Origin of the sequence: Streptococcus cuniculipharyngis (assembly GCF_007859195.1) — a bacterium.
Classification (GTDB): Bacteria; Bacillota; Bacilli; order Lactobacillales; family Streptococcaceae; genus Streptococcus; species Streptococcus cuniculipharyngis.
Genome location: NZ_VOHL01000001.1, coordinates 115,343 through 172,138, shown reverse-complemented (window position 1 = coordinate 172,138; position 56,796 = coordinate 115,343). Strand labels below are relative to the sequence as shown.

Sequence of the window (56,796 nt, the reverse complement as noted above, 5' to 3'; positions counted from 1 at the left end):
TAAAAACAATGATTACAAAAAATACTAATTCCATTCTTGACATCATCCTTTAGCAGTATAAGCTAGGTATCCACAAACTGTAGCTCCACCCAGTCCTCCTACTACCGCTCCCCAACCTCCAAATTTGCTTCCATACTTTATCCCTGTCGCTGCACATCCATAGCTGCAACAACAGCTGCTCCCGCAGCATTCCCACCAGTAATGCTTTCAAGCTCAATAACTGTTAAATCTTTATATTTTGACATATGACAATCCTCCGATACTAAAATCCACCAGTAACCTTCGTTACACCTGCCCACAAGCCAACACCAAATTTAGCACCGATATAGCCACAGGCTGGCACCAAAGGAGCTCCTACTCCACTTGCAGTACAAATAGCAGCTCCTACACCTTCTAATACATTATATTGCCAATTATTTTTTCCTCCTTCAACAGTCTCAAGGTGTTCAATATCCAAAACTTCAAATTTTTCCATCGCTTTTGTATTCATAAAGAATACCTCCTTAAATTATTTTTGTCATGTTGCAACTTTGACAAGTTTAATATAGCACTTTCTTAAAAAATACTTGCTCTATATCTTAAACAGTAACTATTTAATACAAAAAATAATCATTCAGGAAAATATTTTTAATTTAAATAGATTTTCTAAATTACCATTTAAGACTAAGAAATAAGAAAATTTTTAACAATAAAGAAGACAAACCTCAAAAAGAAGTTTGCCTTCAGATAAATTATATCATTCTAAGAATAATTCTTCTTATGCTAACATATGTCAATAGAAAAAATATTACAAATCCCACAGTATTGAAAAACAAAAGAATGAAATTTAAACCTCTAAAAAAGTTAAATACCGATACCATTAAAAAAAACATAGATATTACAAGAGATACTATTCTTTGTTTAGTCATAAAATCATTCCCTACTTTTATTTAATAAAGACAAGGCTCTTTTTTAACAGAATGTAGCCACTCCTGTAGCTGCTCCGCCCCAGAAACCAGCCGTAGCTCCTGATACTGTACCAACAATCGGTAATGTAACAGTTCCCACAGCTCCACCAGCAACTCCACCAGTTAGTGCTCCACCAACTACTCCAAGGCCACACTTAACCCAACCACCACCTTCAACAGCGGCAAGTTGTTCAGTCTCCAAAACTTCAAATTTTCCCATCGCTTTTGTATTCATAACGAATACCTCCTTAAATTATTTTTGTCATGTTGCAACTTTGACAAGTTTAGTATAGCACCTTTTTAAAAAATAATTCTTTCATTTCCTGAATAGTCATTTAACTTTCCTAAATGGTAAAATTTAACCATTTACGACTATAAAATGGCCATTCAGGAAACATTTTTGATTTTAACTGATTACTAACTTTACCATTTAGGACGTTTCGATGACCATTTAGGATTCAAAAAGTCACTTTCTTTAATTTCATGTCATAATGAATCTATCAATAGTAATAGAAAGGACTCCTACCAATGGTATCCTATAAACGCACCTTTGTTCCACAAATTGATACGAGAGACTGTGGGGTTGCAGCTCTTGCTTCTATCGCTAAATATTATGGTTCTGACTACTCTCTTGCTCATTTAAGGGAATTGGCAAAGACAAACAAAGAGGGAACAACCGCTCTAGGCATTGTCAAAGCAGCTAAAAAAATGGGATTTGAAACGAGAGCCATCCAAGCTGATATGACCCTATTTGAGATGGACGATGTTCCCTACCCATTTATTGCTCATGTCAATAAGGAGGGAAAACTGCAGCACTATTATGTCGTCTATCAAACAAAAAAGGATTACTTGATTATCGGAGACCCTGATCCAACTGTTAAGATAAGTAAAATGAGCACAGAACGATTCAGCTCTGAATGGACTGGTGTCGCAATATTTCTCGCTCCAGAACCAAGCTATAAACCACACAAAGACAAAAAGAACGGATTGTTTAGCTTTCTTCCTCTGATATTTAAGCAAAGTTCTCTAATTTTCTCTATTGTTTTAGCCAGCCTTTTAGTAACACTCATTAATATTGGTGGTTCTTACTATCTTCAAGGTATTCTAGACGAATATATCCCCAATCAGATGAAATCAACATTAGGTGTTGTTTCAATTGGTCTTATCATCACCTACATTCTCCAACAGATGATGAGTTTCTCACGAGACTATCTCCTAACTGTTCTAAGTCAGCGATTAAGTATTGATGTTATTTTATCCTATATTCGCCATGTTTTTGAATTACCCATGTCTTTTTTTGCCACCAGACGGACTGGAGAAATTATTTCCCGATTTACTGATGCCAATTCTATTATTGATGCTTTAGCATCCACCATTTTATCGTTATTTTTGGATTTGTCTATTCTTATCATTGTTGGTGGTATGTTATTAGTTCAAAATCCCCAGCTCTTTCTTATCTCGCTAGTTGCTGTTCCTATCTATCTGATTATTATTTTTATCTTTATGAAACCTTTTGAAAAAATGAATAATGATGTGATGCAAAGCAATGCCATGGTCAGCTCTGCCATTATCGAAGATATTAATGGTATTGAAACGATAAAATCTTTGACAAGTGAAGAAAATCGTTATCAAAAAATTGATAGTGAATTTGTAGACTATTTGGATAAATCCTTTAGACTCAGCAAATATTCTATCCTTCAAGGAACACTCAAACAGGGAGCTCAACTCATTCTCAACATAATTATTCTTTGGTTTGGTTCACAATTGGTTATGAACGGTAACATTTCTATTGGTCAGCTAATTACCTTTAACACATTACTATCCTACTTTACAACTCCTCTAGAAAGTATCATCAATCTCCAAACCAAACTTCAGTCAGCCAAGGTTGCCAATAATCGTCTCAACGAAGTTTATCTAGTGGAATCCGAATTTAATGATAAACAAACACTAACCGACACACAATTTTTGTATGGTGATATCCAATTTGAAGATATCTCCTACAAATACGGTTTTGGACGTGACACTTTGTCAGATATTAATCTAACCATCAAGCAGGGAGACAAAGTCAGCCTAGTAGGTATTAGTGGTTCTGGAAAAACTACCTTAGCTAAGATGATTGTTAATTTTTTTGAACCTTACAAAGGTCGAATCACAATTAATAAAAATGACCTAAGAATGATTAATAAAACCATCTTACGTCAATATGTCAACTATCTCCCTCAACAAGCCTATGTTTTTAACGGCTCTATTTTAGAAAATCTGACGTTGGGAGCGAATCAAATAATTAGTCAAGAAGATATTTTCAAAGCCTGTGAGATAGCAGAAATCCGTCAAGACATTGAACAAATGCCTATGGGGTATCAAACTGAACTATCTGATGGTGCAGGTTTATCGGGTGGTCAAAAACAACGAATTGCTCTTGCTCGGGCCTTACTCACGAAAGCCCCTGTTCTTATCCTTGATGAGGCTACCAGTGGACTGGATATTCTAACCGAGAAAAAAGTTATTGATAACCTTCTGGCCATGACTGATAAAACAATTATCTTTGTCGCCCATCGGCTAAGTATCTCGGAGCGAACCAATCAAGTTATTGTCCTTGACCAAGGTAAAATTATTGAAATGGGTTCCCATAAGGAATTGATGGATAAACAAGGCTTCTACCACCAGCTTTTTAGTAAATAAGGAGATTATTATGAATCCCAATCTGTTCAAAAGCGCTGAATTTTATCAACGACGTTACCATAACTTTGCTACACTCCTCATTCTTCCCTTAAGTTTACTACTAATCTTTCTAGTTTTATTTTCTTTTTTTGTAAAAAAAGAAGTCACTGTTATTTCAAGAGGAGAAATTACACCGACCAAAATCATTGCTTCAATACAGTCCACCAGTAATAACCCCATTACAACCAATAAATTGTCTCATAACCAATTAGTGAAAAAAGATGAACTACTCCTTCAATATTCAGAAATAATAGAGAGTTCGAAAAAACAAGCCTTAGACAATCAGCTAGACATGCTTAACAGACAAAAAACGGAACTTGAAACTCTCATAGCTAGTTTAGAACAGGGAACAAATCTATTTCTAGAAGAAGATGAATTTGGCTATTCCAATACCTTTAACAACTTTATTATGCAATCACAAGACCTAGAACTTGGTATTTCAAAAATCAATACCGAGGTCACTAATCAAGCCACCATTGCAAATAATACTGTTGCAGCTATTGATACTCAAATCAATAAACTCTCTCAACAATTGATGGAATACGATGAACTAAAACAGGCCATTACTAATCGAACACCTAATCTATCATCTGGAAATCCTCACCAAGCTACCCTAAATAACTATCTTGCTCAATCTCAGCATCAAGTAGACTCAACTCTTGTTGATCAATACCTTTCTCAAATCAATCAAAATATTTCAAACATTGAATCTTCTATTGCCAATCTTAATATTCAGAAGGCCGGTACAGGAAGTGTAGCTAGTTACGATAATAGTCTATCAACCAAGATTGAAGCTTTACGTTCTCAGTTTCTCCAAAACGCTAGCCAACAGGTAACAACCATTAACAATCAAATAATAGAAATTCAAGCACAACTAGAACAAGCTACCATTAGCCTACAAAATAATACTATTACCGCACCAGAAACAGGTATCATCCACCTAAATAGTGAGTTTTTAGGAAAAAATTTCATCCCGACTAGCAGTGAAATAGCACAAATCTATCCTAATATTAATGAAATTAAGGAAGTTCTTATAACTTATTATGTTAGCTCTGAATATATTTCATTACTTAAAGAACATCAAATATCACGCCTGAGTCTTGAAAAAATTGGTAATCAGAAAATTATGATTATTGGAACTATCCAATCTATTGATAAAACTGCCACTAAAACAGAACAAGCTAATCTGTTCAAAGTAACAGCACTAGTCAAACTTTCTAATAAAGAAAGTCATATCATCCAGTACGGACTACAAGGACGTGTGACAACTGTCATTGCTAAAAAAACTTACTTTAATTACTATAAAGATAAGATTTTATCCAACTATAATTGACCATTTAGGAAAGTTAAATGACTGTTCAGGATTTGCAAAGAAAAAATATTATATTTTGGCTATAATGATTAAAAAATATATAAGGAGGTCCTAATATGGATACCAAACAAACACCTACTAAATTTTCTAAATCAACTTTTTCTGAACTCTCTGCATCAGAACTTAATCATATCTCTGGTGGCAATTGGTGGACAATTTTTCTGAACTCTCTGCATCAGAACTTAATCATATCTCTGGTGGCAATTGGTGGACAATTTTTCTTAATAAACTAGCATTTGATGCTCGAAGAAACTAGATTAAAAATATTAGGCAGAAAAAGTATACTCTGCCTAATATTTTTAGTTATTTCATTATTTCTACAATCTGACAGAATAGATGATTACGACTGCTTGTACTAAGTGATACATTTGGGTAATGTTCTATAATTTTCATGACATTATATAGGCCTACTCCTCTATTTTTGCCTTTGGAGCTGTGGCCAAACGAATAAATTTCTGAAATATCAACACTTGCTTCGTTAGTTGTATTTTCAATAATAAACCGTTGCCTATCGTTGATATCTAGAAAAGCTATTGCTATTTTGGGAGTGTCTGCAGTTATTCCAGCCTCTATGGCGTTGTCAAATAGTATGGAGACAATCGTAATAAAATCAACTAAATCCATACCCTGTGGGCGAATAATCTCTGGAATCTCTAAACTAACCAAAACATCACTTTCACTAGCTTGTATAAACTTTGTGGCTAAAAGACTCTTCAAGGCAGCGTTATCAATATTGATTAAGCGCCCCATATCATATTTCCGATTTTTAAGTTTTTTATGAGAGTCTTTCAACACCGATTGATAAATTTCTTTGATTTGAGCAATATCATTATTCTCTATCCCCAGACGTAATGTTGTCAGTAAATTCGCATAATCATGTCGAAACCCTCGAACTTCTCGATAAAGTTCTTCAACATGACTACTATATTTCTCCATATTTTTCAACTGCAATTGTCGCTGAAAATCTAGTTGTTCTTGTAATTTATTTTTTAAGTGGGCATCAAGTTGTTTGATAATTCCCATAAAAATAATAAGATAAATGACTAGGAGAAACTGGCGATAAATCTGGGTTATTATCCCTTTTTCATACTCTAAATAGGTCAGTATCTGCATTAAAATATAATAAAAACTCATGGCCCAATTAGATAGATAAAGAACTTGCTTATCTGCTAAATCTAAACTATCGGTCCTTAACTTAATAAAATCATAGCTAAGCCATTTCAAAAAAAGAAAAACCAAAAAGGTAGACCCTAATACACTCAATACATAAATTAAGGTATCTTCCATTTTACCGGATGATTGATCAAAAAGTGGCAAAATAAAATAGGTAATCACGCGAAGAAAGAGATTTTTCAATGTAAAAGCAAAGAAACCATAAAAAACTAACAAAGTTTTGGGTAATGGTCTTAAAAAGACAATAGCCAAGAGTAAACCATACAAAGGTTCATCCATATAAGACAATAATTGGTCAGATGTTAGGGTAATCACGGTTGCAATCAGAATTGCAATTGGTATTCTAAGAACAAAAGCTAATAAAATGTTGGATAAAGAAAACCTTAAACGATTGAGACTAAAAAATAAAATAATTACAGAAGCAAGAGAGATTATTGTTTCAAAAACATAGGAAAGGGTTATCATATTATCTCCCTATCTAATTTAAATGTAGTTCCTCAATAACTTTCAAAACTTGACCAAGTTTTTTACGAGAAATAAAACAAGTCTTACCATTTGGAAAATAAACTAACTTAGCGTGTCGATCAACTTTAATAATATTTTTAGGATTTATGATAAACGATCGATGACATTGTAAGAGTCTTTTTTCCTGTTTCAAAATATCTGCTAGATTGGCGGTAAACTCCAACCGATCTGTTTTTGTATAGAGAACTACTCTATGGGAGCGTGAAGAGGTTTCAATATAATAAATCTCCTCAAAAGGACACTGCACTTGTGCATACTTTGATTTGAAATAAAATGAATCTTCAGCCACAGTTATACAAGCTTTCTCCATCACATAAAGTAAGGCTTTCTCTAATCGAACTTCAAATTCATTTGGCTCAAGCTCTTTATCAATATAGTCTAAAGCTGCAACTTGGTAACGGAAAGATAGAGGCATAAATTCAGAATGTGTCGTCACAAAAACAATTGTAGCATAAGGATCAATCAGTCTAATTTGTTTGGCAACTTGAAATCCTTTAAGTTCCTCTTTTTTTATTTCGATATCTAAAAAAAATAGCTGATGTTGTCCTCGCTCCTCAATCAAATCAAATAACTGGTCAGGTTTACCCAAAATTTCAAACTTATCAGGAGATAGATTATGTTTTTCTAGGAGTTTAAAAAGAACATTTTCTATCCTTGATTGTTGTCTAAAATCATCTTCCAAGACAAATAAATTCATTGGATACCTCTCATTTTCTAAGCCATTTTTGAAGAATCTCTTGATGACGGCGTCTTGAAAAGGTTACACAATAGTCGCCATTTTCTCCGAGTAAAATTATTTTTTCTTGTCTATTAACAGAACAGATTTTTGATATATTAACCAAGCAACGACGATGACATCTTATCAAATCTTCGGAATATAATTCTTCAAGATTCTTAAGAGTCTGTGGACAGCTATAAACATCTTCCTTGGTCACAATTTGAACATGGTGAGCTTTATTAGGATGAGATATAATATATAAAATATCTTTGAATAGTATTTTTTTAGTTTCCTGTCTTGTTTTGATAATCATAAATTTCATTTGACTACGTCCTCCTAATATCTAAAACTATATCATGAAGGAAATAGGTTATTCCAATCAAATCCTAAACGGTCACTCAAACATCTTAAACGGTATTTTTTGACTGTTTAGGCAAGTTAAATGACCATTCAAGATTCAATACTATCTAATCAATCATAAGTGATAGAATAAATTTCAAAGATTATCAGAACAGAAAGGACAACTATGATTATAATCTTTCCCTATTCTTTTTTAAGTGTTTTGGTCACCACTATCATTAAAAAATACACATTAACCCACCATATCCATCAAAAAGTAAGATTCATTAACTCTTATCGTTCGTATAAAACATACACTTTTACTACTTATTTTATCATACAATCAAGATTTTTAACACCAGAAAAAATGTTCCACTACTTAGAAAATATACGAACCTATTCTCAATCTGCAAATATTATCATTATCGGTAGTCATATTGATTATGATAAACTTTACAAAAATCACTATCGGATATTCGGTATCATTGACACAACTAAAAATAAATCGCTAACTTTTATTCGAGAACAAATTCATCTTTACATGAAAGCTATCTATCATACAAATAAATCTGATTAGAAATTTTAAAATATTTTCTTTCTACTAATCAGATAAGCCGTCTAATATAAATAACAGTCTCACATTACTTGATAGAGTTCTTTCTGGTCGTGCATCTGCCTCTTGTTCTTCACGCGCCTGATCAGCGGTTGCCTCATACTCCTCAGGATAAGCAACTGCTGGGATAATTTCGTACTGGTCTGCATTAGTTGCATTGGTTATGTAATCCGCAATAACCTTGGTGTGACCAATTTCCAGCGGTCCATCCCAAACACCTTCCGTTCTTGAAAAATAAACAACCAGCACATCATTATCACCTGATAAATCGCTATCGGTTTGTAGGCTGGTTGATGCTGTCGTCGTTTGAGAACTTGTCGTTGATTGTCTCTGACTTGTCGATGTTGATTGCCGACCTCTTGAGAAGTTCCATGTAAATAGGGCGGCTAAAATAGCTACCACTCCAATTCCAAAAATCATCTGTCGTCTTTTCATAACAGTTTCCTCTTGCTATTTGTTTAAGTTATCATACCACGTCATCAAGTCTGAATCAGCTTGATCGACCTTATTTCCTTCGACTGCAAAAGCAGGCTCGATACGAGCGGTAACCTGGTTTTCAGCCAAGACAGTTTCGATATAATCAATGCTTGAACCTAATCCATAGCCGCCATTTGTTGAAAATGGAATAATCGTTTTTCCATCAAGTTCTTTAGCATAGATCTCGATAAAGGTTGCAACAGGCTCTGCCATGGTCATGCCCCAAATGGGATATCCGATATAGATGGATTGATATTGAGATAAATCTGGCATCTCTACGTCCAATTCAGGAGTGTTTTCGAGATTTCGTTCCTGATTGGCCCGTTGTACCGTTTCACCATAATCAGAACTATACGTTTCTTTGGCAACCAATTCAATCACATCTGCACCAGAAAGTGCCTGAATCTTGAACTCAGTAGAGCCTGACCGTGAAAAATAGACAATCAGACTATCGGCGTCTTCAGACAAGATTCGAGTCGGCTCTTGCTCAGAATTGGTATCTTCTCCATCCGAGACTGTCCCACGACTATTATTCCACTCTTCATCTGAGAGACCAACTTGCGGTGCTGCAATCCGACTTTGGTCCATTTTCCCGCTTGGAAGAACAGATGAAGATGAGGTTGATAAACTACTACTTGTAGTCTTGTTATTTTGAACGGCGCAAGCAGCTAAGACTAGGACACTTACCAATAAAATAAAGCTTTTTCTCATAGACACCTCCTAGGGATTTTTTCCAAATTGATAAATAAAGATAAGGACAAAAAGCAAAGCGACTAGGCTAAAACCTGCCATCCAACCAAGACTGACATAGAAATTCGATGTCATAGCCATAATAACAGATAAGCCAATTGGTCCACCAAAAGGCAATCTCGCCGACAAATAAAATTCGATTGTTCCCAAAACGCTTGGTCAGTTTGGGTAGTTGAAGAGCAGTCAGGAAGGTTGTAATGGTTAAGGGAAGAAAAGCAAAGCCAGATTCCAAGGCTGAAGAACCATAATTAGCTTGTAATACTTGTGGCAATAAGAACCAGTAGGGCAACATGGCCATCATGAACAAGGTTCTGACAAGATAGGCACCAAAACGGACCTTGTTTTTAAACAGAGCTAACGGCATAAGAGGATGCGTTTGCCCTTTTTCATAGAAATAAAAGCCAAGCAAAATAAGAAAATCAGCGATAACAAAGGCAAGGGGGTAAATCTCACCATCTAAACCATAAATCAAGCTAAGCCAGCAACGGACCAGAAACTTCCCAAATAATCAATTTTTTCTTTGTGGCCAGCCTTAGCAACTACATGACGATGGGTTAGATACATCAAGAGTAGGATCAATGGAACATTAATCAGAAAGCCTGCTCGCCACGATACAAAACTAGTCAAACCACTACCGATCAAAAGACCGACACTTGATCCAATTCCAGCTGTCGCACCATAGTAGGAAATAGCTTTTGTTCGCATATCTCCAGTATAGGTATCCATCATCAAAGCAAGGGTTGTTGGCGCAATAATAGAACTTCCAATCCCTTGAATAGCACGTGCCAAAATCATCATAGAAGCATTTTGGGCAAGTCCAATCGCCAAGGAACTCAAGCCAAAAATCGCTAAACCGATTTGAAAAATTCGCTTACGACCCAACAAATCAGACAAGCGACCAGAAAGGAGCAAAAAACCACCAAAGGTAAGCGTATAGGCATTTGACACCCAAGCTAGACTGGTATCTGTTAAGTTTAAACTCTCCCCAATCTGAACAGAACTGGTAAAAATAATGGAATTATCCATTAAAATCAAAAAATAAGCTAAGAGGGTAAGGGGTAAGATGATCCCAAATGATTCTTTTTTCATATACTCACACTTTCTTAGTAGAAAACTGGTTTCGCTAAAGTTTCACTTCCTGGCTCTACAATTCCAACACTCACACCTAGGTCACGACTTGGATCTTGCAATAGGTCCATAACATATTGGGCAACTGCTTGGCGCGTGACTTGCGCTCCTTTATAAGGTTCCCCCTGCGGAATCAATTTATAGGCTCGATTGCCTTCCTGATTATAGAGCCAAGTCATACGAAGGTAGGTATAATCCAAACCTGACTCATCCACTAACTTAGCACCGATGACCCGATTATTTGTTGGAGAATAAGCACCAATCATGGCTTCATTCCATCGACCAAAGTCTCCGACGACCTCATCATACACACCGAGAACCCCTGCTACAATGAGGCGTCTGATTCCCTTTTCCTTCATGACGGCAATGGTTGGCTCTAACAAGGTTGGCGATGCTTCATTGACAAAGACAACATCTGCATCCTCTAAAGCCTGTCGGACATTATCAAGACGGGACATATCCCCATCCACATAGCGAATGCGGTCATCTTGATAAGACAAACGTTGACTGACCTTTCGTCCCGCTAGTGTCAATTTAAAATCGGTTTCTTCTAATACCCGTGGGATAAGAAATCCCGGAATTTGTCCTGCTGCACCAATAATTACTAATCTCATTGTTTTTCTCCAATTTCTATTTGTTGATTTGTTTTTCCCAGAAGGAAATGGCGTCATCTATCCATCCTTCAGCTACTGTGTCTTTTCCAATACCAAAAACATGCCTCAACCCTTTATAGACGTGAAACTGGCTGTCAATCCCAAGCTTTTTCAAGTTCTTCAGTCGATTTTCCATCACCTGCCAGTTTGCAATCCAGTCGTTAGTCCCACAATTGGCATAGGTCGGTGCATCATCTCTAGAAACAGATGAATAACCCGTATATTGACTAACAATCATGCTGGCTGGACCAATGGTAGTCTTTGATAGACATCGTAATTCTTTTTTATTCCCTAAGTGAATAGCCATCCTAGCTCCAGCAGAACCACCCCAAAGTGAATACTGGTCAGGAGAAATCTTCAACTCACTAGCATGGTTGTAAAGATAATCTAAGGCTCATGCCAAATCTTCATAGGCCTTCTTGGGGCGATAGATCAGAGCAAAGGCATTGTAGCCTCTTTGGCTTAAGGCCAAGGCTTGTGGGAAACTGTCGTGCAAGGCAGCAACATAATGAAAACCGCCGCCTGCATTGATAAGGGCAAATTTCTCATATTCCTTCCCTTTGAAGTAAAATAGCCCTGTTTCTCTCTTACTTGGATCCTTCACCATCTCGTCCTCATCATAAATGGGGAAAAAGATTTGTTCATTTTTTTGAGCACGCTCAAGTAAGTTGTTCAAAACCTCTAAACTGGTCTCAGTTTTCAAGTTTGAGTACCAGATATAATGGTTTGAATCAGTCACATCTTGGACAGTCTCCTCAGGATGAAAAGTCAGCTGAAGCGGAAATAATAAGTGACCAAATCCTTTAAAACTATGATGTTGGGTAATTTCTCTAATTTTTGTATCTTTTGTAAATACCATAATTCCTCCTTTAGACAGGAGTCTTCTTACTCCCTAAACACAGGTTCAACCCTTTTACAACGGCCAGATTTTTATGGTCAATAATTTCACTGTAACCAATGTCCAGCTGTTTGATTTGGTCTAAGTCTTCTTGGTCCAATTCAAAATCCCAAAGGGCTATATTTTCTTCCAAATGTACGGGATTTGTTGATTTGGGGATGACGCTATTGCCCATCTGCACACTCCACTTTAAAGTAATTTGAGCAATGGATTTCTGATGTTTTTTTGCGATATTTTCTAATACTGGATGCTGAAAGATATTTTTCATCCCCTCACAAAGCGGGCCCCAAGCCTGAACCTGAATCCCGTAATCCTTCATCAGTTTCCTTAGGGATGTTTGATGGAAGAAAGGATGAAGCTCAATTTGGTTCACCGCAGGCACAATATTAATGTTCAAAATAAAATCAAGCAAGCGATCTTCAGAAAAATTCGATACGCCAATAGCCTTAATTTTCCCTTGAGTATAAAGCTCCTCTAAGGCACGCCAAGATCCATAAACATCCCCCATCGGTTGATGAATCAAATACAGGTCAATGTAATCTGTTCCCAAGCGATTTAGACTCGTTTCAAACTCTTTCATCGTCGCTTCATAGCCATCCGAATGAATCCAGACCTTGCTGGAAATAAAAAACTCTTCTCTATCTATTCCCGACTCTTTGACGGCTTTTCTTAGATCGGCTTCATTGCCATAGATACTAGCCGTATCAAACAGCCGATAGCCAGCCTCAATCGCCTGTTTGATATAGGTTTGAGTCTCATCACCTTTCAGCTGAAACAAGCCCATCCCAACCTGTGGCATCTCAATCCCATTATTTAATCTGATCGTATTCATACAACCACCTCCACTTGATGTCTCTATTTTACAAGGTCTTAAAAAAATAGTACAATAGCAATTGGTTAGACTAGTATTCATAAAATGAATAGTCACAAAGGAGAAACTATGATTAATTTGCAACACCTAGAACAATTGATTACGGTCGCTAAAGAAGGGACACTATCAGGCGCAGCTGAGGTTTTGCTGATTTCACAGCCATCTTTGACCCGTAATATGCGTCAGTTAGAAGACGACTTAGGCATCCAGCTTTTCCAACGAAGCAAAAACAAGCTTTCCTTAACAGCAACTGGAGAATATACTGTTCAACAAGCAGAAGCCTTGCTCAACTATGAGCAGCAATTTCTGAGAAATATCCAACGTTTTTCTCTCCAAGCCACAACTTTATTTGGCGGCATCTCAGCTCCTGGTGTTGAATGGGAAGTGAGGAATCGGTTGGCAGAGCATGACTCAGAACAAGAAGTCCTTGTCGAGTTGCACGATAATGATTCTCTCCTGGAAGCATTACTTGATCAGAAATTCCAATTCATCGTGACAGACTTTCCAATTGAGCATGAAGATGTGCTGACAACAGGTTTCTTCAAAGAACAACTCTATATTTCAGTTCCACCTGCCCATCCCTATGCTATGCGTGAGGAAATTACTTTGGATGATTTGTCAAACCTAACCATGCTCTTGCGGTCAGATTTGGGAATCTGGCAACCACTTGTAGATCAACTGAGCCAAACAAAGTTCATTGTCCAGACAGATTGGGACGCCTTTAACGAATTGATTTCTGCCTCGGCCTTGCCAAGCTTTTCAACCAATATCACCCAAGCTGCTTCTGAAAATCCAAATCAACGTGTGCATGTCCCTATCATCGATGAGCAAGCGACAAAAACTTTCTACATTTCAACATTAAAAAAGAACAAAAGTGTACTGATGCAACTTACTTAGTCATAAAGAAAAGTATGGTTCGAATTTGAACCATACTTTTCTTTATTTGATAAGGATTACTGCCGAATCGCTCTTGGCAAGACAATTACGACTGCTGTAAAAAGTACCGCCCACATCATGGCAGAAGGAAAGACCGTCAAGGTCAAGACTAGGCCTATTAATTTTATGGCAATATCCACTATTCCAGCACTGTTTAGAATATTAAAATGACTTGCTCCAACGGCTTTAGAATTTATCTGACGTAATTCATGATACATCCAAACATTAGAAGCTGTTACCAGAAGGACAATAACACCATAGAAGGTTTGAGCAACTGGGTTATTAAAATCAGCTGAAACCAAGGCTGTGGTGTAGGGGAAAAAGGATGAAAAGAAGAGTAGGACAATCGAACTCCATACCAAATTGGTGTTGATTTTATCAACCACATCCCAACTACGATGCAGATTAACCCACATGGTTCCCAACCAAAAAAAGGAAATAGTGTAGGCAAAAAAATTAGTCCGCAAGTCCCACAGGGCTTGCCAACTAATCTGATCTGGCCGTTCCAATTCCAAGACTAAAATCGTCATGATAATCGCCAAGACGGCATCTGTAAAAGCAATTAATCGCTCTTTTGACATTAACATTTGTATAACAATCCTTTCTGTTTACTCCTCATTTCATGAAGTTCATTATTTTTGTGTCATAAAATACCCCGTCTATTATACCATAAATTGCTAATGTTGAACCAAAGAGGACTATCTTCTTATTGATTCACCATTCCTAGATAATCTAATCCATAAAGCCCAGCATAACGACGCATGGTATATTCCCCCATTTCTAGCACTTCTTGTGTTGGCGCAGAGCCTTGAAAAATAAAATACAGTTTCTTGCCAACCAGCTCATCTTCCACCACACCATATTGACGATCCAAAAAGTTGCGGATCAAGCCATTGATACTGTGTCAATAAACTGGGGAGCCAATGACCAGAGTATCCGCAGTAAAGACTTTCTGGATAACTTCATTAAACTGGTCATCAGAAAAATCCTGACCGTAGGCGTATAATTTATAATCTACCAAATGAAGGATTTCATACTCTTGGTTTTTAAGCAATTTTTGTGCTAGAGTGACGGTCTTCCCATTTTTATTTGGACTGCCATTGATAAATAAAATTTTCATAATCTTATTCTCCTCTTATAAAAAATACTCTGCACTATTCTACAAAGTAAATAATCGCAGAGTATCATGTCTTTTTTCTTGGAACGATTTGCCGATTAATCTAGCAAGTAGTTCTACCGTTGCCACTTTATAGATTTTTTTCAAAGAATGGCAAAATAGCATCAAAAGCTAGGTCTACAAATGGATGAAGGTCATACATATCAAAGTGACTGGCTTCAGGGACCACAACCCATTCTTTTATCTCACTTTTAGCGGCATCAAAGATTTCACGAGAAGCAGGCTGGCTCCATGCATTTTCAGCGGTGACAACCAAATATGGCTTAGTCATATCTTTCATGATATTGGTCACATTGTAATTGATCAGCTCTAATTGACTCCAAGCTACAACTTGATTGCTCCAACGAGCACGATTTCCACGAGCTGAATAATAGTACTGTGCACCTTCTTCAAAAGCACGAGGTTGGAAATTAAGTGTAACCAAACTACCTGTTCCATTTTCATATGCATCTTTGGCTGCTTTGACTTCTTCTTCCGGCATGAAGAAATTTGTCATTGGTGAGGTTGAGATATCAGAAATCGCCGGTACTACGGCGGTAATAGCTTTCAAACGGCTATCTTTCACACCGGCTACTGACATATAAGAACCTGAACCACACATACCTAAACCGCCAATGCGGTTCTTATCGACATAAGGAAGGCTCTCGAGAAAGTCTATCGCTCCTTCGATATCTGATTGTTTAACATCAGGAAGCTCTTGCTGGCGTGGGAAACCTTGACTTTCGCCAAAATAAGCGCCATCAAATACCAAGGTCACATAACCAGCTTCTGTAAGTGCATCGGCATAAATGGCTTGAGCTTGTTCTTTTACGGAAAGCATTGGACCTGTTACAACTACTGCTGGATAATTATTATTCAAATCGAAGTTTGCAGGCAAGCGAAGGATACCTGCGAGGTGGAGGTTTAATTCTTTGTTCAAAAAAACAACATTTTGTGTTTGCATTATCAGTTCTCTCTTTCTTTAATGGGGTAGTTGCTTAGTAAAAGCTAGGCTTAGTAAAAGCAGTTCCTGCTTCACCTAATCCCAAACTTTCGCGATGATAATTTTCTTTACCAGTGAGCAAGTCAACCACAAATTGCGCTACCGATTGTCTTGATACCTGAGCGGAAGTAAAGGGTTCACCTTTTCGAGTTATTTCTAAAGGAACTAACCCTTTATTATAGAGCCAAGTAATACGAAGAATAACATAATCCAAGCTACTTGCTTCTATCCTATCTGCAAAATCTCGGACAGGTGAGGTCCACATGATACCAGTGTTTTGCCGATACCATTTTTGAAAAGGACCAGTAATCTCTTGATAAATATCAGGGACACTGACAGCAATCAGACACTTAACACCGGATTTTTGAATGGCATCTAGTGCCGTCTGTAAAACATCTGGTCCTGAAACATAGTTGAAATAGACAGCGTCTACTCCATCTAAAGCCTTCAATAATTGGGCCTTGTCATTAAAATCTCAATAAATGAGACTAATGCGTTCTGATTCAAGATGGGCAAGGTGAGCAGTTGCTTGTCTGGCATAAAAAACCAATTCATAATCTGTTTGATCGAGCAAACAATTGGTAACCATACCAGCAATTTGGCCAGCAGCCCCTAAGATCAATACTTTTTTCATCACATCTACCTAAGTAACCGACTAGTCATTGGCATGAATATCGTAAGCGGTCAAAAGATACTCACCCACACCTGGCGCATCTGGATCATGTGAACCTTTTCCTTTATCAAGAGCACGAAGGGCAGCCATTTCTTCAACTGTCAACTCAAAGTCAAAAATGTCTTTGTTAGATGCCATGCGGCTCTTTTTAGTTGATTTTGGCAAGGCAACGATTCCTTCTTGATTTTCAAAACGCAGGATAATTTGACCCACATCTTTACCGTATTTACTTGCCAATTCTGTAATAATTGGCTCTTCAAAGAGTTCTTTGTTTCCTTGTCCGAGTGGTGCCCAAGCTTCAATGGTCACTTGGTCTTCTGCAAGTAATTCACGCAATTCTTTTTGTTGGAAGTATGGGTTGAACTCAACTTGGTTGACAGCTGGGATAGTTGCAAAATTTGGAACAAATTGTTTCCAGAAAGTTGGAGTGAAGTTTGAAACACCGATGGATTTAATTTTACCAGCAGCTTTGGCTTCTTCAAGAGCTTTCCAAGCCTGCTCCACTTCCCCGTAAGGTTGATGAAGTAGATAGAGGTCAAGATAGTCAAGTCCCATTTTCTCTAAAGTCGCATCAATCGTTGACTTAGCAGTCTCATAGGCAAAATCCTGAATCCAGAGTTTACTGGTTACAAAGATTTCTTCACGTGGAATACCTGAATCCTTGATAGCCTGCCCAACTTCTTTCTCATTGAAATAGGCTTGAGCCGTATCGATATGACGGTAGCCAACTTCCAAGGCTTCTTTTACTGCTGTATAGGTTGAACCATCTGCTGGAATTTGAAAAACTCCAAAACCAATAGCAGGGATTTTATTTCCGTCGTTTAGTGTAATTGTTTGTGTCATCTTATTTACCTCTTTCTTATTTATGAGTCTATTATACTCCTAGTTTATTAAATAGAACAATACTGATTTTTCATTCTAGTATTCATTTTTTGAATACTGAAAACTCATTGAGTATTCCTCCTTCAATTTGTCTTTTCAAAAAATGTTGGAAGCATATTGTATAGATATTCTTGAACTGCTATCAAGTCATGACTGGAGCCTGTACTAATGTTAAGTGTCAGATTTCCTTGATCAAATGACTGGCGTGTCCACATTTCTTCCACCTGTGTCACAATTAAATCCTGAGCGAAGTCTTCTGTACCAGTTGCTGCGTAAATCTGATAATCAGATATATCGTAGCCGCCTTCTGTCACTACTTGTTCAAATAAATCGACCGTAGCTTGACTATTATCTCGTCCACCATAAACCTCAACTTCCCAACTATCACCACTCATTGGTCCAAAGTATTTTATTAAGTCCAAATTGTGCTGGAATTGTGACCAGGTCGTCACAGATCCTCCCGAAAAACCTACAAAAGCCCGATGATTACGACTAGCTTGTAAATCAGCTACATCGCCACTCCTTGCATAGGTATGATAACGTTCTTCGATGTAAGGAGCTAAATCATTCCGAAAATCATGATAGAAGTTCCGAATTTCTGCTTCCGAACGACTGAAATCTTGGGGAGCATTTTCTGCATCAAAGGTTAGTGTCACCACAATCAAAGGCTCTATATCACCATTTTCAATCATATGGTCTAAAATATTTTTCAAATCAGAATATTGGAAAAAATCTTCAGCAGTCATCCTCCAGCCATGTATCAGATACAAAATATTGTAGGAAGCTGATTCATCGTCCACATCATACCCTGGAGGAAGATAAACATAGGCTACTTTTTCAATATCTTGATTAGCATCTGCATAATCTTTGCTATTATAAGTAACCTCTTCAATTGTTCCGCCATTTTCTACCTCCTACAAATAGGACGGAGGAACATCTTGCGTTTCTTGCATTCGATTACTTGAATTATTGGCAGGTGTCTACATTGTCTCTTATCTCGCTTGTAAATAAATCCAACTAGTTCCCGCTAATAGAAGGAATAATAGACTAAGAACCACTATAATTTTTTTATGTTTCATTCCATTTCCTCATGTAAACTACATTAGTAAGTAACTATTGGTCTTAGTTTATTCATCCAAATTACCAAAGAATCCACCCATGATATCATAATCAAGATTAAAATAACGACCTGCCTCACCTTTGTCTAAATCACGTATCTGCTCTATCTCGTCATCTGACAATTCAAAATCAAAGATATCAATGTTTTCAGCAATATGTTCTGGGTTGGTAGAGCCTGGGACAGTCGCGATGCCTTCTGGCATAAACCAACGAAGGATAGTCTGCGGAACAGTCTTATTATGATTTTCAGCAATTTCTACCAGTACTTCATTTTCTAATAATTCAGGGTCTGCGTGTTCAAGTGGATACCACGCTTCCACCTGAATATCATTTTCTTCAGCCAATGTGCGTGTTTCCAATCGTTGTGCAAAGGGATGCATTTCAATTTGGAGTGCTTGAGGTTAAATTTCCGCATTCTCCATAATATCTTCAAAAATTTCTGGTTCATTATCAAAATTACTAATACCAATAGCCTGCCCCACGCCTTTTTCATTGTAGTAGCCATGGGCAGTATCTAAATGGCGATAATCTGATTGCAAAGCTGCTACAACAGACTCTCTTGTCGTATCGTTCAATAATTTCCGACCAGTAGCACTCGAATCCTGTTCAAGAGATTGAATTTATGTCCCCAGTCCTAACTGAGGCAACTCCGTACCATTATTTAATGTCAAAAGTGGTACACCGGCCACCGATTGGACATTGCTAACAATGGATGGTTTATCTTCATCAGCAACAGAAGCTACGGTCGTCTGAGCAGGTGTTTCTGATGTTTGTGAAGATTGTTGACCACAGGCAGCTAATGTGATAATTGATACTAGTGTAACTAATTCTATAAGTAAATTCTTATTCTTCATCGTTTTTCCATTTTAACTTGCCCCTTGTCCACCATCAACGCCATAAATAGCTCCTGTCACAAATGAGGCTTGTTCGGAACCTAGAAAAACTGCCAGACTTGCAACTTCTTCGGGACGTCCAAATCGGTGCATTGGGATTAGTTGAGAAATAGCCTGCTCATGTGCCTGTGCTTCCTCAGCTGATAAATCTGTCAAATTCCAAATATCTGTACGAATCGCCCCTGGTGCAATGGCATTAACACGAACACCGTCATCCGCCAATTCCATGGCCCAGACACGTGTAAAGTTTTCAACAGCTGCCTTGGCACCGAGATACATAGACATATTTGGTCCGCGGTGCTGAGCACCAACCGTTGAGAGGTTGATAATATTTCCCTTAGAGGCAAGAATAAACGGTAATGTTTGAATCGTGACATCCAACAAAGCCCGCACATCAAGAGCAAAGGCACGATCATAATCTACCATTGTCAACTCTTTAAGTGGTGTAACAGGTGCCCAACCAGCATTATTAACTAAAATATCCAACTGACCATTAAAGTCTGATTGAATTGTTTCTGCGATTTTAGTCACGTCTGCTGAATTAGTAATATCTGCTACGACATAACTAATTGCTTCATTAGCTTCAGAAACTTCTTTCAAGACTGCTTCACGACGGCCAACAATGATAACCTTGGCCCCTTCTTTAGCATAACTTTCTGCAATGGCACGACCGATTCCTGATCCGCCACCTGTTACTAAGGCAACTTTATTTGTAAATAATTGAGTCATATTCGTTCTCACTTTCTTTTGATAATAGTAGTAGTATAGCCCTAAAATAGCGGTTTGAAAAATACCAAAAATCTATACTAGTATTCAAAAATGAATAGTCAAATTTCAAATTAAGTCATCAAAAAAGTCAGTTGACCCTTGTCTAACTGACTCTGAGAATATAAAGTTATTAACTTAGTGCTAAGTAATCCTCTTCTGACACAGGCTCCAACCACTCTGTTTTGGTATTGTCCCCCGGAACTTCTAAGGCAATATGTGAAAACCAGGAATCACCTTTGGCACCGTGCCAATGTTTGACATTGGCTGGAATAACAATCACCTTTCCAGGCTCAAGACTGACTGCTGCTTTTCCTTCTTCTTGATACCATCCTTGGCCGGCAGTACAAATCAAGATTTGCCCACCGCCTTTGTCTGCTCGGTGAATATGCCAATGATTGCGACAAGCAGGCTCAAAGGTGACATTGGCCAGAAAGAGTGGCGACTGGTCATCAACAAGCGGATTGAGAAAAGACTTTCCATCAAAATACTGTGCAAAGGTCACATTTTCCTGCCCTTGTCCAAAGATGTTTTCTTCATCAAAGCTTACTTTATCTGACATATTTTATTTCTCCTCTTCTGTCCAAATGCCTTTTGCCAGACGAAAGACTGCCCAAGCCTTTGGCCAGCCCGCATAAAATGCGACGTGGGTGATAACAGCCACAATCTCTTCTTTTGTGACACCATTATTTTTAGCATTTTGAAGGTGATGCTCTAGTGAACTGTCTGTAATTCCCTGAGCCATCAAGGCCACAACTGTAATCATACTACGTGTCTTTAAATCAATAGCTGGGTTATTCCAGTTTTCTCCAAACAGAATATCATCATTAAAATGAGCAAATTCTGGCGCAAAGTCCCCTAGAATATCACGCCCAGCAGTCTGTTTAATAGTCATTTTTCTATTCCTTTCATATTTCTTCCTTATTGTTTAATCATGGATTTTGTAGGCTGCCATAAGACGTTTACCCAAGCCAGGTGTTTCGGGGTCATGACTACCTTTTCCTGTATCAAGTGTCCGTAGCACTGTCATTGCATTTTCTGTTAATTTAAAATCAAAAATATCAATATTTCCGGCAATGCGTACAGGGTTAGTCGATTTTGGCAAAACGACAAAACCTTCTTGATTTTCAAATCGTAGAATAATCTGACCTGCATTTTTTCCATACTTTTCAGCCAAGGCAAGAATCGTTGGGTTGGTCAAAAGGGTTGGATTTCCATGACCAAGTAGGAAATAAGCTTCCAGAACAACACCATCTTTTGCCATGACTTGACGGAGTTCTTTTTGCTGGAAGAAGGGATTAGCTTCCACCTGATTCACAGCTGGTTTGGTTTTAAATTGCGAGACAAATTCTGTGTAGTATTTTGGCGTCATATTGCTGACACCGATGGAGATTTGAGCAGGCCATTTTCCTTAGCTTCTTCAAGCGCTTGCCAGGCACCAAGGACATCCCCATAAGGTTGGTGCAAGAGGTACAAATCAATGTAGTCCAAACCTAGATAATCTAAAGAGGTTTGAATCGCTTTTTTGGCTGCCTCGTAGCCGTAGTCTTACAACCAAAGCTTACTGGTCACAAAAATTTCCTCGCGCGCAATGCCCACATCTGACTCATTCATGTATGCTGCTGCCGTGTCAATATGACGGTAGCCAGCCTTTAAAGCCTCAGCAACCGCCTGGTAGGACCATCATTTGGAACTTGAAAGACACCAAATCCAACAGTGGGATACTGTGGCCATCATTTAATGCAATTGTTTTCATCTTTAGTTTCCTCCATTTTTTCTCTGTTCAATCAAACGCAAGAACATGTCAACTGTTGAAGCATCTTGGTGATTGAAAAACAGACTTTCTTTTGTATCAAGTTCTGCAATGGCTGTCATATCTTCATCCGTTAAGTTAAAATCAAAAACATCAATATTCTCAGCCATACGCTCTGGTTTTACTGATTTTGTCAAGCAGACGATACCACGCTCCACCTGCCAACGAACCATAATTTGAGCTGTGGACTTACCATATTTTTCCGCAATCGCCACTAGTGTCGGATGAGAAAAGATACCATTTCTACCTTCTGCAAAAGTAGCCCATGACTCCATCTGAACATTGTTTTTGATCATATTCTCTTGTGCGAAAATCTGTTGATTAAACGGATGGATTTCAACTTGATTGACCTGTGGTGTGATTTCATTAAAAGCCACCAGATCACTCAGACGATCGGGATAGAAATTACTGACACCAATGGCACGCAGTTTCCCTTCTTTATACAAATCCTCCAAGGCACGATAAGAACCATAGTAATCTGAAAAGGGCTGATGAAGGAGCATCAAGTCTAGATAATCTAAGCCCATGACCTCCAATGAATGTAGAACAGCTTTTCTCGTTTTCTCATAACCGTAATGCTCTAGCCAAACTTTGCTAGTAATGAAAAATTCTTCCCTTGGCAAACCTGATTCTGCGATAGCTTCACTAACTTCTTTTTCATTGGCATAAGACTGAGCCGTATCAAAATGACGATAGCCAACCTTAATAGCATCAAGTACGGCCTGCTTGGTTTCACTGGCAGGAATTTGGAAAACACCAAAGCCAAGAATTGGCATCTTCACTCCATTGTTCAAACTAACGTGTTTCATAGGATTCATCTCACTTTCTAACCTTATTATAGTCCTATTTTGTTTAGCTGTACAATAGCAAAGAAAAATAGCAGTATTCATTTTTTAAATACTGCTATCTATACTAAACCTAATCCTCCTTCAATTGCCTTGGAATCACAAGAACTACCAGAGTCAAAAGAACGGAAAGAAGCATGGCTGGCGGAAAAATAGTAGCTGACAAGACAAGACCGACGACTTTCCCAACCGTATCAAATAATATCCATTTCTTCATGTCTTCAATTCGTTGTTTTAAGAGAAGATTGTTAGAATCATCTTGATAAAACAAACGATAAAGCCCTCTGTTTGAAACGGTAATGAATAAGACAACCAAGCCATAGACAACTTGTGCTAACGAATCGGTAAAATTAGTTGAAACAATAGCCGTCACATAGGGGAATAACGAGGAGGCAAAGAGAAGAATCATCACCCACCAGACAGTTTTACTGGATATTTTTTGAACATAGAGCCATTCATTATGAATGATGATCAGCATACTGCCTAACTAGAAAAATGAAATAGTGTAGGCAAAGAAATTATTTCGCAATGCCCAAAATCCCTCTACCGTTAGTGATTTTGGTCGTTCCAACTCCAAAACTAAAATTGTCATAATGATAGCCAATACAGCATCTACAAATGCGGATATTCTTTCTTTATTCATTTCTTTATCTTCTCCCCTTTCTATAAAAAAGTGAAGCAATAGAACCTATCACTTCACCGATCATAGATTACGCTACGTTTTCTTTCAACCAATCTTCAATATGAGCTGCAATCTCATCGCTGTTCTTATCTTGGAACATGAAGTGAGTATTTCCTTCAATACCTTCTTTAGGTAAGTCAACGACGCTTGCATTGCCACCTTCTTTCTCAATAGCGTCCGCAAAGTCATAGGCTGTTTGACGCATTGCTTGCCACATACCTGTTGCTTGAATGTCTGCATCACCATTATCAATGTAGTCACCATAATAGAAGGTTACCGGGATATTTTTCTCAACAATCGCTTTGAACTCATTGCTATCTGTACTTGGTGCTCCACCTGGTTCAATGGCTACAATAGCACCAATATTATCTGTATAACGAGCGGCTGTCCATCCTGCTGCTCCACCTTGTGAGTGAGTCACTACAATTGCTTTTTTACCTGTTCTTTCATAGACCTCGTCAATAGTTTCTGCCAAAGCACGAGAAACCACTTCATTATCATAATCTGCTCCCATGTCTGACTGCATACCTGTATCTGGGGTCATTTGGCGGAAGAATTGATTCAAAGATTCCTCATCATTTGGGAATTGTGAATTATCGTACACTTCAGATTGACCATTTTCCCAACGACCAATACGGAATTGGGTATACCAACGTTGATCAAGCGTTTTTGTGGAAATAGTTCCTGCAACGGATGTTTGTCCTGCTTCACCACGACGTGGTTGGTCAACGAGATAAACACTATGCCCTTCTTTTAAGAAATAATCTGACCAACCATCACGACCGTCTGGAGTTGTTTGCCAACCCATACGAGATTGACCATAGCCGTGTAGGAAAATCATTGGTGCCTCTGTTTCATCCTTTGGAACTTGATAGAGAACGTTGGCATGGTCAACGTGAGAAGTCTGACCGGCACCGGTTTCCTCCCATTGATTAGCTGGGTCAAAAGTTCCTTCAGAAGTTGTCACAGTCCCACCAGCTGAGAAAATTCCTTGATCCGCGATGCGAAGTACAGTACTATCAGTATTCGCTGAGCTTGTAGTCGAATTGCTGGTCGAATTTGCTGAGCAAGCAGCTAACAAAATGGTTGCAATCGCTGTTGTTGTAAACAATTTTATTTTTCTTGAGTTCATTTCTATACCTCTAAATCTTTTTTCTTGTCCTTTGGACATGATTTAGTATAAACGATAAAAACTCGTGGGTAAAATAGTGATTTTTGATAATAGTATTCAGAACGTGAATACGACATTAAATTTAGTTCTTCTCCATCAACTATATTTATTCTGTTCCTGAGAATGTTAAAAATATTTTCAAGCCTCCTCATCGCATTTTCATATTCATTGATTTTACTATTTAACTGATTTTGAATACCTTCAATCTCAGATTCTACCTGCTCAATCGTTAGCTCCTGCGATAAGTTTAGCTTTGAGCGCTCATACTTAGCTAGTCGCTTAGTGTCTTGATTCTCACTTTGTAAGTTTACAACGACTTCGGCCATCTTGTTTAGGGTAGCATTTTTTTCTTGTAAGTTTGTTAAATCAATGTCTAGCTGTGCAATTTCTTCAACCAGTTCATCTTTTAGGATTTATTTTGAGTGTGCAAGGTCATCAATAAATTGATTTCTTCTATTTTTTGTTGAAGACTAGACAGACTTGTTCGTCTCATATAAGGCAGAGACTTATTGTCAAATGTCAGTTGACGAATCAAGTCCCTTCCTTTCATAAATTGATTTTTTCTGAATGTTCCTTATGATAAATGAAATAAGAAGCTGTTTCTCGAATAAACAAGTGATACTGTTTCTTATTTTCCTTCTCTAAGATATTTAACTGATGATTTGGAATAAAGATTAGTCCTTCTTGTCCAATACCCATCCAAACTTTAACAAATAGACCATCTGGCACAATTTTTTCAATTTGCTCCTCCGTAATTTCAATTTCAAATTCATGCACGGCATTTCTCTTAGTTTTGTAGGTATCAAAAGCTTCGGGTATTTTTTCTGCCGTCAGTACACCCGTATGCTGCTTTTTCATATACTCATCAAATTCTAATTTGACTTCACTGATACGAAGTGTTGCATCTACATTATGCTCCTTGAAGAAATCATCAAAATAGCCAATGTCATAAAGATTTTTCTTACTTAATGGCTTATTTGGTATGGAAATGCAGCTTTTTCCATCAGAAAGAACAAAATCTATCGTTTTAATCTTGCTCTTCAATTCCATTCCCAGTAACCGAGCTTTCTCAACTAAATCATCAAATGAGTTGGATCTTGGCAACAAAAATTCTAAAATCTGTTCAATCTTTCTCTTAGCAAAGTAATGTTGAAAAAATTCTTTTGAATAGGGTTCTCTCTTATTCAGCTTATCCCCTTGGATGACTTGCTTCATATCTCTATCTGTCATGAAAAATCGACTATGTTTCCTAGAGAAATCAATTTTGACATTTAGTTGCTCAGCTTTTCGCATAAAATCATTTAGGTCAATTGAATGTTCCATGAGAAAAAATAACCGCTGCTTCAGTTCGTATTTATGATTAGAACGGCGATAGACCTCGTAATCCTTATGAGAATAGCGTTTAGGTGGAATGATTGTGGCACCAGCTACTTTAGAAATCCTATCCGAAATCATTTGTAATTTTCTTTCAAAAGCGTAGTCCCACTTCAACTTTTTTTGAGATTGGATATTAATTGAGTTGATAATAATGTGATTATGAAAATGGTCCTGATCAACATGAGTGGCAACAATGAATTTATAGTGACCACCTGTCAACTCTTTTACTGTTTCATAACCTATGCGATTGATTTCCTCTGGACTTAATTTATCCTCAGGTGAAAAAGACTGAATAATATGATGAGCATGTATTTTCTGTTGCTTTCTCTCTTGTCTATCAAATCGTGAATCATAGAGTTGATCATTTGAAAGGAAATTATCTTGATACATCTTTACCAGTTCCATATAGTCAGGAAAATCAAGATAATTACTCATCCCAAAATCTGAAATCACCGATAAATTCCTGGTCTTCTTCGGGTCAAGAATATACTTAATCAATTGGCGTCGGTATTTTTTTCCATGAACGGCATAGTGCTTAGTGATGACCATAAAATTCTCTTAATCGTTGACACTTTAGGTCAAAATCTTGTAATAGCCGTTTTTCCAATTCTGCTGTATACAGAGCAGCAATTCCTTTACTTGTTGAAGACTTAATAGATGGCTTTGATTTACCGCACGTGCAATCTGGTTTATATTATTTCCAATCCTACGAATTTCAAAAATCAGCTCTTGAAACCCTCTTGTATCGATTGTGATAAAATTCATACCAGGATCGAGTAAGGTTTTTCTGGCATAATAAGAAAAGTTTGGACATTGACTCTGAGCAAGATTTTTGTTGAGTATAGCTAGTTCTTGATCACTTAGATACACCTTTTTCAAATTGGTTCGATAACGATTTTCCATAATAGCTTACCTCATGTACTTGTCTTTGAATGAATGGCTTAATGGCATACTTATCTCAATTTCCCTCATCAAGTCTTTGACACAAGTCAAAATGATTTCAAGATGTTCCATAATAATTGATTGAGACAACTTTGCCAGAACAAGTATTTCATATACATCTCGATAAATCTGTTCTACTTTTTGGTGCTATAAATATTTTATCCATTCTTCAAGATACTGGGATGACTGGTGGTCTATTTCCAATAATTTACCTCTAGCAAAAGGGGAGAATTGCTCATATCCATCCTGTATCATCAAATTTTGTATTTCTTGATACTCTTTTACTGAAAAATTGACTTCCTTACGAATCTCTCTAACTAAGTTTTCCATCCAGCATTCTCCTAATTCTTTAATATCGGAATATCCCCGCACTTGTATTCGACACGGCACTACATAACACCTTCCTTTTAGGTCTTTGCGAGCTCAGATATTGTGTCCACAATATCCCAAAAATCATATCGCCAGCTGATTAAAACCTTCCAGTTTTGACAACTAACGATAAGATAACTTGGTGGCTTTGCCCCCAAACCCCCAGTAGAAAATCAACACTTGATTTTCTTAGGAATGATATTAGGATAATAGAGGTAATTTGGAAAAGGTATCACAACATGAAAATTAGGGTAAGAAAAAAGAGAGCTTAACGCTCTCAAATACCATCTTAATGAAACAATATTTCTTATATTTCCATTAACATATGTATAGTCTCATCAACTGCTAACCTTCATCATCCAATAATAAGATATTTTTTATATTTTTTAGTCCTACATTTGAAATTTCAGAATCTGAAAATATTTCAAATTTATATTTTATAAACATAGCACTACCATCATTATGTGTGGACATAATAATTTGATAGTCTGATAATGAATGTCTTATTAAATCAATTAAAGCATATACATTCATAGAATCCATATCTTGAATCGGATCATCAATTGATAAAAATTTGAATTCTTTTGAAATTTTAAATGTAGTATTTAGTGCCAAAGTGAAAGCAAACGAAATAACAGCTACTTGTCCAGAACTCAATTGATACATCACATCTTGCTCACTATTACTATTTGCTATAAACCTGATATTAGAATTATTTTGAGTAGTTAGTAGAACTCCCAATCCTTGTTGGTAATTTTGTAAAATTTTAGCAGTATACATATAAAAAGGAAGCTTTAACTTTTGAATCATCTGCTCTTGGTAGGATTTTATGTTATTATTTAATTCCCTTACACGCTGCTGAAGATAAGTAATCATTCGTTCGATTATTTGAAGACGTTTCTCAATTTGGTTAAACATCGTCAAACTTTGTAGTTCAAACTGGTTAATAATATATTCCCGTTTTTGACTGATTCTTTCTATAGTACAGTCCTCAAAAGTTTTTTCATTAGACGCAAAGTATTTATCAAATAGATTTTGTGAATCTAAACTTTTAGAATAATCAAATACTATTTGTGATCTAAGTTCCTCTAAGAATACTAATAACCTGTCTTTGTTCTCTTTAAATTTATGCAAGGAAATGGGTAAGAGTTCAAAAGAAATTTCAAATTCCCTTATTGATTCTCCAGATAAAATAGAATATTTTTCTAAAAGTTTTTCAAAATCTACTCTCTTATTTACAACTCTAAGGAAAGTACCATAGACTTCATTTGGAATCAATAGTTTTTCTTGCAATGAACTTATTAATTCTTTTTTCAAAATCTCAAACTTTTGTAGCGAAGCACTCTTATCAACTAACAAAGGCGTAATCTCTGAGTTCATGACAACTAAGTTGCTAAAAGACTCAGGAAAATCATAATTACTTATGGATCGTATCACCGCCAAAAAATCATCAGGAAGAACAAAGAGTTTCTCTTGCTCAATTTTAATCTGATTTTGCAACTCTATTTTTAATTTGTTTAATTCTTCAACCAAATTTGAAACTTCTATTTCAAAATTAGTCAAATTTTTACGTAGCTGATTCGTTGTTTCTTCGTAAGCAAGCAGTAAATTCTTGCTTTCAATCCAATCATAACCACAAAATACACATTCTGAATGCTTATTATCACTATGTTCTTTTAGACGATTTCTTATCTCGAGTAACTTGTTAATCGAATCTGTTCCATCATCCAACTGCTCCTTTTTAATCTTGTAATTTGTTAACTTGGAATCAAACGTTTCAAACCATACTTTGCCAAATTCCCAACCTACAAAGTCACTTAAAGAATTCTTAATTGACTCTATATTAAGTTTATCAATTTCGACATCAAGCAGACTCTCTAGAATTTTTCCACGTTTAAATATCCTACTATCATTTTCCAACGTTTCCAGTTGTTCAATATAGTTTTTAAGTAAAAAATAAGAGTAATTTTTTTCATTTGAAATTAAACTATGATTTTGTTTAATAGACTCTATATTTTCCTGATTTTCAAACATTTTTCTAACTATTAAGTAGCAAATAAAATCTTTATCTTCCAACACCTCTCGCTCAAATTGCTCACTTTGTTTTCTAAGAAAGTAATCCTTTGGAGAAAATGAATTCCGAAATCCTTGCAGTTTTTCAATTTCTGAAAGATACATAGTTAAACTTTCGTTTGACAGTTCACCATCAAATACAATTGATTCTTTATTAAAAGCAAAGTCATTATCTGCTCTAAGAGGTAACTTAGAATATGGAGTGTCGTTCTTAATTGGGGAAGTTTTTAACTTATCTTTTTTTGCTTTTAGTTCCTTTTCACTAGAGGATAAAACACTTTTTAAACGCTCTAATCGATTTTTTCTATTAACATAGTTTCCAATATTTAATAAAAAGTTCAATTGTTCCTTTCTATCTTTCTCCTTTTGCTTCAAATAATAAGCTGTTTCATCTTGTTGAATATAATGAAACAAATCAAAAGTATCAGCTAAGCTATAATCTTCTGATTCGTATCCTAAAAATTGACTAATGACCTTTTGTATATCTCTTTCACTCAAACCATCCAAGTCTTCAAGGGGGTCAGGTTCAAACCGAACTGTTCTTTTAAATTTTGAAAATGAAAACTTTGGTACATTACTTCCCTCAGCATTCATACTACTCTTATAAAGACTAGATACTATCAAAGAACTACCTTCATCATTTGTCAACGTTAACTCAATGAATGTATCTTCCTCAGGATTATTTTGAAAATAAGAAGTACTAAAACTACTTCTACCATCGCTATAATCGGACTCTTCAATTCGACGGATTTTCCCAGTTAATGATAACTCTATTGCATCAAAAATTGTAGTTTTTCCAAATCCATTTGGTCCAACAAACAAAGTTACATTCTCTTGAAAATCAATAATTCTAGTTTCCTTTATGTTTTTAAAGTTTTTTATTAAAATTTTTTTGATTTTCATTGTAATAATTCTCCTATTTGTAGTAAATCAGAAATAATTTTATCATCAGTAGAAATATCTTTTAGTGATTTTGATAATTTCTCGTCAGTGACATTAGAATAAAACTCCAATAATCTATTATCTAATTTATCCTTATCGTTCTGATACTGATTTTCTATACTTTTATAAATATCATTTCTTTTAGGAAGTGTGAAAAATGGTAGTTTTACTCCTATTTCCATCGCTATAAAGTACGACTCACTAAAAAACATATCCTCTTCAAAAGCATCAATATTAGATTCCAAGTAATTATAGAGTACTTCATTAGTAGTTTTGTCTCGTAAATCCGATAACCCATTTTGAGTGTATAATAAAACGAACTTTCTAAAATAGTAATAGTCCTCTTCTATCAATAATATTGATCTTTGGATTTTTTCATCTTCAAATGCTTCTTTTAAATTATCAACTTCTACCAAAATAAACAGAGAGGTATTTTTCTTAATATTCTCGTGTTCTGATTTCACAGACAGTCTTTCAAACTCTTTTATTACTTGTGAAGTCTTATCATCATCAAAAAAATTATGTAGCTCATCAAGACTATATTGGCTAACAATAAAATACTCTGAGTATTGCGAGTTCGTATAGAAATCAAAATCTGTATCCAACTGATTAAAATGGTTATTTTGTAAAAATTTTATAATGATATCTCTCATATTACTCCTCCTTCGGTACCCTCAAATTCTTTTCTTTTGCTTTCTTAATGCTAATAAATTCCATATTTGGTTTAAAAATGTTATGTTGTACCCCAGTATTCCATTCTTCACGATATCTATTACCTGGCACGCCATCAAATTCATCAATTCTATTCCCAATATGCAACTCGTCTATATCTCTATTAATAAGGAAATTATGATTAAAAGTAGCTTTTAAAAATTCTGAGTTGCCAATTATTTCTTGAATAATTTTTGCAATTCTCCCAGGTCTATCCTGTGTACTAATCAAAGAAGTTCTATAACTCTTCTCATTATCATCTAAATAACTGTATGCTTTAAACGAAAATCCCTTAATCTTCTCCAGTAATACATAAAATATATCCTCCATTGGGGCATTACGAAACAATTCTAAAAAATTTTCATCTGAATTTTCGTGTGGTAACATCATTCTCACAAATTCATAAAACTCATCTTTAGTCAGAGACAGTAATTGATTATTTATTTCATCCATAAGTTTAATATCTTCCTCTTCAATGTCACTTACATAATCACGACGATATTTTTCCCACCTATAGGTCAAATTATTTTTCATTTCATATACTTCATCTTTAGGAGTTTCCTTTTCAATAATGGAAAGTATTTCTCCAAAGGATATTTCTGGAAAACCAGATTCACTGTGTGCTTGTCCAATGCTATGATCCAATAATGAACCTACATATTTCAGGTATACTTGATTAAAATGCGAAGGATTATCTTTTAAAAGGTTACTCCTCAGTCCTAAAATCCCTTCTATTTCAGCTATACAATAATCTCTAATTGTATCATTATTATCATCCTGGGAAAGTGGACAATAAAACAGATTTTCAACCCGATTATACTCATAAAGGTTGATACAAGAAACATTATCTGTGTATTTTGTTCTCCCAGAATATTTTTTCAAATAATCGCCCTTTAATAGATTAAAATCCGGCACATCTACAATCACATGTAAAAATCTGCTATCAGAAGGCACCATCACTCGCACTACATTTCCTTTGCCATCAAATTCATGAATCTGAAATCCCTTTTGATCTATTTTTTCCTTTCCATCTTCAAACTTCCTTGTTTGTATATTAAAAAGGTCCGAGTAATCCTCTCTCTCATTACCATTGACATAGGCTTTTACTTGATGCCTCGATAATACTTGATCATCATCGGCAACAATATCAAAGTCCTCATCATTCTCATATCTTATAGCATAATCCTCAAGATTTTCTATATTATTTTCAATGCACTCTCGTAATTGTCTTAGTGCTACTAAAAATCCAACTTTTCCTTGATGAATATAGCCACTCCAACTTGGTGTTGCATTCCTATTTTGGTCAACGTTTGAACTCACCAACTTAATACCCCCTATTATTTTACTCCTTACTAATCTCCCTCAACAGTTCCTGTCCGACCTTCATCATCTCTTCCTCTACCTTGCTCCATTTCCCGAAGAGGCATTCTTGTAGCACCTCTGCCGCGGAGCCTTCATCAGTTTCAGAATCATAGCTACAAGTTCTATCTCTTTGATAAATCTGAATCTGGTCAAAGAGTTTATCGCTTTTGAGCTCCTTTAGGTTATGAACCAAGTTCTCTACAATCCCATCATGGTGCTCTTTTGGAGTTGCTCTGGCCTGAGTCGGATCTATGACATAAAGCTCTTCGTAACGAATCAAGGTGCTGAGATAGGACAATCCTGGTTTGGTACCAATCACAGCTAAGGAAACTTGGTAGCCTTTTGATGCTAATAATTGAGCAGTTTTTCTTGGAACTTGAGTAGTTCGCAAAGTTCCCTCAATCAACAAATGATAACCTTGTGTGCTGAGTTCGTCAACCAGATGCTCTACCATTTTTCCTGCAAATCCCTTGGTATAGTCCACGCTATCTTTACCATACTTTTCTTGCAAGGCTAAGTAATTGGGATGCTGAGAACGATAGCTATCATCATCGATGATAATGATATTGCCTTGAAATTCTTTTTGCTTGATCCGATGAATAGTCGTCTTACCTGCCCCGCTTTGTCCTCCAAGCAAGATAGCTTTCGGTCGATCTGGAATCGTCTTTCCTCGGGTTAAAGTCCGAATGGTTCGCTGTAAAGCCTTCTGAAACTCAGCTTCACTAAATTCTTCCAATCTCATTAAGCCACTACCCGATGATGCACCATCTCTAACATCCGCTCAATACCGTCTAAATAACCATTGTAACGCTCAATCTCATCGAAAGTATCGACAAGGTAAATTTTCGTATTGATCAATTCAGCCAAATCGTCACTCATGAGAATCCAAGGATTTATTTCATCATCAAAAGCAATTTCTTGACTATCCTGATATCTAAAAAGCTGTGATAAAATGGCTGCTCCACGTTCTTTTATCACTTCTATTTTTAAAGTCAGTTGGTAATCTTCAACAGGTGTTAACATCTTTTCTTCTCCTACAATATCAACATAAGAAACATTGAATTTCTGACAAATGCGGTCGATGAGTTCTGTTGAAACTTTACTAGTTCCATTTTCATAACGACTTAAGCTATTACGTGAAATACCAACCATTTTCGCAAATTCTGGTTGTGTTAAATCGTGCGTTCGACGTAGTGATTTGATATTGTCTCCAATCATAGATAAAGACCTCCTCATATTTGCTTTCATTATACCATAAAAAACGGATAACGCACCAAATATGGTGCGTTATCCGTTTTTAGGTTTCTTCGATTGCATAAACTGTTCTATTCGCTTCTCCAACTGCTCAGAATTCAGTTTGTTTTTCGCTTCCTGGATCGACTTATCAAGGTTTTGTTCTTCAGTGGTTATGATGTTCCGAGATATTTCTACTCTCTCACCAGACTTGAAATTTGAATCAAAGACCACATCTAAAAGTTGCTCTACTTTGGTTAGTTCAATATCCGACATCTCCGACAGTCTATGAATCAGTCGTTTAAATTGATCCTGGTTCTGTTTTTTCTTTTGAAAAAATTTCATTATCCTCTCCTTCAATTGTAAGTCAGGTAGCCTGCATAGGACTACCTGACTTACAAATCATCAATGGCTACTGAAATAACCTGCAACTTTTTATTTTGGATTTTCTTTTCATCAATCAATTGATGAAGTTCTTCAATTTGCTTCTGACAGGCGGAAATATCCTTGTTGTTTTGTGCAATGGTATCTGCCAAGTGCTGTTTGTAGTCACTTGTGATATTTACTTTCTTCGGCTGACTTTGCTTAAGTTTTAATTCGGGTGTAATGTGGTTTCTTTACCAAAGGCTTGCTCTAGTGCTTCATGAAATGACAACTGACTAGATTGTTGCCGTTTGATAAAGGTGCTATACATTACAGTTTGTAGTTGGTCACGATAGTGTTCCAATTTCTCCGTCTCACGTGAGACCTTTTCTTCTTGTCTAGCTACTTTTTCAGCCAGACATTCAATCACACTCATAGGGGGGCCTCCTTGTCACTTTCTAGATTATGATAGCGGACTTGATTTTGTGATCACAATCAGTTCAGGGAAAAGAAAATGTTGCTTTTGCACTACAAATATTGTAAAATCGTAGTGTAAAAGCAACATTGAAAGGAGTAAGCATGTCAAAAAAAGAGATTCTACTTGAATTTATAGAAAAACACAATGGCTTTATCACCTATAAAGATTGTAAAGCACTAAATATTCCAACAATATATTTGACAAGACTAGAAAAAGAAGGGATTCTATACCGCGTCGAAAAAGGAATTTTCCTAACCCAGAATGGAGACTACGACGAATACTACTTCTTTCAGTACCGATATCCCAAGGCTGTTTTCTCTTATATTTCGGCACTGTATCTACAACAGTTTACGGATGAAATTCCTCAATATTTTGACGTAACCATTCCTAGAGGCTACCGTTTTAATACTCCTCCAGCAAATCTGAACATTCATTCCGTTTCTAAGGAGTATAGCGAACTAGGAATTACACTTGTAAAAACCCCTATGGGAAACGAGGTAAGAGTGTATAATTCAGAACGTATTATCTGTGATTTTGTGATTCATCGAGAAAAAATAGATACTGAGTTTTTTGTCAAAACACTTCAACATTACGGAAACTATCCTAAAAAAAATCTTACCAAACTCTATGAATATGCGACAAAAATGAACACCTTGAACAAGGTCAAACAAACTCTGGAGGTCCTAGTGTGAATAAAGCTAAGCTAACAGCACTCTGTCATAAACTATCAAAGAATACTGGATTAACCTTTAATTCCGTGATGACCTATTACTTTCTTGAAGTGATTTTGAAAAAATTAAGTCAGAGTACCTATTCAAATCACTATATCTTCAAAGGAGGATTCCTACTATCAAATGTTATTGGAGTTGAATCTCGTAGCACGGTTGATATTGATTTTTTGTTCCATCAAATAACACTTTCAGAAAATACTGTGAAGCAGCAACTCAAGGAAATTTTAGCAGATTCCGAAGAAGGTATTTCTTTTGTGATTCAATCAATCACAGCTATTAAAGAAAGTGATGACTATGGTGGCTATCGTGCAACCATTTTGTGCCAACTTGAGAATATTAAACAAGTTATCCATTTGGATATTGCGACAGGTGATGTTGTAACTCCTCAGCCGATTACATACGACTATAAAGCTATTTTTGATGAAGACAATTTTCCAATCATTGCTTATACAATTGAAACTATTCTAGCTGAGAAACTCAAACCATCTATTCACGCAACTTCTTGAACAGTAGAAGCAAAGATTTTTACGATGTTTATATTCTTTCAAAACTGAAGAAAGAAGACATTGACTTCATTCAGTTGAAAAATGCCTGTCAGAGAACATTTTCATATCGCGAAACAGAACTCGAGTTTGCAATGATTATTGAACTACTCGAGAGGTTCAGATCTGACCCTATTCAGAATAAACAATGGCAAAATTATTCAAAAAAATATAGTTATACAAAAGGAATTTCACTTGCAGATGTTCTTGATGAGATGATTCGTCTCATAACAGTTCTCCTTTCTATAAATTCTGATTAATCGTGACAAAAAAATAAAAAAGATATGCTAACATTTATTCATTTTGTTAGCATATCCTTTTTTATTTCGTCGTATATGCAAAACTCAAGCTACTATCCACTCCAGATAATTTACGGAAGGTATAGTTTGGATTGCCATTGTAATTGGTTTCTGAGATAAGAAATGAACCGTCTAGGTAAACTTTCTCCACAAAAGCCACACGACCGTATTCTGCTGGTGTACCATATCCTCCTCCCGCAAAGGAAAGAATAGATCCTACTTGTGGACTTGTTCCTATCTCCCCACCAAGACTTGCGTCTGTACGCACCCAATCTTGGCCATTGCCCATAGTACTGATAATTGAAATCTTCTCACCATTTTTACCTTTGAGCTTTAGACCCAGTTGGTTGATACGGGCTGCGACTCTCCAAGTACATTGGCCGTAAGCGTAACCTATCCCGTCACCACCTCCTGGAATAGAGTTTTCAAAAAAGTCTCCTCGTACAGTTTCTAAAGATTCTGGATCGCTTTGTGCAATCCCACCGTTGGGTTGACTAAAGCCTTTTTCAATTTGGTAATACCACTCACTTGCCCGTGTTTGACATTCAAGTAGTTTATCACCACTATTTCCTTCCCAGTAAATGAGAAAGAGTTGGGCAAGACTAGCTGGACTTCCTGAATTTTTAAAGAAGTCCTTTAACCAGTTGGTGCAATAAGGACTATCCCCATGCAACATGAAATCCAGTTGTAAGCCCAAATTATACCACTTTTGATGTTTTCTTTTGGCATATTCGAGCAATAAAGTATGTCTGCGTGACCCATCCGCGGTATCTGTCCATTGGCCTAAACCACGTTTGAGAATATTTGGGTAACGTCCATTGTATATCGTTGGGCCATTGAGTGAGAGCCAGCCCTCATCATTCCACAAACTATCTGTCGCACCAACTGGTGGAGATAAATAGTCGCCTTCAGCACGTTTTGGATTAATGGAAGATTCTACCGACCAATTTCCTAAAATAGCTGCGATAGCTTGATTGGTCGCACCATTACTTTTGAGATAGTCATAAATCGCCTTGGCTCTCTCGAACTCATCGCCGCCAAACTGACCGATAGTTAGAAGAATGGTGGTCTGAACCTGAATCACTTTTGGAAAGTAGAAAGCTGGATTGACATAGACTAGCTTATCCGTGTCATCATCAACCTTTTGATAGGTGACCTTCAGACCTGTTCCGTCCTTGGTCTGACCAATAATATCTCCTGCCAAGACTTGTTGATTTTCACTCAAACGACCTGTATGAATTCCGATACCAGATGTCAGAATAACGGTCTCTTCATCAAGTGATACCTTGCCATCCATAGGAGACACAATGACTTGGTCTTCTTTTGCTTCTAGGATGATATGGTGATGAAGCGTTGGTTTCTCATCAATAACCTCATAACCAAATCGGTAGGTCATGTTTAAGCTTCCTTCGGTCAATTCCTTTAGTTCTTCCTGGTCCTCCTCAGACAGCTTGTAAGCAGGTTCTTTATACAAGTCAGACATGGATTTAATAGAATCACCACCATTTTAGTCCGTCCACACTTGACTGAGAAATCCTTTGTAGGTCGTACCACCCGTTTCCATGAAATCATCTAATTTGTAGTCTTGGTATTGATGATTCATATAGACCATGACCTCATCAATTTTGGTGTAGTAGGCAATCCCTTTTTCGTTGGTTCTCGTATGTTCCGCATCTTCCCACGTCATGTGGGTATAGGCCTTGGTCAATTCCATCTCATCTTGTTGAATGACACTGCTTCCTGAAACACTCATGGAAAAGCTCATCATCAAAAGGAGTATCAAGAGAATGCCTGAGACAATCCAAGTCAAAGGATTTCCCGCAAGGACAGAAAAGAAAGTCAGACTTCCCTTAATGGCTTGGGCAATCCCCTTAATTCCTACTAGACTGTGCTTTCTGGCATGCTTTAAAAAGGTTTGGTAGCGTCTTCTTGATTTAAGCGGTTTCTGGCATGTGAATCCTTTTCCCTTTTTGAAATTCTGGAATCGTTCCTTTCCATGAGCCACTTTCGTCTTTGTAAACCGCACACCAGTCTGTCCACCTTTCACCGCCACTTTACCTGCTTGATAGGTAAACTTGCCATAGCGTCTGGCTTTCAGGCTAGTATCCTTTAGGATTCTAAGTCCATCTAAATCATCATCCTGTGTTTTTTAACACTAGCCCCGTCTGTATGTAAGACTGGGGTGGTTTCATGCTCTAATTCCCCCAACAAAACGCAAAAAAGGGGTAGACAATCTAATGTCTACCCCTGAAAATTTATTAAAACAAAAATCCTGCCAAAGATTTTTTGGCAGGATTTTTAGCAAGAAACCAAATCAATTTATCAGTTTCTATCAATCGCTTATCACTCTCAAAGACTGGTAAATAGGGATTCCGCAATCTAATTATGATGTGACTCTTATTTAAGAGTAACTGAAGCTCCAGCTTCTTCAAGTTTAGCTTTGATTTCTTCAGCTTCAGCTGCAGCAACACCTTCTTTAAGGATAGATGGTGCACCGTCAACAAGCGCTTTAGCTTCTTTAAGACCTTCGCCTGTGATTTCACGAACAACTTTGATAACGCCAACTTTTTTGTCGCCAGCAGATGTCAATTCAACGTCGAATGAATCTTTAGCAGCAGCGTCATCAGCACCACCTGCAGCAGCAACTGCAACAGGAGCAGCTGCTGTTACACCAAATTCTTCTTCGATAGCTTTTACAAGATCGTTAAGCTCAAGGATTGAAGCTTCTTTAATTTCAGCAATAATGTTTTCAATGTTCAATGCCATTGTTATTTCCTCCAAATATGTTTTATATAAATAATGTTTGGCCTCCTACTAGGCCACTAAACTGCTTAAGACTAAGCAGCGTCTTCTTTGCTTTCTGCAACTGCTTTGACCGCGTACGCAACGTTGCGAACTGGTGCTTGAAGTACAGATAGAAGCATTGAAAGAAGTCCTTCGCGGTTTGGCAATGTTGCAAGAGCGACGATTTCTTCTTTAGAAGAAACAGCACCTTCAATTGCACCACCTTTGATTTCAAGGGCTTCAGCAGATTTTGAGAAATCGTTAAGGATTTTCGCTGGTGCAATAACATCTTCATTTGAGAATGCTACGGCTGTTGGTCCAACAAAGACATCTTCCATACCTTCAAGACCAGCTTTTTCAGCGGCACGACGTAGGATTGAGTTTTTAATAACTTTGTACTCAACACCACTCTCACGAAGATTGCGACGAAGAACTGTATCTTGTTCAACAGTCAATCCACGTGCGTCAACCACAACGATAGATGCTGCTGCTTTCATTTTCTCAGCAACAACTTCAACCAATTCTGCTTTTTTAGCAATGTTTGCTTGACTCATTAGTTTTACCTCCGTTATTATTTTGGTTAGGCAAGAAAAAACGTGCCTAAACCCAGACACGAAAGTACAATACGCTTAAAATAATCACGTTTTGTGCCTCGGTAGGATTTACGAGCTCGGCTCACCTACTGTCTTAGGTCAGTTTTATTTCAAAACCTCTAATATCATAGCACGCTTTAGAACTCTTGTCAAGACTTTTTGTTTACTTTTTTAATTTTTTTCAACTAGCTTAACCTAATCGTCAACCAAGTTAACCAACTCTTTCAGATCATCAATGCTGGTTCGGCAACAACCACCAATAATCTTAGCCCCTTGCTTAATCCAAACCTGACTGTAATCAGCTAGGCTATGCTGACTATCTGGATTAGAATACCAAGACTGGCTGGCCCCGTCGTAAATTTCACCGGAATTAGGATAGGTGACAAGTGGTTTATCCGTCTGCTGACTAATCTTGTTTAGAAAACTACCAACCTTATCTGGTTGCGAACAATTAATCCCTAAGGCTAAAATCTGCGGACTCTGAGCTAGCAAGCTCAGACTTTGCTCAGAGTCAGATCCATCAGATAAATGATAACCATCCTGTGTCGTCAGAGATAAAAAACACTCCACATGAGCAAAATCACTGGCCAAGAGCTCAACTAAGGCCTGAATTTCAAGGGCATTAGGAATGGTTTCAATCGCTAGAAAATCCACTCCCTCCTCCAAAAGCCACGCTATCCTAGGGCGATGAAAGTCCTTTAAGGCAGCCAAGGAAATCCCTTGATAATTCCCCGTATATTCAGAGCCATCAGCCAAATAGGCAGCATAAGGACCCACATCTCCAGCAATCAAAGGATAGAGACGCTGACGTTTTTCCTGCTCACTCAACTCTTCCCAAATCTGATCACGAGCTTCTTTGGCTAATTTGACCGTTGATTTGATCAAACCTTCTGCTTCTCCAGCATCAAAACCTGCCGCCAATAGACCTGGCAAGGTGGCTTGATAGCTAGCTGTTGTCACAATGTCTGCACCAACTCTAAGGTAATCCTCATGAATAGTTTTAATGGCCTGCGGGTCATCAACCAGATATTTTGCTGACCAAAGCTTGCCTGACACATCATAACCACGAGTTTCCAATTCCGTTCCAAGCGCCCCATGGAGCACGGCTACCTTTTCTCTCTCTAATAATTCTTGTAAACGTCCCATAACAGTTCTCCTTACCATTTTCTAAAACGTACATAATGATAGACATAGCAGGCTACCATAAAGGGAATCCCAAAATAAAGACCTGCCCGTTGCGAAGGGTCCCAAGCAATCCCAACAATGGATACTAGCAATAACATAATGGTTATCCAAGATAAGATAGGGCTAAAAGGTGTCTTATAGGCTAAGTCCTCTACCTCATGCTCTTTTAACCAACCTTTACGGAAATTGATTTGTGCCAAGGGAATAGCTAGCCAAACCACAACAACAGCAAAGCCGGCAATAGAAACCAGAGCCAAAAAAATCGTATCTTCTGCGTAAACACTAGCAATCAAAGCAATAATAATGGCCAGCATGGACCAGAGCATGGCACGCATAGGTACCCCGTATTGATTGATTTTTACCAATTTGGCAGATACCATTCCCTCATTAGCCAAGGACCAGAGCATACGGCTGGCTGCATAAAGTCCCGAGGTTGAGGCTGATAAAATGGCCGTTAAAATAATCGCATTCATCACATCAGCCGCAAAAGGGAGACCAATCTTATCCAAAACCAAGACAAAGGGAGCTTCTGTCACCCCTGCTTCTTCCATGGGCAAGAGCGAGGCCAAAACTAAAATAGTCAGCGAGAAAAAGATAACCAAAAGACTAATAGTTGATCGAATAGCTTGGGGCACTGCTTGTTTAGGATTTTGCGTTTCCCCTGCCGCAATCCCAATCATCTCCACGCCCGAAAAGGCATAATTAACCGATAAAATCACAGAAATCACACCCACCAATCCATTGGGCAAAAGCCCCTTGGCTGTCAAGTTGGTAAATAGCGGAGCTGCGGTTTGACCTTGATAGGGTAATAGGCCAAAAATAGCTAGAAATCCCAGTACAATAAAGACTAAAATCGCATAAACCTTAATGCTGGATAAATAGGTTTCCGTCCGAGAAAAGAGCCCGACGGTCAAGGTATTTAGCCCAAACACAAGTGCCGCGAAAAGACTGGCAAAAATCCAGACAGGGACTGTTGGAAACCAACGTTGCATGAGCAGAGCTGCTCCAACAAATTGAGAAGCCAGGGCAACGACCCAACAAAGCCAATACATCCAAGCAACCATAAAGCCAGTTCCTGGGCTGATAAACCTAGTTGCATAGGTATGAAAAGACCCGGTCACCGGCATGGCAACAGCCAACTCCCCCAAGGAAAACATGACCAGATAGACCATGATTCCACCAAATAGATAGGAACTAATAGCCCCAAAAGGACCCGCTTGGGCAATGGTATAGCCAGAACTCAAAAAAAGTCCTGTTCCAATAACCCCACCAATGGACAACATTTGCAAATGACGCGAGGTCATCTCGCGATTAAATTGACCTTCATGATCAAACTGATGATTTTCCATATAATCTCCTTAGGTTTTACTTCAATAATTAGTTTCAACACTAACTATGTTATCTTATTCTAGCATAATTCCAGGAGCAATCAATTAGTCTTTTTCTATCCCCTGCCTTAGTTAAAAACTATAGCCCCAAAAGCAAAAAAGCCCAGAAATCTCTGAACTTTCTTTTTGCTTATAGACAAGACAAGATACTATCCCAAGCCTGGTCATAGCCGTGCTTGGTTTCTGATGAGAAGATGATAAACTCATCCTGTGGGTCAAAATCCAATTTCTTCTTGATAACAGACTCGTGCTTGTTCCACTTGCCTCGTGGAATCTTATCTGCCTTGGTGGCCACGACAATGACCGGAATCTCATAATATTTAAGAAACTCATACATCTGCACATCTTCTGCAGTAGGCGAATGACGCAAGTCAACCAAGCTAACCACCGCCCGTAAATTATCCCTGGTCACCAAGTATTCTTCAATCATCTTGCCCCACTTGGCCCGCTCAGCCTTAGAGACCTTGGCGTAGCCATAGCCCGGCACATCGACAAAACGGAGCTTATCATCAATGTTATAAAAGTTCAAGAGCTGGGTTTTACCAGGCTTACTTGACGTTCTCGCCAAATTTTTACGTTTCAAGAGAGTATTGATAAAACTTGATTTGCCGACATTTGAACGACCTGCCAGGGCAATCTCTGGTAGGTCATCTTGGGGATAGTGAGACTTATTGGCCGCACTGAGCAAAATAGCTGCATTATGGGTGTTTAATACTTCTTCACTCATGCTAGCCCCCCTAGGCAGTCTCTAAAATAGGACGGTCTGTACCATCAACGGCAGACTTGGTAATGCGGACAGTCGTCACCTCCTGCTGGCTTGGTACTTCAAACATAACATCCAGCATGGTTTCTTCAATGATGGAGCGAAGCCCACGCGCTCCTATCTTACGCTCAATGGCTTTCTGAGCAATGGCCTCTAGGGCCTCTTTGTCAAATTCCAACTCTACCCCATCATAGGACAATAAAGTCTGATACTGTTTCACCAAGGCATTGCGCGGCTCTGTCAGGATATTAACCAAATCGTCCACAGTTAATTGTTCCAAGGCAGCCGTCACCGGCAAGCGACCAATAAATTCTGGAATCAGACCAAATTTTTGAATATCTTCGGCAATAATCTCCTGCATGTAGGAACTATCGTCATCAATCTTACGATTATTTTGCCCGAATCCAATGACTTTTTCACCCAACCGTTGTTTGACAATCTCTTCAATGCCGTCAAAGGCACCGCCAACGATAAAGAGAATATTTTTGGTATCAATCTGAATCATTTCCTGTTGTGGGTGCTTACGTCCCCCTTGCGGTGGAACGCTAGCCACTGTTCCCTCAATGATCTTCAAGAGGGCCTGTTGGACGCCTTCACCCGACACGTCGCGAGTAATAGAAACATTCTCCCCTTTTTTGGCAATTTTGTCAATTTCATCGACATAGATAATGCCCCGCTCAGCCCGCTCAACATTGTAGTCAGCTGCCTGAATCAATTTCAGAAGGATATTTTCTACATCTTCCCCAACATAGCCCGCTTCAGTCAAGGCAGTCGCATCAGCAATGGCAAAAGGAACATTCAAACTCTTGGCTAAGGTTTGAGCCAGGAAGGTCTTGCCTGAACCTGTTGGACCAATCATCAGGATATTGGATTTTTGCAAATCAACATCTTCATTTTGGCGACTTTCTGTAAAAGTAATGCGTTTATAATGATTATAAACAGCTACTGCCAAAGCCCGCTTAGCTCGGTCTTGGCCTACAACGTACTGATTAAGAATCTCCAGCAATTCCTTGGGTTTTGGCACTTCAGCCAAATCAGCCAAGACTTCCTCCGCTAATTCTTCACGAATAATTTCTTGCGATAAAGAAACACATTCATTACAGATAAAAACACCATTACCTGCAATAATCTTCCTTACTTCTTCTTGATTTTTGCCACAAAATGAGCAATAAACCATGTCATTGGTTCTATTTCCAGTCATTTTCATTTCACTTTCTTACACTTAAAATAGGGTTCCATAAAAGGCATGGATGGTATTCACCAGATTGGTAAAGGCATTTAACAAAAATAAACTGCCTAGACCATAGCGTCTTTTCTTGAAGGCTGGGATGGCACACAAGACGCAGATACCACACAAAAAGGCAGTAAATACCCCAAAAATACTACGTTGCACGGCTCTCCTCCTCTTTTCTCTCGTAAGTCGTGATGGTAAAGGCATGCGGGTTTGCCTCATCTGCCTCAATCATCTGCTCTGCTATTGGCACAAATGACGACCAATCCACTTCTGGGAAATAGGTGTCGCCAGTGAACTCTCCCTCAACTCTCGTCACCACTAGCTGGTCACAGTGGGGGAGCATGGCTTCATAGACTTTGGCCCCACCCACGATGTAGAGGTCCTTATCTTGGGTCTGGAACCAGTCCAAAACCGCCTCAGGGCTGGTAAAAGCCTGGATGCCCTCAGCCTCAAAATCGGCCTGGCGGCTCAAAATCAGGGTCTCCCGACCAGGCAGGAGCCGGCGGTTCATGCCATCAAAGGTCACCCGCCCCATCAGCATGGCTTGTCCCATTGTTGTTTCCTTGAAATGCTGTAGCTCCTTGGGCAGGTGCCAAGGCAGGCTATTGTTTTGGCCAATCAGGCCCGCTTGGTCCTGGGCCCAAATGGCGATGAGTCGTTTAGTCATCAGCTTCTCCACACACTTAGTGCTACTATTCTACCAAAATTTAGCAAATAATGCTCGAAAAAAAACTTTTCGAGCATGGGATTATGACAAGCGACCATAATCATCCCAGTCCCCGTAAAGCTTTCCTTGCCGGGTTTGGGTCAATAGCCGAGCTAAACTCTTATCGTAGGTTTGGGCTTGGTTTTTCCGTTGGAAGGCCAGATTACTGAGCCTGACCTCCTGATAGAGCCTGGGAAAGCTGGAAAAAATCTCCCAGACCCCTTCCGCTTTCAGGATGTCCACCAAATCCTGATCCAAGTCAACAGTCAAATCAGGCAGGACGGCCCGCCCCTGGTCGGTCATGAGGCCCAGTTTTTCCAGCCGCTTAACCCTGGCCTTGTTGAGGGCTGTCCAATTGGACTTGAGCCGTCTGGGTGAAAACCGTTGCCAAGTCTGGCCATCCACCTTTTTCTGGGTGCTGTCAATCCAGCCAAAGCACAGGGCCTCTTCGACAGCGTCCAGGTAGTAAAAGACATCCTCTGCCGTCGGCCGTCCCCGTTTGAGCTGGAGCCAACACTCGGTCTCAGCTCTGCCATGTTCCGAAAGCCAGGCCCGAAAGGCCTGACGGTCCGTCAGGGTCAGTTGGTTCTTCATGGGCACCTCCTAAATAGCCAAGTCAAAACTGAGCTGGGGTTTGATAGGGTCATAATCAACCAACTCAAAATCCTCTGGTTTAATGGCAAAGAAGTCTGTCTTATCAGGCACATTCAAGACCAGACGAGGCTGGCAAGCACTAGGCTGACGTCGTAAGAGCTCCTGAGCCTGCTCAAATTGATTATCGTAGATATGCAAATTATTAACAAAATAAAAGAATTTTCCAACCTGCCAGCCAAAATGTTTAGCAATCATCATCTGAAGGGCCACATACTGCATGGCATTGATGTGGTGGGCCACCAACATGTCATTGCTCCGCTGAGTCAAGGTGGCATCAAGATAGATCTGCTCCCCGACCTGACGAACATCAAACATGGTCTGAAAAGCGCACGGTAAAAGACCTTCTGAACTGTCAAAGGCCTCGTAGTCCCAAAGCGAGATAACATTGCGACGATTCCAAGGATTCTCCTCAAGTTGCTTTAATAATTTTCCGATGATGTCATGTTTTTTGACAATGGCACCGTAACGTAAACCGATGGTTCCTGTTTGACCAACTTCCCAATCATTCCAATACTTGACACCATATTTGTCATTGAGAATGGAAAGGTCATTACTCTGGTCTTGATAAATCCAAAAAATCTCCTTGATGGCTGATTTTATCGGAATAGGCCGCAAGGTTGTGATGGGAAAATCTCCTTTTGACAAGTCATAGGTCGCAAAAACCCCAGTCAGGTATTTTGAATTGGCGACACGACCATCCTTATATTTGGGACGAGCTTGCTGGCTAAAGACCCCTTCGGTCATAATCTGCTCAATATTAGCCTTAAATAGCTCATCTGCTCTTGTCATCTCAACCCCACCTGTTCTTCTAGTATTTTTAGTTATTTTACCGAAAATGTCCTAAAAAATCCAGTAAAAAAACTATCTCCCTACCACAGAGTCCGAATAAGTTTTTTCAATGGCAAATTGCTTTTTTTATGTTAGAATAAGAACGATATCATAGAATGCTTACCATCATCAAAGTATGTTAGGCACTCGATAAGACAGGAGAAAAGATTTATGATGATCGGAATTGATAAAATGGGATTTGCCACCCCCAAGTATCAATTAAAAATGGCTGATTTGGCACAAGCTCGTGGCGTTGACCCTAATAAGTACAGTGAGGGACTCTTGCTTGATGCCCTCAGCATTGCCCCAATTACAGAGGACATCATCACGCTAGCTGCCAGTGCAGCTCAGGACATTCTAACAGAAGAAGACAAGGCTGCCATTGACATGGTTATCGTTGCAACTGAGTCCAGTGTGGACCAAAGTAAGGCGGCGGCGGTCTATGTTCATTCCCTGCTTGACATTCAGCCCTTTGCACGGAGTTTTGAAGTCAAGGAAGCCTGTTATAGTGCCACGGCTGCCTTGAACTATGCCAAACTCCATGTTGAAAAATCCCCTCAATCACGTGTTCTGGTCCTTGCTAGCGACATCGCCAAATATGGTATTGGCTCTGCTGGCGAGTCCACCCAAGGGGCTGGTAGTCTGGCCATGCTCATCACATCAAACCCACGCCTGCTAGCTTTTCAGGATGACAATGTCGCTCAAACCCGTGACATTATGGACTTTTGGCGACCAAACTATTCTGAAACTCCCTTTGTTAACGGCATGTATTCGACCAAGCAGTATTTAGATTCCTTAACCACAACCTGGGCTGAATATCAGAAACGTTCTGGTAAGGAGTTGACAGATTTTGCCGCCTTTTGTTTCCATCTCCCCTTCCCTAAATTGGCCCTCAAGGGGCTAAACAAACTCATCAACAAGGGAATTAGTGAGGAGAAAAAAGAGCAACTACTGGACAATTTTGCCCATTCGATCACCTATAGTAAACAGGTCGGCAATATCTACACAGGTTCCCTCTATTTGGGCCTACTCTCACTCTTGGAGAATGCTAAAACCCTCAAGGCTGGTGATCAGATTGGTCTCTTCAGTTATGGGAGCGGAGCGGTCTCAGAAATTTTCAGTCTCAAGTTGATGCCTGATTTTGACCAACAACTCCAAACTCAGCGCCAGGCTAGTTTGGACCAGCGACAAACCTTGACCGTTGCCCAATACGAAACCCTCTTCTTTGAAGAAACTAAGCTCGATGAAACTGGAAGCAGGGAGTTTGCTCATTATGCCAGCAACGCCTTTCGCCTAACTGGTATCAAAGAACATCAGCGACAATATAGTAAGGTGAGCAGGAATGACAATTAATTGGACTGGCTTTGCCAAAAAAACACCTGAAGAAAGACGAGAGCTCCTTCAAGGACTCCCCCTGTCTGACCAAAGCTCTGCTATTTTACAAGCAGACCAACAACTCCCCCTAGCTATCGCCAATCAAATGGCCGAGCATGTCTTAGGACGATTTAGCCTGCCCTTTAGTCTGGTTCCTGATGTCTTGGTTGATGGTCAGCTCTACCACCTGCCCTTTGTGACGGAAGAACCATCAGTGGTGGCGGCCGCTAGCTTTGCGAGCAAGATTATCAAGCGTTCTGGTGGTTTTACGACGACCATTCACCAACGTCAAATGATTGGTCAGGTTATTCTCTACGACGTTTCTGACTTGGAACAAGCCCGTCAAAACATTTTGGCACAAAAAGAAGACCTGCTTGACCTAGCCAATCAGGCCTATCCTTCTATTGTTAAAAGAGGAGGCGGGGCGCGTGATTTAGAGGTAAAAACCTATCAAGATCAGGCTAATTTTCTGGCCGTTTTTGTCAAGGTAGATACCCAGGAAGCCATGGGAGCCAACATGGTCAATACCATGATGGAGGCTCTAAAATTCCCTCTGGAACAAATCAGTCAGGCCAAAAGTCTCATGGCCATCTTGTCCAATTATGCTACCGAGTCCTTGGTCACTGCCAAGTGTGCCATTGATTTACGTTTTCTCAGTCGAGATAAAAAAGAAGCTCGCCACTTAGCCGATAAGCTAGTTTTGGCCAGCCAATTTGCCAAAATTGACCCTTACCGGGCTAGCACCCACAACAAGGGGATTTTTAACGGTATTGATGCAGCTAGCCTAGCCTTAGGCAACGATTGGCGAGCCATTGAGGCAGGAGGACATGCCTATGCTAGTCGCCACGGGAGCTATCAGGGCTTGACCACATGGACCTATTGTCCAGAAAAAGAGCAGGTTTTAGGGGAATTAACCCTACCTATGCCTGCTGCTAGCAAGGGAGGCTCTATTGGGCTCAATCCAAGTGTTCAACTGGCCCATGACATTCTCGGAAACCCCGATGCCAAGACCCTAGCAAAGTTGCTAGTTTCTATCGGATTAGCACAAAATTTTGCTGCTCTCAAGGCTCTAGTTAGTACTGGCATTCAGTCAGGACACATGAAACTCCATGCCAAATCCCTGGCCCTCTTAGCAGGTGCCGAAGAGCATGAAACAGGCCCACTGGTACAAGCCCTGCTTCAAGAACAACACATGAATTTGGCTACTGCTCAAAAAATTCTAACTGACCTTAGAAATAATGGATAGTATAACAAAAATTCTCCTATGCCTAGTTGATTTAGACATAGGAGAATTTTTATATTAACTAATAGGTAATGTCAAATGTAATTTGCGACAAAGTATTATAGTCCTTATCTTTTATTTCGCCACTCCATGTAATCGTTTCACCAGCTTTCATTTTATGTTTGAATGTTTTATCGCCACCCAAAGTTTCTCCATCTTCAGTATCACCTGGCTCACCTTCATTCATCAAGGTAACTGTTGAAATATTTTCTGTCTTGGTACCGCCAGTCTTGACATCTCCGATATAACCAAATGAATACATATTGATTTCCTTAGTTTGGTTAAATGTGGCTTGTCCATCAAGAAGAATATCTTGCCCAGAAAGGTTCTTTATTGAAAGCAAGCCCTTATTTTTGCTAACTTCTATATAAGAGTCTGAGTAAATCGTTCCTGAACTACTAGCACTCACTTCTGTACTTGAACTATCTGACGCAGTTGAAGACGATGAAGACTCTGACGATGTAGAGCTTTCTGTACTAGATTCACTGCTGCTAGAACTCGACGATGACTCTGAGCTATTAGTTTTGCTTTCCTTTTGCTCAGATTTTTGATATTCTTTATAATCTTCAGCCGTAAACAAAGTCATATTCCAACTAGATACGCCGTCATAGGGATCATTGAATCTGAGTTTCATTCCCTTCTTCAGTGTCACTTTATAAATCTTTCCAACTTTTTTTAACTCTTCATATTCATAATTATCTTGATTATCAAAGTCAGTTCCATACTTAAAGTTGATATAAGCATAGTCTTTATCTGATTCAAACTCAGTTAATACAGCATAATAGCTACCAGGTTGAATATCAGTCCCAACTTCATACTCCCCATCCGCAAAGAATTCAACAGATTGTGGTTCAGATGATGTTGTTTCTGAACTTTGACTGGTTTTACTTGTTTCTGATGTTGAAGTCTTAGACTTATTGGTGGTTGTTCCACAAGCAGATAAAAATAATAAGCCAGCTAGCGTCATTAAAGCAATTTTCTTATAGTTTTTCATAATATAAATCCTCCTATGTTTCTAGTATATAACAAAAGTTCATTAAAAGCAACTTAATTCTTTATAATGAACTGATTTTAGTATTCTAAAATGCTATTCTATCCTTAGAAGGAACATACCATGAAAGAATCAAACAATTTAACCTATTTTGTCGCCAATCGTATCAAACAACTGAGAAAAAAGAAAGGTCTGACTCAAGAACAACTGTCTTTAGAATCAGACCTTGATATAAAATACATCAACAAACTAGAAAATTATCGTTTCAGCCCCAAGATTGATACATTGGAAAAAATCATGGATACCTTGAATATCAGCTACTCAGATTTTTTTGAATTTGAAAAACTCACTGATTTCCCTTTAGTTGACGAACTGCTCAATAGCTTATCAGATTTAAGCCAAGACGAAAGACAGCAAAAAGTGCTGGCAATTCTTCAACTCTTAAAATAATTGATATTCTCAATAAAGCTTACTCTTAATACGAAAAGACTGAGTAGTTACTCAGTCTTTTATCTTGGATTAGCCTGGGCTAATTTGCCATAAAGTAGGTAGTCAACCTTTCTTAATTCTGCTACTGTCCGACAATCTAGGGCACACATGATGAGCCGCAAGTCATCTTTCCAAGCATTGATAATAGTGATGAGCTCCTCAAGAGTATGTTCTTGAGCCAGTTCTAAAATCGTGCGAGATAAACCAACCGCTCTAGCCCCCAAAACTAGGGCTTTTACCATATCTAGGGGATGACGAACCCCACCACTAGCCAAAATTTCTACCTGATCCACCAGATCTTGAGCATTCAGCAGGGTTTGAACAGTTGATTGACCCCACTCGTTGAGATAATCTCGCTGGCCGCTCCGCTGATTTTCAATATAGGCAAAACTGGTCCCGCCACGCCCAGAAATATCAACTGTCTTAATGCCCAAATCTGCAGCCAAGGCAATGGTCTTTCTATCCATGCCAAAACCAACCTCTTTGAGGACAAGAGGAACGGGTAAGCCTTTGGCATAATCCTTCAGATGTTCCTTCCAAGGCTTAAAGACTCGCTCTCCTTCTGGCATGAGCAATTCCTGCATCAGATTAACATGGACCTGTAAAAAGATGGGCTTCATCTCCTTCACGGCCTGTAAACCGGCTTCATAGGGTTTATCAAGGCCAATATTGGTCGCCAAAAGCAAGTTGGGCTTGTCCGTTGCAACCTTGAATGAATCGTCTTGAGGGTCTTTAAGGGCTGCACTATAGGAACCTGTCACAAACAAAATACCACAAGCTTGAGCTAGCTGCGCCAGTTTTTCATTGATGACTTTAGCCTGAGGACTGCCTCCTGTCATGGCATTGATATAAAAAGGATAGGCAAAATCATGGCCTGCAAATTGCGTTGATAAATCAATGTCTGCCAAATCATAGCTGGTCAGCGAAGACTGAATCAATTCCAGCTCATCAAAACTATTGTAGGGTGATTGATAGGCCAAAGCGTGACGAATATGGTCATCCTTGCGATTGGTCATGCGAGTTCCTCCTGCCATAATAAATCAATATCCAGCGCTTGCCAATTTTGACTGAGTTGCTGACTAGCAGCCTTGCTAAAAGAAAGGGCAAGGCCACAATCTCCCCCACCAGCCCCACTACTCTTAGCCACAAGGTCTAAACCTTGACCAGCATTAACCAGGGCTGATAATTTTGGGGAATAAATAGCAGGGTGTAGATTTTCCAAGAGTTGACCTGCCAAGGCCAAATTCTTTATCACCAAGTCTTTTTGACTGGTTTCAAGTCCTTCCTGCAGGCCTCTGACGGCTACTTGCATCTGCGACAAAAAATCCGGGCCAATGGCCGACTGAACAAGGTTAATCAAGTCCTTAGAGAGAGCTGGTTGCTTGGTCCAGCCCACCAAAAACTCACAAGATAGACCAACCCGAATCGGTCTAATCTCATAGCCCCAGTCTGCCTGTAAAACCGTGTTCATCTCTTCTTCTCTAATCCATTGAGCAAGCTGGTCCCGATTAAAGCTAGTAAAGGCTACTAAATCATCATAGGCAATACAGGCCAAATCTCCCATTGAGCCATTATCACCACGTTTCAAGAGAACATAGACGGCTAAACGGAAGAGCTGATCCGCCGACAAAGACAAGCCATAAAGACTGGCCATAGCCTTAATGGTCAGTAAAACCACACTTCCACTAGAGCCAATCCCCAGTTTTTTGCCTTGCCTTTCTAACTTGCCGTGAATCCTTAATCTAAAGGGGGAAGGATGTAGACCCTGATCAAGCAAGTAAGCATTAAAGGTCACAATGGTCTCTTGAATCACGGCATAATTGGCGTCAGGTCTTAAATCAACCTCATAATCAAACATATCAGAACTAATCACATAGCTGGTATTTAGGCTAATCTCTGCCCTCATGTAAATAGGGATATTTTTAATTAAGGCAGTCTGTCCTGGACTCAAAATCGCATACTCTCCCGCCAAATAGAGTTTGCCCCCTGTTTTTACCTGATATGTCTTAGTCATGGGGCAGATCCTTTGTTTTAGAGACAATCACACGATAAGATTGTTCAAAAATGGGAACCAAGTCAGCCAAATCGCTTTCCAAACATAAGACCTTGACATTAGGCCCAGCATCCATGGTAAAGTAGCACTGGTAGCCCTGCTCACGAAGGGAACGAACAAAATCCATGGCCTGATAAGACTGCTCCGTCAAGTAAGAAAATGCTGGGCTGGCAGTTAGGGTTGTTGCGTGCATGGCTAGAGCATTTTGTTCGGTCAACTCACCAACCTGCCTAAAATCATTGTCGGCTAAATGAGCTAGCATGGCAGCATAATCTTTTTCAGATTGGGCCACCCAATCGCCAAAGCTAGTTGACGTCTCCCAACAGCGTTTCATGCCATCACGACTAGAAATAGCCTTTTGCTGATCATTCAAAACCAGCATAATCATGGCTAGTTTCAAATCGGTCTTCACAGGATAAATCTCACCGCTGTCCTTATCCCAAGCTGACAAGGGGCCAAAGAAACTGCGAGCGGAAGACCCTGAGGCAAATTTCGCCTCCTGAGCCAATGCTGAGCGACTCAAGCCCGTCTCAAAAAAATCATTGCAAGCCATAACCAAGGCTGACAAGCCACTCGAACTGGAAGACAAACCTGCTGCCGTTGGCATATTATTTGACGTATCAATCCGAACAAAGGCAGTCTTGTCCTGACGAAAACGATCAATAATCTTACTCATTTTAGCATGCTCATCAGGGCTTTGTAAGCGACCGTCAATGTAGAATTCATCCTGACTAGCACCTGCTGCTAGGCCGGTTAGGCGTGTTTCGGTGAACATATTTTCTAGCGTCAGCGAAATGCTACTCGTTGCTGGCACCATTTTTGCTGCGTCTGCCTTGCCCCAATATTTAATAATGGCAATATTGGCATAAGATTTGACGCTTACAGTTCTCGAATCCATGTTTGCTGGGCTCCTTTTTCTTTTAATAATTGACTAATGTCTGCAACTTGCTGGGGATTAGCCACTAAGGCAATGATGCAACCACCTAGACCTCCCCCGCTCATCTTGGCTCCCAATGCTCCCGCTTCCAAAGCAGTTGCTACCAAGGTATCCGCTTCCAGACAAGAGACCCCCAACTCTGCCAATTTATAATGGGCCTGGGTCATTCCTTGGCCTAGGCTGGATAAATCTTTTTGAGCAATGGCTTCTTCGGCTGCCAGCGTTAATTGACCCAAATCGGCTAACAGCTGTTCCGCCTGCTGGCCCAAATCGGCTATCTTTTGAACAGCTTCCTTGGTCTGGCCATGAATCCCTGTATCAGCAATGACCAAATAGGCCCCCAAATTCAAGTGAAGTGGCTCAAATCCTTTGTTCCTGATATATTTAATGGCTTGATTACTCATACAGGTGCGAACATCCAGACCACTCGGATTGCTATGGGCCACCCGCTCAGCCTGATTGGCTAAATCTCTTAAAAGGTCATCCGCTAAATCAGCATCAAAATAATCAAAAACTGCTCGGATGGCTGCCAAACTGACAGCTGCCGACGAACCCATTCCCCGCTGTCTGGGGACTTGGGACTCAATCGTATAAGATAAGGGATAGGCAGCTTGACCCAAATGGTTTTTGGCCAAATTTATCGCATGAGCAAGGGTATCATCCGTCTGATGAGTTTTCGGCTGACCAGCCTTGACCTGACAGGTCACCCTAATATCAGCCAAGGGCAAGGCCAGGGCTGGATAGCCATAGACAACGGCATGCTCACCCATTAAAATAATTTTACTGTGGGCCTGACCCACACCTAAGACTTCTTTCATGACTCACAGTTTCTCTTTAGTATTATCCTTTTTATTGTAATATAAAAGCCAAAAAAATGCGACTACTAACTATAAAATCTCTCCTCAACAAGCTAAAAAGGGCTTTCGCCCTTTGATTAAGCCAATGATTTTAACTGTTTGACTCGCCGAATGCTGACATAAACAAGCAAGGCTGTCCAAACCAGAAAAGCGAGAACTTGAAACCAGCTACTAGCCCAGCTAAAGTTCTGCCAGTCATAAAAAAGTTTGCTATAAAGCCCCATGAAACTAAGGTCTACTAGCCACTTGGCGGCTGGAAACAAGACTACTAGATTAGGTAGCATCATACAGACCAACATCACTGGAAAACTGTAAACCTGTAGGTTGACTTGATTTTTGCAAAAAGTGCCCAACACAAGGTACATGAGCATGACCAGCAAGGCTGTCAAGATTGTAATCAAGACATAAGGGATGAAATTTCTGCTCAACGATAGTTCCAAAACCAGAGGTGCAGCCACAATCAAAACCAAGGCATGAAGGAAAGGAAAAACTAGAGTTGATAGGATATACTCAAGAGGGCGAACGCCTGTTAAAATCAGGGTCCGCAAATTCCCTTTTTCCTTTTCTTCTGTCAGGATACTGCTAATGACTATCCCAATACTAATATTAAAGAAGAAATTCAAGCAGAACATGGTCAAAAAAATGGAGGCCTCTTCCGGCAAACTACCATTGCGGGAATTGATAAATTTATAAAAATAAAGCAAGAAAAATGGGATAACAAGGGATAAGAGCATCCCTTTGTTGGACATCATGATTTGCTTGCGTAGCCATAATAAATTTGTCAACCGTCTAAGCATTTAAGCCACCTCCTGTCAATTCAATAAAAACATCTTCCAAGGTCGGCTCACAAGAATGAATCGAGAGAGCTTCTTGGGCATTGACAATGTCAGCCAAGCGATCAAAGGCCACCAGCTGCTCACTGCCATCAGGATAGCTAACCTTGACCACCTTGTTGGTATGGTATTTTTGAACTAATTCACTAGGCTTACCCACTTCAACCAAACTGCCTTGGTTCAAGAGAGCCACGCGGTCACATAGCAAACTAGCCTCGTGCATGTCATGGGTGGTCAAAAAGATAGCCGTTCCTTGCTCCCTTAGTTCCAACAAAATCTCATGAATGGTTCGTGATGTGGCAGGATCCAGACCAGAAGTTGGTTCATCCAAAAAAAGGACCTTGGGCGTATTTAGTAGGGCTCTGACTAAAAACAGACGTTGCTTCATCCCCGTGGACAATTTCTCAGCCACGGTTTTACGACTGTCATATAAGCCCACCCGCTGTAATAGATTATCCAATCTCTTCTGTGGCAAGCCATAATGTCTGCAATAAAAAAGCAGATTGTCATAGAGAGTCATCTTTTCATACATGCCGTTATGATCGCTGACTAGGGCAATTTTCGCATAATCTGCTTCCTCAAACTGGGTAGCACTTTTCTGAAAAATCAAGGCCTGACCGCTGTCAGCCACCAACAAGCCCATCAAAATATTGATAGTAGTTGTTTTACCTGAACCAGATGGCCCTAAAAAACCAAAAATTTCGCCTGCTGCAATGGTAAAATCGATATTTTTGATTCCCTTGCCGTTAGCAAAAGCTTTGCTCAAGTTTTTCACAACAATCACATCTGTCATAAGCTACCCCCCTGATTATCTGATGAATTGATAGCTTTATTATACCATAATTCTGCCTATATTGTTAGCGCATTCTTAAGAAGTAACTCTCGTCTTGGTTTTTAATTTTGTTTTAAGTTAACCATACAAATTTATGGTATAATAGTTTCAGAAGAGGATTGCCTTAGTACCTCTAAAAATGAAAAGGAGAACACACTCATGAAGAAACGATTATCTCTCTGCCTTGTCATCTTGCTGAGCAGTTTAGCCCTCATGGCTTGTTCCAAAAAAACCGACCAGCTGTCAGCTGAAAGTCAGGGCACTAGAACCCAAGTGACAGCTATTGAAAAAAGCCGCTACAGTAATACTGGCATGGTTTATGACAAGGACAATCCTAAAAACTATGGTACTGCAAGTTTTTTGCAAGCAGATACCCTAATCACCAATCGGCACGTCATCACAGGCATTGATAAGATGAAAAATGCAGTCGTCCGCGTCCTTGATAAAAACGGCAAAGTTGTTGAACTT

61 protein-coding genes, 11 pseudogenes and 1 other annotated feature (1 of these 73 running past the window's edge) are annotated in these 56,796 nt (G+C 38.9%); of the genes and pseudogenes, 11 read left to right on the top strand and 61 right to left on the bottom strand.

Annotated features, from left to right (window positions below; all coding sequences use genetic code 11):
- Positions 1–42: 42 nt before the first annotated feature.
- From FRX57_RS00885 to FRX57_RS00875, 3 genes and pseudogenes are all read right to left on the bottom strand, one after another.
- Positions 43–245 (bottom strand): annotated as a pseudogene (locus FRX57_RS00885) (bacteriocin BlpN).
- Positions 246–262: 17 nt separating this feature from the next.
- On the bottom strand, positions 263–490 hold the full coding sequence (locus FRX57_RS00880; protein WP_146565726.1) for a Blp family class II bacteriocin: 228 nt from the start codon (positions 488–490) through the stop codon (positions 263–265).
- 461 nt (positions 491–951) lie between these two features.
- Positions 952–1,182, bottom strand: coding sequence for a Blp family class II bacteriocin (locus FRX57_RS00875; RefSeq protein ID WP_146565724.1), 231 nt, complete (start codon positions 1,180–1,182; stop codon positions 952–954).
- Between the two features lie 293 nt (positions 1,183–1,475).
- On the opposite strand from FRX57_RS00875, the gene FRX57_RS00870 reads away from it, so the two are divergent.
- The 4 genes and pseudogenes from FRX57_RS00870 (at position 1,476) to FRX57_RS07855 (ending at position 5,296) form a co-directional block, all read left to right on the top strand.
- Positions 1,476–3,629 carry a peptide cleavage/export ABC transporter gene (locus FRX57_RS00870; RefSeq protein ID WP_146565722.1) on the top strand — a complete coding sequence of 718 codons (2,154 nt, stop codon included), beginning with the start codon at positions 1,476–1,478 and terminating at the stop codon, positions 3,627–3,629.
- 10 nt (positions 3,630–3,639) lie between these two features.
- The gene (locus FRX57_RS00865) at positions 3,640–5,001 is read left to right on the top strand and encodes a bacteriocin secretion accessory protein (RefSeq protein ID WP_146565720.1); all 1,362 of its coding nucleotides are present in this window, start codon (positions 3,640–3,642) and stop codon (positions 4,999–5,001) included.
- 95 nt (positions 5,002–5,096) lie between these two features.
- Positions 5,097–5,183: pseudogene (locus FRX57_RS07860) on the top strand (bacteriocin); the annotation flags it as partial.
- Positions 5,184–5,188: 5 nt separating this feature from the next.
- Positions 5,189–5,296 (top strand): ComC/BlpC family leader-containing pheromone/bacteriocin, encoded by a 108-nt coding sequence (locus FRX57_RS07855; RefSeq protein ID WP_425472604.1) that lies wholly within the window; start codon positions 5,189–5,191, stop codon positions 5,294–5,296.
- Positions 5,297–5,343: 47 nt separating this feature from the next.
- Here FRX57_RS07855 and FRX57_RS00855 read toward each other — a convergent pair whose 3' ends face one another.
- The 10 genes and pseudogenes from FRX57_RS00855 to FRX57_RS00810 all read right to left on the bottom strand — a co-directional run bounded on the left by FRX57_RS00855 (position 5,344) and on the right by FRX57_RS00810 (position 13,146).
- Complete coding sequence (locus tag FRX57_RS00855; protein WP_146565715.1) at positions 5,344–6,678, bottom strand: sensor histidine kinase; 1,335 nt, start codon at positions 6,676–6,678, stop codon at positions 5,344–5,346.
- Between the two features lie 13 nt (positions 6,679–6,691).
- Positions 6,692–7,435, bottom strand: coding sequence for a response regulator transcription factor (locus FRX57_RS00850; RefSeq protein WP_146565713.1), 744 nt, complete (start codon positions 7,433–7,435; stop codon positions 6,692–6,694).
- 10 nt (positions 7,436–7,445) lie between these two features.
- Positions 7,446–7,778 (bottom strand): LytR/AlgR family response regulator transcription factor, encoded by a 333-nt coding sequence (locus tag FRX57_RS00845; RefSeq protein ID WP_146565711.1) that lies wholly within the window; start codon positions 7,776–7,778, stop codon positions 7,446–7,448.
- Between the two features lie 618 nt (positions 7,779–8,396).
- Complete coding sequence (locus FRX57_RS00835) at positions 8,397–8,843, bottom strand: NADPH-dependent FMN reductase family protein (protein WP_146565709.1); 447 nt, start codon at positions 8,841–8,843, stop codon at positions 8,397–8,399.
- 15 nt (positions 8,844–8,858) lie between these two features.
- Complete coding sequence (locus tag FRX57_RS00830; RefSeq protein ID WP_146565707.1) at positions 8,859–9,596, bottom strand: flavodoxin family protein; 738 nt, start codon at positions 9,594–9,596, stop codon at positions 8,859–8,861.
- Between the two features lie 154 nt (positions 9,597–9,750).
- Positions 9,751–10,724, bottom strand: a pseudogene (locus tag FRX57_RS00825) (MFS transporter); the annotation flags it as partial.
- Between the two features lie 14 nt (positions 10,725–10,738).
- Positions 10,739–11,377, bottom strand: coding sequence for an NAD(P)H-binding protein (locus tag FRX57_RS00820; protein ID WP_146565705.1), 639 nt, complete (start codon positions 11,375–11,377; stop codon positions 10,739–10,741).
- 16 nt (positions 11,378–11,393) lie between these two features.
- Positions 11,394–11,723, bottom strand: a complete 330-nt coding sequence (locus tag FRX57_RS07665) for a dienelactone hydrolase family protein (RefSeq protein WP_222431060.1) — start codon at positions 11,721–11,723, stop codon at positions 11,394–11,396.
- Positions 11,724–11,810: 87 nt separating this feature from the next.
- Positions 11,811–12,275, bottom strand: a complete 465-nt coding sequence (locus FRX57_RS07660) for a hypothetical protein (RefSeq protein ID WP_222431059.1) — start codon at positions 12,273–12,275, stop codon at positions 11,811–11,813.
- A gap of 10 nt (positions 12,276–12,285) precedes the next feature.
- Positions 12,286–13,146, bottom strand: coding sequence for an aldo/keto reductase (locus FRX57_RS00810; RefSeq protein WP_146565702.1), 861 nt, complete (start codon positions 13,144–13,146; stop codon positions 12,286–12,288).
- Between the two features lie 108 nt (positions 13,147–13,254).
- Between FRX57_RS00810 and FRX57_RS00805 the strand changes: the two genes are divergently transcribed.
- Entirely contained in the window at positions 13,255–14,082 is an 828-nt protein-coding gene (locus FRX57_RS00805) for a LysR family transcriptional regulator (RefSeq protein WP_146565700.1), read from the top strand.
- A gap of 56 nt (positions 14,083–14,138) precedes the next feature.
- On the opposite strand, the gene FRX57_RS00800 is transcribed toward FRX57_RS00805, so the two are convergent.
- The 30 genes and pseudogenes from FRX57_RS00800 to FRX57_RS00680 all read right to left on the bottom strand — a co-directional run bounded on the left by FRX57_RS00800 (position 14,139) and on the right by FRX57_RS00680 (position 34,931).
- Positions 14,139–14,702: a TMEM175 family protein gene (locus tag FRX57_RS00800; protein WP_146566672.1), complete on the bottom strand. Its 564-nt coding sequence runs from the start codon at positions 14,700–14,702 to the stop codon at positions 14,139–14,141.
- A gap of 125 nt (positions 14,703–14,827) precedes the next feature.
- A complete protein-coding gene (locus FRX57_RS07720) occupies positions 14,828–15,010 on the bottom strand; it encodes a hypothetical protein (protein WP_246100879.1) in 183 nt (60 codons plus the stop codon).
- Positions 15,011–15,025: 15 nt separating this feature from the next.
- On the bottom strand, positions 15,026–15,241 hold the full coding sequence (locus FRX57_RS07715; RefSeq protein ID WP_246100877.1) for an NAD(P)H-dependent oxidoreductase: 216 nt from the start codon (positions 15,239–15,241) through the stop codon (positions 15,026–15,028).
- Between the two features lie 127 nt (positions 15,242–15,368).
- Complete coding sequence (locus tag FRX57_RS00790) at positions 15,369–16,241, bottom strand: alpha/beta hydrolase (RefSeq protein WP_146565698.1); 873 nt, start codon at positions 16,239–16,241, stop codon at positions 15,369–15,371.
- Positions 16,242–16,275: 34 nt separating this feature from the next.
- Positions 16,276–16,743, bottom strand: a pseudogene (locus FRX57_RS00785) (NAD(P)H-binding protein); the annotation flags it as partial.
- A gap of 12 nt (positions 16,744–16,755) precedes the next feature.
- A complete protein-coding gene (locus FRX57_RS07710) occupies positions 16,756–16,914 on the bottom strand; it encodes a Rossmann-fold NAD(P)-binding domain-containing protein (RefSeq protein ID WP_246100873.1) in 159 nt (52 codons plus the stop codon).
- 21 nt (positions 16,915–16,935) lie between these two features.
- On the bottom strand, positions 16,936–17,796 hold the full coding sequence (locus tag FRX57_RS00780) for an aldo/keto reductase (RefSeq protein WP_146565696.1): 861 nt from the start codon (positions 17,794–17,796) through the stop codon (positions 16,936–16,938).
- A 122-nt stretch (positions 17,797–17,918) separates the two neighbouring features.
- On the bottom strand, positions 17,919–18,677 hold the full coding sequence (locus FRX57_RS00775; protein ID WP_281287352.1) for an alpha/beta hydrolase: 759 nt from the start codon (positions 18,675–18,677) through the stop codon (positions 17,919–17,921).
- Between the two features lie 285 nt (positions 18,678–18,962).
- On the bottom strand, positions 18,963–19,340 hold the full coding sequence (locus tag FRX57_RS07705; protein ID WP_342782199.1) for an aldo/keto reductase: 378 nt from the start codon (positions 19,338–19,340) through the stop codon (positions 18,963–18,965).
- Between the two features lie 15 nt (positions 19,341–19,355).
- Complete coding sequence (locus FRX57_RS07700) at positions 19,356–19,529, bottom strand: hypothetical protein (RefSeq protein WP_246100870.1); 174 nt, start codon at positions 19,527–19,529, stop codon at positions 19,356–19,358.
- A 45-nt stretch (positions 19,530–19,574) separates the two neighbouring features.
- Positions 19,575–19,808: a hypothetical protein gene (locus FRX57_RS07695; protein ID WP_246100868.1), complete on the bottom strand. Its 234-nt coding sequence runs from the start codon at positions 19,806–19,808 to the stop codon at positions 19,575–19,577.
- Positions 19,809–19,820: 12 nt separating this feature from the next.
- Entirely contained in the window at positions 19,821–20,576 is a 756-nt protein-coding gene (locus FRX57_RS00765) for an SDR family NAD(P)-dependent oxidoreductase (RefSeq protein ID WP_146565691.1), read from the bottom strand.
- Positions 20,577–20,745: 169 nt separating this feature from the next.
- Positions 20,746–21,174, bottom strand: a complete 429-nt coding sequence (locus FRX57_RS00760; protein ID WP_146565689.1) for a cupin domain-containing protein — start codon at positions 21,172–21,174, stop codon at positions 20,746–20,748.
- Between the two features lie 3 nt (positions 21,175–21,177).
- On the bottom strand, positions 21,178–21,507 hold the full coding sequence (locus FRX57_RS00755) for a carboxymuconolactone decarboxylase family protein (protein WP_002269968.1): 330 nt from the start codon (positions 21,505–21,507) through the stop codon (positions 21,178–21,180).
- 33 nt (positions 21,508–21,540) lie between these two features.
- Positions 21,541–22,368, bottom strand: a pseudogene (locus FRX57_RS00750) (aldo/keto reductase).
- A 2-nt stretch (positions 22,369–22,370) separates the two neighbouring features.
- Positions 22,371–23,234: an aldo/keto reductase gene (locus FRX57_RS00745; protein ID WP_186600800.1), complete on the bottom strand. Its 864-nt coding sequence runs from the start codon at positions 23,232–23,234 to the stop codon at positions 22,371–22,373.
- A 109-nt stretch (positions 23,235–23,343) separates the two neighbouring features.
- Positions 23,344–23,748 carry a hypothetical protein gene (locus FRX57_RS00740; RefSeq protein ID WP_246100866.1) on the bottom strand — a complete coding sequence of 135 codons (405 nt, stop codon included), beginning with the start codon at positions 23,746–23,748 and terminating at the stop codon, positions 23,344–23,346.
- Positions 23,749–23,757: 9 nt separating this feature from the next.
- A complete protein-coding gene (locus tag FRX57_RS07690; RefSeq protein ID WP_246100864.1) occupies positions 23,758–23,913 on the bottom strand; it encodes a TMEM175 family protein in 156 nt (51 codons plus the stop codon).
- 67 nt (positions 23,914–23,980) lie between these two features.
- Complete coding sequence (locus FRX57_RS07685; protein ID WP_146565686.1) at positions 23,981–25,084, bottom strand: alpha/beta hydrolase; 1,104 nt, start codon at positions 25,082–25,084, stop codon at positions 23,981–23,983.
- A 158-nt stretch (positions 25,085–25,242) separates the two neighbouring features.
- Positions 25,243–27,049, bottom strand: a pseudogene (locus FRX57_RS00730) (SAG1250 family conjugative relaxase); the annotation flags it as partial.
- Positions 27,036–27,403: pseudogene (locus FRX57_RS00725) on the bottom strand (MobC family plasmid mobilization relaxosome protein). The pseudogenes FRX57_RS00725 and FRX57_RS00730, both read right to left, overlap by 14 nt.
- Positions 27,404–27,409: 6 nt before the next feature.
- A pseudogene (locus FRX57_RS00720) lies at positions 27,410–27,772 on the bottom strand (SAG1252 family conjugative relaxosome accessory protein).
- 384 nt (positions 27,773–28,156) lie between these two features.
- A complete protein-coding gene (locus tag FRX57_RS00715) occupies positions 28,157–30,787 on the bottom strand; it encodes an AAA family ATPase (RefSeq protein ID WP_146565684.1) in 2,631 nt (876 codons plus the stop codon).
- On the bottom strand, positions 30,784–31,479 hold the full coding sequence (locus FRX57_RS00710; RefSeq protein WP_146565681.1) for an ABC-three component system middle component 1: 696 nt from the start codon (positions 31,477–31,479) through the stop codon (positions 30,784–30,786). Before FRX57_RS00710 ends, FRX57_RS00715 begins: the two co-directional genes overlap by 4 nt.
- Position 31,480: 1 nt before the next feature.
- Positions 31,481–32,857, bottom strand: a complete 1,377-nt coding sequence (locus FRX57_RS00705; RefSeq protein WP_246100862.1) for an ABC-three component system protein — start codon at positions 32,855–32,857, stop codon at positions 31,481–31,483.
- A gap of 22 nt (positions 32,858–32,879) precedes the next feature.
- Positions 32,880–33,641 carry a type II toxin-antitoxin system toxin PezT gene (gene pezT / locus FRX57_RS00700; RefSeq protein ID WP_146565676.1) on the bottom strand — a complete coding sequence of 254 codons (762 nt, stop codon included), beginning with the start codon at positions 33,639–33,641 and terminating at the stop codon, positions 32,880–32,882.
- The gene (gene pezA, locus FRX57_RS00695; protein ID WP_146565673.1) at positions 33,641–34,117 is read right to left on the bottom strand and encodes a type II toxin-antitoxin system antitoxin PezA; all 477 of its coding nucleotides are present in this window, start codon (positions 34,115–34,117) and stop codon (positions 33,641–33,643) included. Before pezA ends, pezT begins: the two co-directional genes overlap by 1 nt.
- Before the next feature lie 69 nt (positions 34,118–34,186).
- Positions 34,187–34,477: a hypothetical protein gene (locus tag FRX57_RS00690; RefSeq protein ID WP_146565671.1), complete on the bottom strand. Its 291-nt coding sequence runs from the start codon at positions 34,475–34,477 to the stop codon at positions 34,187–34,189.
- A gap of 50 nt (positions 34,478–34,527) precedes the next feature.
- Positions 34,528–34,722: pseudogene (locus FRX57_RS00685) on the bottom strand (DUF5945 family protein); the annotation flags it as partial.
- Positions 34,723–34,724: 2 nt separating this feature from the next.
- Complete coding sequence (locus FRX57_RS00680) at positions 34,725–34,931, bottom strand: DUF5965 family protein (RefSeq protein WP_146565669.1); 207 nt, start codon at positions 34,929–34,931, stop codon at positions 34,725–34,727.
- 143 nt (positions 34,932–35,074) lie between these two features.
- Here FRX57_RS00680 and FRX57_RS00675 point away from each other — a divergent pair, with 143 nt between their 5' ends.
- A complete protein-coding gene (locus tag FRX57_RS00675) occupies positions 35,075–35,665 on the top strand; it encodes a type IV toxin-antitoxin system AbiEi family antitoxin domain-containing protein (protein WP_146565667.1) in 591 nt (196 codons plus the stop codon).
- Positions 35,662–36,506, top strand: a pseudogene (locus tag FRX57_RS00670) (nucleotidyl transferase AbiEii/AbiGii toxin family protein). The gene FRX57_RS00675 and the pseudogene FRX57_RS00670 overlap by 4 nt, the downstream one beginning before the upstream one ends.
- A gap of 61 nt (positions 36,507–36,567) precedes the next feature.
- Here FRX57_RS00670 and FRX57_RS00665 read toward each other — a convergent pair.
- From FRX57_RS00665 to FRX57_RS00615, 11 genes and pseudogenes are all read right to left on the bottom strand, one after another.
- Positions 36,568–38,688: pseudogene (locus tag FRX57_RS00665) on the bottom strand (phage tail tip lysozyme); the annotation flags it as partial.
- Positions 38,689–38,942: 254 nt separating this feature from the next.
- Positions 38,943–39,311, bottom strand: coding sequence for a 50S ribosomal protein L7/L12 (rplL, locus tag FRX57_RS00660; RefSeq protein ID WP_146565665.1), 369 nt, complete (start codon positions 39,309–39,311; stop codon positions 38,943–38,945).
- Positions 39,312–39,382: 71 nt separating this feature from the next.
- The gene (gene rplJ / locus FRX57_RS00655) at positions 39,383–39,883 is read right to left on the bottom strand and encodes a 50S ribosomal protein L10 (protein ID WP_146565662.1); all 501 of its coding nucleotides are present in this window, start codon (positions 39,881–39,883) and stop codon (positions 39,383–39,385) included.
- Positions 39,884–39,908: 25 nt separating this feature from the next.
- Positions 39,909–40,039, bottom strand: a sequence feature (ribosomal protein L10 leader region).
- A 78-nt stretch (positions 40,040–40,117) separates the two neighbouring features.
- Positions 40,118–41,068, bottom strand: coding sequence for a homocysteine S-methyltransferase (gene mmuM / locus FRX57_RS00650; protein ID WP_146565660.1), 951 nt, complete (start codon positions 41,066–41,068; stop codon positions 40,118–40,120).
- Between the two features lie 11 nt (positions 41,069–41,079).
- Complete coding sequence (locus FRX57_RS00645; RefSeq protein ID WP_146565658.1) at positions 41,080–42,456, bottom strand: amino acid permease; 1,377 nt, start codon at positions 42,454–42,456, stop codon at positions 41,080–41,082.
- Between the two features lie 169 nt (positions 42,457–42,625).
- Positions 42,626–43,222 (bottom strand): ribosome biogenesis GTP-binding protein YihA/YsxC, encoded by a 597-nt coding sequence (gene yihA, locus FRX57_RS00640; protein ID WP_146565655.1) that lies wholly within the window; start codon positions 43,220–43,222, stop codon positions 42,626–42,628.
- A 10-nt stretch (positions 43,223–43,232) separates the two neighbouring features.
- Complete coding sequence (clpX, locus tag FRX57_RS00635) at positions 43,233–44,459, bottom strand: ATP-dependent Clp protease ATP-binding subunit ClpX (RefSeq protein ID WP_146565652.1); 1,227 nt, start codon at positions 44,457–44,459, stop codon at positions 43,233–43,235.
- Positions 44,460–44,480: 21 nt separating this feature from the next.
- Positions 44,481–44,651 (bottom strand): hypothetical protein, encoded by a 171-nt coding sequence (locus FRX57_RS00630; protein ID WP_146565650.1) that lies wholly within the window; start codon positions 44,649–44,651, stop codon positions 44,481–44,483.
- Positions 44,641–45,159: a dihydrofolate reductase gene (locus tag FRX57_RS00625; RefSeq protein ID WP_146565647.1), complete on the bottom strand. Its 519-nt coding sequence runs from the start codon at positions 45,157–45,159 to the stop codon at positions 44,641–44,643. The genes FRX57_RS00630 and FRX57_RS00625 overlap by 11 nt, the downstream gene beginning before the upstream one ends.
- An 81-nt stretch (positions 45,160–45,240) precedes the next feature.
- Entirely contained in the window at positions 45,241–45,792 is a 552-nt protein-coding gene (locus FRX57_RS00620) for a YdeI/OmpD-associated family protein (protein ID WP_146565645.1), read from the bottom strand.
- Between the two features lie 9 nt (positions 45,793–45,801).
- Positions 45,802–46,641, bottom strand: coding sequence for a thymidylate synthase (locus tag FRX57_RS00615; protein ID WP_146565643.1), 840 nt, complete (start codon positions 46,639–46,641; stop codon positions 45,802–45,804).
- A gap of 210 nt (positions 46,642–46,851) precedes the next feature.
- Between FRX57_RS00615 and FRX57_RS00610 the strand changes: the two genes are divergently transcribed.
- Both FRX57_RS00610 and FRX57_RS00605 read left to right on the top strand, forming a co-directional pair.
- On the top strand, positions 46,852–48,033 hold the full coding sequence (locus FRX57_RS00610; protein WP_146565641.1) for a hydroxymethylglutaryl-CoA synthase: 1,182 nt from the start codon (positions 46,852–46,854) through the stop codon (positions 48,031–48,033).
- Complete coding sequence (locus tag FRX57_RS00605) at positions 48,023–49,300, top strand: hydroxymethylglutaryl-CoA reductase, degradative (protein ID WP_146565638.1); 1,278 nt, start codon at positions 48,023–48,025, stop codon at positions 49,298–49,300. The genes FRX57_RS00610 and FRX57_RS00605 overlap by 11 nt, the downstream gene beginning before the upstream one ends.
- A gap of 58 nt (positions 49,301–49,358) precedes the next feature.
- On the opposite strand, the gene FRX57_RS00600 is transcribed toward FRX57_RS00605, so the two are convergent.
- Entirely contained in the window at positions 49,359–50,330 is a 972-nt protein-coding gene (locus FRX57_RS00600; RefSeq protein ID WP_146565637.1) for a hypothetical protein, read from the bottom strand.
- 120 nt (positions 50,331–50,450) lie between these two features.
- On the opposite strand from FRX57_RS00600, the gene FRX57_RS00595 reads away from it, so the two are divergent.
- A complete protein-coding gene (locus FRX57_RS00595) occupies positions 50,451–50,777 on the top strand; it encodes a helix-turn-helix transcriptional regulator (RefSeq protein WP_146565635.1) in 327 nt (108 codons plus the stop codon).
- A gap of 59 nt (positions 50,778–50,836) precedes the next feature.
- On the opposite strand, the gene fni is transcribed toward FRX57_RS00595, so the two are convergent.
- The 6 genes from fni to FRX57_RS00565 form a co-directional block, all read right to left on the bottom strand.
- Positions 50,837–51,832, bottom strand: a complete 996-nt coding sequence (gene fni, locus FRX57_RS00590; protein ID WP_146565633.1) for a type 2 isopentenyl-diphosphate Delta-isomerase — start codon at positions 51,830–51,832, stop codon at positions 50,837–50,839.
- The gene (locus FRX57_RS00585; RefSeq protein WP_146565631.1) at positions 51,829–52,830 is read right to left on the bottom strand and encodes a phosphomevalonate kinase; all 1,002 of its coding nucleotides are present in this window, start codon (positions 52,828–52,830) and stop codon (positions 51,829–51,831) included. Before FRX57_RS00585 ends, fni begins: the two co-directional genes overlap by 4 nt.
- Positions 52,823–53,767 carry a diphosphomevalonate decarboxylase gene (gene mvaD / locus FRX57_RS00580; protein WP_146565628.1) on the bottom strand — a complete coding sequence of 315 codons (945 nt, stop codon included), beginning with the start codon at positions 53,765–53,767 and terminating at the stop codon, positions 52,823–52,825. Before mvaD ends, FRX57_RS00585 begins: the two co-directional genes overlap by 8 nt.
- Positions 53,749–54,624, bottom strand: a complete 876-nt coding sequence (gene mvk / locus FRX57_RS00575) for a mevalonate kinase (protein WP_146565626.1) — start codon at positions 54,622–54,624, stop codon at positions 53,749–53,751. The genes mvaD and mvk overlap by 19 nt, the downstream gene beginning before the upstream one ends.
- 116 nt (positions 54,625–54,740) lie before the next feature.
- The gene (locus FRX57_RS00570; protein WP_146565624.1) at positions 54,741–55,460 is read right to left on the bottom strand and encodes an ABC transporter permease; all 720 of its coding nucleotides are present in this window, start codon (positions 55,458–55,460) and stop codon (positions 54,741–54,743) included.
- Positions 55,453–56,289, bottom strand: coding sequence for an ABC transporter ATP-binding protein (locus tag FRX57_RS00565; RefSeq protein WP_146565622.1), 837 nt, complete (start codon positions 56,287–56,289; stop codon positions 55,453–55,455). Before FRX57_RS00565 ends, FRX57_RS00570 begins: the two co-directional genes overlap by 8 nt.
- Positions 56,290–56,487: 198 nt before the next feature.
- Between FRX57_RS00565 and FRX57_RS00560 the strand changes: the two genes are divergently transcribed.
- Positions 56,488–56,796: the beginning of a S1 family peptidase gene (locus tag FRX57_RS00560; RefSeq protein ID WP_146565620.1), read on the top strand. Its footprint extends 420 nt past the window's final position; the window shows 309 of its 729 coding nt (coding positions 1–309); it begins with the start codon at positions 56,488–56,490; its stop codon lies beyond the right edge, outside the window.

Excerpts from the sequence above, each read along its gene's own strand:
- pezA (WP_146565673.1), bottom strand. The coding sequence starts at position 34,117 with ATGATTGGAGACAATATCAAATCACTACGTCGAACGCACGATTTAACA.
- FRX57_RS00645 (WP_146565658.1), bottom strand. The coding sequence starts at position 42,456 with ATGGAAAATCATCAGTTTGATCATGAAGGTCAATTTAATCGCGAGATG.
- fni (WP_146565633.1), bottom strand. The coding sequence starts at position 51,832 with ATGACCAATCGCAAGGATGACCATATTCGTCACGCTTTGGCCTATCAA.
- FRX57_RS00585 (WP_146565631.1), bottom strand. The coding sequence starts at position 52,830 with ATGACTAAGACATATCAGGTAAAAACAGGGGGCAAACTCTATTTGGCG.
- FRX57_RS07665 (WP_222431060.1), bottom strand. The coding sequence starts at position 11,723 with ATGGCTATTCACTTAGGGAATAAAAAAGAATTACGATGTCTATCAAAG.
- FRX57_RS00615 (WP_146565643.1), bottom strand. The coding sequence starts at position 46,641 with ATGACAAGAGCAGATGAGCTATTTAAGGCTAATATTGAGCAGATTATG.
- yihA (WP_146565655.1), bottom strand. The coding sequence starts at position 43,222 with ATGAGTGAAGAAGTATTAAACACCCATAATGCAGCTATTTTGCTCAGT.
- FRX57_RS00710 (WP_146565681.1), bottom strand. The coding sequence starts at position 31,479 with ATGAGAGATATCATTATAAAATTTTTACAAAATAACCATTTTAATCAG.
- FRX57_RS00805 (WP_146565700.1), top strand. The coding sequence starts at position 13,255 with ATGATTAATTTGCAACACCTAGAACAATTGATTACGGTCGCTAAAGAA.
- FRX57_RS00780 (WP_146565696.1), bottom strand. The coding sequence starts at position 17,796 with ATGACACAAACAATTACACTAAACGACGGAAATAAAATCCCTGCTATT.
- FRX57_RS00610 (WP_146565641.1), top strand. The coding sequence starts at position 46,852 with ATGATGATCGGAATTGATAAAATGGGATTTGCCACCCCCAAGTATCAA.
- FRX57_RS00740 (WP_246100866.1), bottom strand. The coding sequence starts at position 23,748 with ATGCTGATCATCATTCATAATGAATGGCTCTATGTTCAAAAAATATCC.
- FRX57_RS00715 (WP_146565684.1), bottom strand. The coding sequence starts at position 30,787 with ATGAAAATCAAAAAAATTTTAATAAAAAACTTTAAAAACATAAAGGAA.
- FRX57_RS00765 (WP_146565691.1), bottom strand. The coding sequence starts at position 20,576 with ATGACTCAATTATTTACAAATAAAGTTGCCTTAGTAACAGGTGGCGGA.
- FRX57_RS00605 (WP_146565638.1), top strand. The coding sequence starts at position 48,023 with ATGACAATTAATTGGACTGGCTTTGCCAAAAAAACACCTGAAGAAAGA.
- FRX57_RS07690 (WP_246100864.1), bottom strand. The coding sequence starts at position 23,913 with ATGAATAAAGAAAGAATATCCGCATTTGTAGATGCTGTATTGGCTATC.
- FRX57_RS00600 (WP_146565637.1), bottom strand. The coding sequence starts at position 50,330 with ATGAAAAACTATAAGAAAATTGCTTTAATGACGCTAGCTGGCTTATTA.
- FRX57_RS07710 (WP_246100873.1), bottom strand. The coding sequence starts at position 16,914 with ATGAAAAAAGTATTGATCTTAGGGGCTGCTGGCCAAATTGCTGGTATG.
- FRX57_RS00790 (WP_146565698.1), bottom strand. The coding sequence starts at position 16,241 with ATGCAAACACAAAATGTTGTTTTTTTGAACAAAGAATTAAACCTCCAC.
- mmuM (WP_146565660.1), bottom strand. The coding sequence starts at position 41,068 with ATGGGACGTTTACAAGAATTATTAGAGAGAGAAAAGGTAGCCGTGCTC.
- FRX57_RS07685 (WP_146565686.1), bottom strand. The coding sequence starts at position 25,084 with ATGAACTCAAGAAAAATAAAATTGTTTACAACAACAGCGATTGCAACC.
- FRX57_RS00745 (WP_186600800.1), bottom strand. The coding sequence starts at position 23,234 with ATGAAACACGTTAGTTTGAACAATGGAGTGAAGATGCCAATTCTTGGC.
- FRX57_RS00800 (WP_146566672.1), bottom strand. The coding sequence starts at position 14,702 with ATGTCAAAAGAGCGATTAATTGCTTTTACAGATGCCGTCTTGGCGATT.
- FRX57_RS00850 (WP_146565713.1), bottom strand. The coding sequence starts at position 7,435 with ATGAATTTATTTGTCTTGGAAGATGATTTTAGACAACAATCAAGGATA.
- FRX57_RS00835 (WP_146565709.1), bottom strand. The coding sequence starts at position 8,843 with ATGAAAAGACGACAGATGATTTTTGGAATTGGAGTGGTAGCTATTTTA.
- FRX57_RS00820 (WP_146565705.1), bottom strand. The coding sequence starts at position 11,377 with ATGAGATTAGTAATTATTGGTGCAGCAGGACAAATTCCGGGATTTCTT.
- FRX57_RS00865 (WP_146565720.1), top strand. The coding sequence starts at position 3,640 with ATGAATCCCAATCTGTTCAAAAGCGCTGAATTTTATCAACGACGTTAC.
- FRX57_RS07695 (WP_246100868.1), bottom strand. The coding sequence starts at position 19,808 with ATGAAGAATAAGAATTTACTTATAGAATTAGTTACACTAGTATCAATT.
- clpX (WP_146565652.1), bottom strand. The coding sequence starts at position 44,459 with ATGACTGGAAATAGAACCAATGACATGGTTTATTGCTCATTTTGTGGC.
- FRX57_RS00870 (WP_146565722.1), top strand. The coding sequence starts at position 1,476 with ATGGTATCCTATAAACGCACCTTTGTTCCACAAATTGATACGAGAGAC.
- FRX57_RS00625 (WP_146565647.1), bottom strand. The coding sequence starts at position 45,159 with ATGACTAAACGACTCATCGCCATTTGGGCCCAGGACCAAGCGGGCCTG.
- rplL (WP_146565665.1), bottom strand. The coding sequence starts at position 39,311 with ATGGCATTGAACATTGAAAACATTATTGCTGAAATTAAAGAAGCTTCA.
- FRX57_RS00690 (WP_146565671.1), bottom strand. The coding sequence starts at position 34,477 with ATGAAATTTTTTCAAAAGAAAAAACAGAACCAGGATCAATTTAAACGA.
- FRX57_RS07660 (WP_222431059.1), bottom strand. The coding sequence starts at position 12,275 with ATGGTATTTACAAAAGATACAAAAATTAGAGAAATTACCCAACATCAT.
- FRX57_RS00855 (WP_146565715.1), bottom strand. The coding sequence starts at position 6,678 with ATGATAACCCTTTCCTATGTTTTTGAAACAATAATCTCTCTTGCTTCT.
- FRX57_RS00760 (WP_146565689.1), bottom strand. The coding sequence starts at position 21,174 with ATGTCAGATAAAGTAAGCTTTGATGAAGAAAACATCTTTGGACAAGGG.
- FRX57_RS00845 (WP_146565711.1), bottom strand. The coding sequence starts at position 7,778 with ATGAAATTTATGATTATCAAAACAAGACAGGAAACTAAAAAAATACTA.
- FRX57_RS00570 (WP_146565624.1), bottom strand. The coding sequence starts at position 55,460 with ATGCTTAGACGGTTGACAAATTTATTATGGCTACGCAAGCAAATCATG.
- FRX57_RS00755 (WP_002269968.1), bottom strand. The coding sequence starts at position 21,507 with ATGACTATTAAACAGACTGCTGGGCGTGATATTCTAGGGGACTTTGCG.
- mvk (WP_146565626.1), bottom strand. The coding sequence starts at position 54,624 with ATGAAAGAAGTCTTAGGTGTGGGTCAGGCCCACAGTAAAATTATTTTA.
- FRX57_RS00620 (WP_146565645.1), bottom strand. The coding sequence starts at position 45,792 with ATGAAGAACCAACTGACCCTGACGGACCGTCAGGCCTTTCGGGCCTGG.
- FRX57_RS00595 (WP_146565635.1), top strand. The coding sequence starts at position 50,451 with ATGAAAGAATCAAACAATTTAACCTATTTTGTCGCCAATCGTATCAAA.
- FRX57_RS00830 (WP_146565707.1), bottom strand. The coding sequence starts at position 9,596 with ATGAGAAAAAGCTTTATTTTATTGGTAAGTGTCCTAGTCTTAGCTGCT.
- FRX57_RS00810 (WP_146565702.1), bottom strand. The coding sequence starts at position 13,146 with ATGAATACGATCAGATTAAATAATGGGATTGAGATGCCACAGGTTGGG.
- FRX57_RS00675 (WP_146565667.1), top strand. The coding sequence starts at position 35,075 with ATGTCAAAAAAAGAGATTCTACTTGAATTTATAGAAAAACACAATGGC.
- FRX57_RS00565 (WP_146565622.1), bottom strand. The coding sequence starts at position 56,289 with ATGACAGATGTGATTGTTGTGAAAAACTTGAGCAAAGCTTTTGCTAAC.
- pezT (WP_146565676.1), bottom strand. The coding sequence starts at position 33,641 with ATGAGATTGGAAGAATTTAGTGAAGCTGAGTTTCAGAAGGCTTTACAG.
- mvaD (WP_146565628.1), bottom strand. The coding sequence starts at position 53,767 with ATGGATTCGAGAACTGTAAGCGTCAAATCTTATGCCAATATTGCCATT.
- FRX57_RS00875 (WP_146565724.1), bottom strand. The coding sequence starts at position 1,182 with ATGAATACAAAAGCGATGGGAAAATTTGAAGTTTTGGAGACTGAACAA.
- FRX57_RS07715 (WP_246100877.1), bottom strand. The coding sequence starts at position 15,241 with ATGAAAATTTTATTTATCAATGGCAGTCCAAATAAAAATGGGAAGACC.
- FRX57_RS00880 (WP_146565726.1), bottom strand. The coding sequence starts at position 490 with ATGAATACAAAAGCGATGGAAAAATTTGAAGTTTTGGATATTGAACAC.
- FRX57_RS00680 (WP_146565669.1), bottom strand. The coding sequence starts at position 34,931 with ATGAGTGTGATTGAATGTCTGGCTGAAAAAGTAGCTAGACAAGAAGAA.
- rplJ (WP_146565662.1), bottom strand. The coding sequence starts at position 39,883 with ATGAGTCAAGCAAACATTGCTAAAAAAGCAGAATTGGTTGAAGTTGTT.